The sequence below is a fragment of the Hymenobacter rigui genome (genome assembly GCF_003944715.1).
In the GTDB taxonomy this organism is placed as follows: domain Bacteria; phylum Bacteroidota; class Bacteroidia; order Cytophagales; family Hymenobacteraceae; genus Hymenobacter; species Hymenobacter rigui.
Genome location: NZ_RWIT01000009.1, coordinates 114,851 through 172,521, shown reverse-complemented (window position 1 = coordinate 172,521; position 57,671 = coordinate 114,851). Strand labels below are relative to the sequence as shown.

General features: G+C 59.9%; 48 protein-coding genes and 1 other RNA gene (1 of these 49 cut by a window edge). 27 read left to right on the top strand and 22 right to left on the bottom strand.

Annotated features, from left to right (window positions below; translation table 11 throughout):
* Positions 1-204: 204 nt before the first annotated feature.
* From EI291_RS23365 to EI291_RS15935, 6 genes are all read right to left on the bottom strand, one after another.
* Entirely contained in the window at positions 205-339 is a 135-nt protein-coding gene (locus EI291_RS23365; protein WP_261990105.1) for a hypothetical protein, read from the bottom strand.
* A gap of 3 nt (positions 340-342) precedes the next feature.
* Positions 343-903, bottom strand: coding sequence for a potassium-transporting ATPase subunit KdpC (kdpC, locus tag EI291_RS15955; protein WP_125422114.1), 561 nt, complete (start codon positions 901-903; stop codon positions 343-345).
* A gap of 198 nt (positions 904-1,101) precedes the next feature.
* On the bottom strand, positions 1,102-3,150 hold the full coding sequence (kdpB, locus tag EI291_RS15950; protein ID WP_125422111.1) for a potassium-transporting ATPase subunit KdpB: 2,049 nt from the start codon (positions 3,148-3,150) through the stop codon (positions 1,102-1,104).
* 221 nt (positions 3,151-3,371) lie between these two features.
* Complete coding sequence (gene kdpA / locus EI291_RS15945; protein WP_125422108.1) at positions 3,372-5,072, bottom strand: potassium-transporting ATPase subunit KdpA; 1,701 nt, start codon at positions 5,070-5,072, stop codon at positions 3,372-3,374.
* A gap of 130 nt (positions 5,073-5,202) precedes the next feature.
* The gene (gene kdpF, locus EI291_RS23550; protein WP_125422174.1) at positions 5,203-5,280 is read right to left on the bottom strand and encodes a K(+)-transporting ATPase subunit F; all 78 of its coding nucleotides are present in this window, start codon (positions 5,278-5,280) and stop codon (positions 5,203-5,205) included.
* 135 nt (positions 5,281-5,415) lie between these two features.
* Complete coding sequence (locus EI291_RS15935; protein ID WP_052346111.1) at positions 5,416-5,769, bottom strand: DUF7674 family protein; 354 nt, start codon at positions 5,767-5,769, stop codon at positions 5,416-5,418.
* A 387-nt stretch (positions 5,770-6,156) separates the two neighbouring features.
* On the opposite strand from EI291_RS15935, the gene EI291_RS15930 reads away from it, so the two are divergent.
* Entirely contained in the window at positions 6,157-6,579 is a 423-nt protein-coding gene (locus EI291_RS15930; protein WP_125422105.1) for an Imm7 family immunity protein, read from the top strand.
* Here EI291_RS15930 and EI291_RS15925 read toward each other — a convergent pair whose 3' ends face one another.
* From EI291_RS15925 to EI291_RS15915, 3 genes are all read right to left on the bottom strand, one after another.
* The gene (locus EI291_RS15925; RefSeq protein ID WP_125422102.1) at positions 6,580-7,932 is read right to left on the bottom strand and encodes a sigma-54-dependent transcriptional regulator; all 1,353 of its coding nucleotides are present in this window, start codon (positions 7,930-7,932) and stop codon (positions 6,580-6,582) included. It lies immediately after the preceding gene.
* 134 nt (positions 7,933-8,066) lie between these two features.
* Positions 8,067-8,436, bottom strand: a transfer-messenger RNA (tmRNA) gene (gene ssrA / locus EI291_RS15920).
* A gap of 250 nt (positions 8,437-8,686) precedes the next feature.
* Positions 8,687-10,870, bottom strand: coding sequence for a prolyl oligopeptidase family serine peptidase (locus EI291_RS15915; protein WP_125422099.1), 2,184 nt, complete (start codon positions 10,868-10,870; stop codon positions 8,687-8,689).
* A gap of 306 nt (positions 10,871-11,176) precedes the next feature.
* Here EI291_RS15915 and dnaX point away from each other — a divergent pair, with 306 nt between their 5' ends.
* From dnaX to EI291_RS15895, 4 genes are all read left to right on the top strand, one after another.
* On the top strand, positions 11,177-13,366 hold the full coding sequence (gene dnaX / locus EI291_RS15910; RefSeq protein WP_125422096.1) for a DNA polymerase III subunit gamma/tau: 2,190 nt from the start codon (positions 11,177-11,179) through the stop codon (positions 13,364-13,366).
* A gap of 316 nt (positions 13,367-13,682) precedes the next feature.
* Positions 13,683-16,727, top strand: coding sequence for a M16 family metallopeptidase (locus tag EI291_RS15905; protein ID WP_240635566.1), 3,045 nt, complete (start codon positions 13,683-13,685; stop codon positions 16,725-16,727).
* A 155-nt stretch (positions 16,728-16,882) separates the two neighbouring features.
* Positions 16,883-18,145 carry an NADP-dependent isocitrate dehydrogenase gene (gene icd / locus EI291_RS15900; protein WP_125422093.1) on the top strand — a complete coding sequence of 421 codons (1,263 nt, stop codon included), beginning with the start codon at positions 16,883-16,885 and terminating at the stop codon, positions 18,143-18,145.
* A gap of 313 nt (positions 18,146-18,458) precedes the next feature.
* Positions 18,459-18,989, top strand: a complete 531-nt coding sequence (locus tag EI291_RS15895) for an REP-associated tyrosine transposase (protein ID WP_125422090.1) — start codon at positions 18,459-18,461, stop codon at positions 18,987-18,989.
* A gap of 199 nt (positions 18,990-19,188) precedes the next feature.
* On the opposite strand, the gene EI291_RS15890 is transcribed toward EI291_RS15895, so the two are convergent.
* From EI291_RS15890 to EI291_RS22930, 3 genes are all read right to left on the bottom strand, one after another.
* Positions 19,189-19,746: a cupin domain-containing protein gene (locus EI291_RS15890; RefSeq protein WP_125422087.1), complete on the bottom strand. Its 558-nt coding sequence runs from the start codon at positions 19,744-19,746 to the stop codon at positions 19,189-19,191.
* A gap of 75 nt (positions 19,747-19,821) precedes the next feature.
* Positions 19,822-20,652: a helix-turn-helix domain-containing protein gene (locus tag EI291_RS15885; protein WP_125422084.1), complete on the bottom strand. Its 831-nt coding sequence runs from the start codon at positions 20,650-20,652 to the stop codon at positions 19,822-19,824.
* A gap of 206 nt (positions 20,653-20,858) precedes the next feature.
* A complete protein-coding gene (locus EI291_RS22930; RefSeq protein ID WP_170172683.1) occupies positions 20,859-21,020 on the bottom strand; it encodes a hypothetical protein in 162 nt (53 codons plus the stop codon).
* 270 nt (positions 21,021-21,290) lie between these two features.
* Between EI291_RS22930 and EI291_RS15880 the strand changes: the two genes are divergently transcribed.
* Together EI291_RS15880 and EI291_RS15875 are read left to right on the top strand one after the other, a co-directional pair.
* Positions 21,291-22,139 (top strand): M12 family metallopeptidase, encoded by an 849-nt coding sequence (locus tag EI291_RS15880; protein WP_125422081.1) that lies wholly within the window; start codon positions 21,291-21,293, stop codon positions 22,137-22,139.
* A 170-nt stretch (positions 22,140-22,309) separates the two neighbouring features.
* Positions 22,310-23,188 (top strand): glycoside hydrolase family 16 protein, encoded by an 879-nt coding sequence (locus EI291_RS15875; RefSeq protein ID WP_125422078.1) that lies wholly within the window; start codon positions 22,310-22,312, stop codon positions 23,186-23,188.
* On the opposite strand, the gene EI291_RS15870 is transcribed toward EI291_RS15875, so the two are convergent.
* Positions 23,185-23,715: a DinB family protein gene (locus tag EI291_RS15870; protein ID WP_125422075.1), complete on the bottom strand. Its 531-nt coding sequence runs from the start codon at positions 23,713-23,715 to the stop codon at positions 23,185-23,187. The two genes, EI291_RS15875 and EI291_RS15870, sit on opposite strands and share 4 nt — an antisense overlap.
* A 105-nt stretch (positions 23,716-23,820) precedes the next feature.
* On the opposite strand from EI291_RS15870, the gene EI291_RS15865 reads away from it, so the two are divergent.
* The 4 genes from EI291_RS15865 to EI291_RS15850 all read left to right on the top strand — a co-directional run bounded on the left by EI291_RS15865 (position 23,821) and on the right by EI291_RS15850 (position 28,157).
* Positions 23,821-25,017 (top strand): pyridoxal phosphate-dependent aminotransferase, encoded by a 1,197-nt coding sequence (locus EI291_RS15865; protein ID WP_125422072.1) that lies wholly within the window; start codon positions 23,821-23,823, stop codon positions 25,015-25,017.
* A 123-nt stretch (positions 25,018-25,140) separates the two neighbouring features.
* Positions 25,141-25,644 (top strand): hypothetical protein, encoded by a 504-nt coding sequence (locus EI291_RS15860; RefSeq protein WP_125422069.1) that lies wholly within the window; start codon positions 25,141-25,143, stop codon positions 25,642-25,644.
* Between the two features lie 118 nt (positions 25,645-25,762).
* A complete protein-coding gene (locus EI291_RS15855) occupies positions 25,763-26,347 on the top strand; it encodes a hypothetical protein (RefSeq protein ID WP_125422066.1) in 585 nt (194 codons plus the stop codon).
* Positions 26,348-26,609: 262 nt separating this feature from the next.
* Positions 26,610-28,157, top strand: a complete 1,548-nt coding sequence (locus tag EI291_RS15850; RefSeq protein ID WP_125422063.1) for a serine hydrolase — start codon at positions 26,610-26,612, stop codon at positions 28,155-28,157.
* A gap of 157 nt (positions 28,158-28,314) precedes the next feature.
* Here the strand turns inward: EI291_RS15850 and EI291_RS15845 are convergent, their stop codons facing one another.
* Positions 28,315-29,355, bottom strand: a complete 1,041-nt coding sequence (locus EI291_RS15845) for an NAD(P)-dependent alcohol dehydrogenase (RefSeq protein ID WP_125422060.1) — start codon at positions 29,353-29,355, stop codon at positions 28,315-28,317.
* A 170-nt stretch (positions 29,356-29,525) separates the two neighbouring features.
* Between EI291_RS15845 and EI291_RS15840 the strand changes: the two genes are divergently transcribed.
* Complete coding sequence (locus EI291_RS15840; RefSeq protein ID WP_125422057.1) at positions 29,526-30,188, top strand: cytochrome b/b6 domain-containing protein; 663 nt, start codon at positions 29,526-29,528, stop codon at positions 30,186-30,188.
* Positions 30,189-30,256: 68 nt separating this feature from the next.
* Here the strand turns inward: EI291_RS15840 and EI291_RS15835 are convergent, their stop codons facing one another.
* Positions 30,257-30,982, bottom strand: coding sequence for a DUF1990 domain-containing protein (locus EI291_RS15835; RefSeq protein ID WP_125422054.1), 726 nt, complete (start codon positions 30,980-30,982; stop codon positions 30,257-30,259).
* Positions 30,975-31,544 (bottom strand): DUF1990 family protein, encoded by a 570-nt coding sequence (locus EI291_RS15830; protein ID WP_125422051.1) that lies wholly within the window; start codon positions 31,542-31,544, stop codon positions 30,975-30,977. Before EI291_RS15830 ends, EI291_RS15835 begins: the two co-directional genes overlap by 8 nt.
* A gap of 107 nt (positions 31,545-31,651) precedes the next feature.
* Here EI291_RS15830 and nfi point away from each other — a divergent pair, with 107 nt between their 5' ends.
* From nfi to EI291_RS15815, 3 genes are all read left to right on the top strand, one after another.
* Entirely contained in the window at positions 31,652-32,335 is a 684-nt protein-coding gene (gene nfi / locus EI291_RS15825) for a deoxyribonuclease V (protein ID WP_125422048.1), read from the top strand.
* A 438-nt stretch (positions 32,336-32,773) separates the two neighbouring features.
* Positions 32,774-35,953, top strand: coding sequence for a SusC/RagA family TonB-linked outer membrane protein (locus EI291_RS15820; protein WP_125422045.1), 3,180 nt, complete (start codon positions 32,774-32,776; stop codon positions 35,951-35,953).
* A gap of 21 nt (positions 35,954-35,974) precedes the next feature.
* Positions 35,975-37,471: a RagB/SusD family nutrient uptake outer membrane protein gene (locus EI291_RS15815; protein WP_125422042.1), complete on the top strand. Its 1,497-nt coding sequence runs from the start codon at positions 35,975-35,977 to the stop codon at positions 37,469-37,471.
* A 63-nt stretch (positions 37,472-37,534) separates the two neighbouring features.
* Here EI291_RS15815 and EI291_RS15810 read toward each other — a convergent pair whose 3' ends face one another.
* Entirely contained in the window at positions 37,535-38,434 is a 900-nt protein-coding gene (locus tag EI291_RS15810) for a glutamate--tRNA ligase family protein (RefSeq protein ID WP_125422039.1), read from the bottom strand.
* A 172-nt stretch (positions 38,435-38,606) separates the two neighbouring features.
* Here EI291_RS15810 and EI291_RS15805 point away from each other — a divergent pair, with 172 nt between their 5' ends.
* The 8 genes from EI291_RS15805 (at position 38,607) to EI291_RS15770 (ending at position 47,239) form a co-directional block, all read left to right on the top strand.
* Positions 38,607-39,944 (top strand): serine hydrolase, encoded by a 1,338-nt coding sequence (locus EI291_RS15805; protein ID WP_125422035.1) that lies wholly within the window; start codon positions 38,607-38,609, stop codon positions 39,942-39,944.
* Between the two features lie 172 nt (positions 39,945-40,116).
* Complete coding sequence (locus EI291_RS15800; protein WP_125422032.1) at positions 40,117-40,830, top strand: pirin family protein; 714 nt, start codon at positions 40,117-40,119, stop codon at positions 40,828-40,830.
* A gap of 99 nt (positions 40,831-40,929) precedes the next feature.
* Positions 40,930-41,508 carry a nitroreductase family protein gene (locus tag EI291_RS15795; RefSeq protein ID WP_125422029.1) on the top strand — a complete coding sequence of 193 codons (579 nt, stop codon included), beginning with the start codon at positions 40,930-40,932 and terminating at the stop codon, positions 41,506-41,508.
* Positions 41,509-41,510: 2 nt separating this feature from the next.
* A complete protein-coding gene (locus tag EI291_RS15790) occupies positions 41,511-42,221 on the top strand; it encodes a pirin family protein (protein ID WP_125422026.1) in 711 nt (236 codons plus the stop codon).
* 196 nt (positions 42,222-42,417) lie between these two features.
* On the top strand, positions 42,418-44,862 hold the full coding sequence (locus EI291_RS15785; protein WP_125422023.1) for a S9 family peptidase: 2,445 nt from the start codon (positions 42,418-42,420) through the stop codon (positions 44,860-44,862).
* 277 nt (positions 44,863-45,139) lie between these two features.
* Positions 45,140-45,430: a glycine zipper domain-containing protein gene (locus tag EI291_RS15780; RefSeq protein ID WP_205701614.1), complete on the top strand. Its 291-nt coding sequence runs from the start codon at positions 45,140-45,142 to the stop codon at positions 45,428-45,430.
* A gap of 240 nt (positions 45,431-45,670) precedes the next feature.
* Positions 45,671-46,606, top strand: a complete 936-nt coding sequence (locus EI291_RS15775) for a D-2-hydroxyacid dehydrogenase (RefSeq protein WP_125422020.1) — start codon at positions 45,671-45,673, stop codon at positions 46,604-46,606.
* 66 nt (positions 46,607-46,672) lie between these two features.
* Positions 46,673-47,239 (top strand): hypothetical protein, encoded by a 567-nt coding sequence (locus tag EI291_RS15770; protein ID WP_125422017.1) that lies wholly within the window; start codon positions 46,673-46,675, stop codon positions 47,237-47,239.
* Between the two features lie 80 nt (positions 47,240-47,319).
* Here the strand turns inward: EI291_RS15770 and EI291_RS22925 are convergent, their stop codons facing one another.
* The 3 genes from EI291_RS22925 to EI291_RS15760 form a co-directional block, all read right to left on the bottom strand.
* A complete protein-coding gene (locus EI291_RS22925; protein ID WP_170172682.1) occupies positions 47,320-47,460 on the bottom strand; it encodes a hypothetical protein in 141 nt (46 codons plus the stop codon).
* 69 nt (positions 47,461-47,529) lie between these two features.
* On the bottom strand, positions 47,530-47,916 hold the full coding sequence (locus EI291_RS15765; protein ID WP_125422165.1) for a DUF3037 domain-containing protein: 387 nt from the start codon (positions 47,914-47,916) through the stop codon (positions 47,530-47,532).
* Entirely contained in the window at positions 47,894-48,685 is a 792-nt protein-coding gene (locus tag EI291_RS15760) for a HipA family kinase (RefSeq protein ID WP_125422014.1), read from the bottom strand. Before EI291_RS15760 ends, EI291_RS15765 begins: the two co-directional genes overlap by 23 nt.
* A 139-nt stretch (positions 48,686-48,824) precedes the next feature.
* Here EI291_RS15760 and EI291_RS15755 point away from each other — a divergent pair, with 139 nt between their 5' ends.
* Positions 48,825-49,775: a 1-phosphofructokinase family hexose kinase gene (locus EI291_RS15755; RefSeq protein ID WP_125422011.1), complete on the top strand. Its 951-nt coding sequence runs from the start codon at positions 48,825-48,827 to the stop codon at positions 49,773-49,775.
* A gap of 148 nt (positions 49,776-49,923) precedes the next feature.
* Here EI291_RS15755 and EI291_RS15750 read toward each other — a convergent pair whose 3' ends face one another.
* Entirely contained in the window at positions 49,924-50,292 is a 369-nt protein-coding gene (locus EI291_RS15750; RefSeq protein WP_205701613.1) for a cupin domain-containing protein, read from the bottom strand.
* A 213-nt stretch (positions 50,293-50,505) separates the two neighbouring features.
* Between EI291_RS15750 and EI291_RS23215 the strand changes: the two genes are divergently transcribed.
* Both EI291_RS23215 and clpB read left to right on the top strand, forming a co-directional pair.
* Positions 50,506-51,051 carry a hypothetical protein gene (locus EI291_RS23215; RefSeq protein WP_125422005.1) on the top strand — a complete coding sequence of 182 codons (546 nt, stop codon included), beginning with the start codon at positions 50,506-50,508 and terminating at the stop codon, positions 51,049-51,051.
* A gap of 153 nt (positions 51,052-51,204) precedes the next feature.
* Positions 51,205-53,817, top strand: coding sequence for an ATP-dependent chaperone ClpB (clpB, locus tag EI291_RS15740; RefSeq protein WP_125422002.1), 2,613 nt, complete (start codon positions 51,205-51,207; stop codon positions 53,815-53,817).
* A 56-nt stretch (positions 53,818-53,873) separates the two neighbouring features.
* Here the strand turns inward: clpB and EI291_RS15735 are convergent, their stop codons facing one another.
* Positions 53,874-54,293: a hypothetical protein gene (locus EI291_RS15735; RefSeq protein WP_125421999.1), complete on the bottom strand. Its 420-nt coding sequence runs from the start codon at positions 54,291-54,293 to the stop codon at positions 53,874-53,876.
* Positions 54,294-54,849: 556 nt separating this feature from the next.
* Here EI291_RS15735 and EI291_RS15730 point away from each other — a divergent pair.
* Positions 54,850-57,671: the 5' portion of a beta strand repeat-containing protein gene (locus EI291_RS15730; protein ID WP_170172681.1), read on the top strand. The gene runs 1,642 nt beyond the window's last position; only the first 2,822 of its 4,464 coding nucleotides appear in the window; the start codon lies at positions 54,850-54,852; its stop codon lies beyond the right edge, outside the window.

Sequence of the window (57,671 nt, the reverse complement as noted above, 5' to 3'; positions counted from 1 at the left end):
GATGCGCGAAGCCACGGGGAGAGGGGGAGCCTGACGTTTTTTGATCAGGCGGGTGGCGGGGAAGTAATACGGAATTGAGGATGTAAAGCAACGAAAACGGGCCGGGAGGTAGTAGCGCGAACTGTGTAGTTCGCGCCCCCGCGCCGTTCGGCGGGTTGTCGTTCTGAGGCGCGAACTACAAAGTTCGCGCTACTGGCCACTGCCTCAGGCTACCAGTTGTAGCAGCAGCCACAGCAGCGCCAGGGCCAGCAGGGTGTAGCCGGGGCGGAAGCGGCGGCCGCGGTGCCGGTGGGCCCGCAGCCGCCAGTGGGCGCGGGCCCGATGCGCGGAGGCAGCCACTGGCTAGCGGTTCTGCAGGGCGTCGAGGGCCACGTTCAGGCGCAGCACGTTCACCCGGTCGGGGCCGAAGGCGCTGCGCTGGGTGTGCTCCGTCACCAGGGCCTGCACCTTGGCGGCATCGAGGTTGCGGGCCTTGGCTACGCGGGCTACCTGCACGGCGGCGGCGGCCGGCGAGAGGTGCGGGTCGAGGCCCGAGCCGGAGGCGGTGAGCAGCTCGGCCGGTACCTGGGCCTTGGTTATGCCGGGGTTCTGCACCAGAAACGTATCGAGGCGGGCCTGCACGGTGGCCAGGTAATCGGGGTTGCTGGGGCCTTTGTTGGAGCCGGCCGAGCCGGCGGCGTTGTAATCCACGGCCGAGGGGCGGCCCTGGAAGTACTCGGGCCGGGTGAAGTTCTGGCCCACGTTATCGTAGCCCACCACGCGGCCGTTGTGGCTGATGGTTTCGCCCTGCCCGCCGGCCGGGGCCAGCTGAGCTCCGGCCCACACCAAAGCGGGGTAAATCAGGCAGCACACCACCAGCAGCACAAGGGTCAGGCGGAATGCGGGAAGCAGGTTCTGTTTCATGGAAAAGGGAGCTAAAAAGCTAAGTCTAGAGCTAGTTCCCCTCCTTGGAAAGGAGGGGCTAGGGGTGGTTGATTCGTTGAACGATTCGGAATTGGGTCGTTCCGGTAAACAACATCAGCACGCGGGTCAACCACCCCAGCGTCGGCTGCGCCGCCGCGTCCCCTCCTCATCTGAGGAGGGGAGTTTTCTTTCTGATTTCTACAAAAACAACCCTACTACCAGGTCAATCACCTTGATGCCGATGAAGGGCACAATGACGCCGCCCAGGCCGTACACCAGCAGGTTGCGGCGCAGCAGGGCCGAGGCGCCGATGGGCTTGTAGGCCACCCCGCGCAGGGCCAGCGGCACCAGCAGCGGAATAATTACAGCGTTGAAAATCACGGCCGAAAGGATGGCCGACTGCGGCGACTTCAGGCCCATGATGTTGAGCGCGCCCAGGGCCGGAATGGCCACCATGAACAGCGCGGGCACAATGGCGAAGTACTTGGCCACGTCGTTGGCAATGCTGAAGGTGGTGAGCGTACCGCGCGTCATCAGCAGCTGCTTCCCGATTTCCACCACCTCAATGAGCTTGGTGGGGTCGTTGTCGAGGTCCACCATGTTGCCGGCCTCTTTGGCGGCCTGGGTGCCCGAGTTCATGGCCACGCCTACGTCGGCCTGGGCCAGGGCGGGGGCGTCGTTGGTGCCGTCGCCCATCATGGCTACCAGCTTGCCCTGCTGCTGCTCGCGGCGGATGTAGGTCATCTTATCCTCGGGCTTGGCCTCGGCAATGAAGTCGTCCACGCCGGCTTTTTCGGCAATAAACTTGGCCGTGAGCGGGTTGTCGCCGGTTACCATCACCGTCTTGATGCCCATTTTGCGCAGGCGCTCAAACCGCTCCTGAATGCCGGGCTTGATGATGTCCTGCAGCTCCACCACGCCCAGCACCTGGTCGTTCTGGCTGACCACCAGCGGGGTGCCGCCGTTGCTGGCAATGGCTTCCACGCGCTGGGTGGTTTCCTGGGGGAAAGGCTGGTTGGCGCGGGCGGCTAGCTGCCGGATGGCGTCGGAAGCGCCTTTGCGCAGGCGGGTGCCGTCGGGCAAAGTCACGCCCGAGCTGCGGGTTTCGGCCGTGAACTTGATCAGCTCAGCGCCCTGCAGGCGGGTGCGCAGACCGGCCACGTCGGAGCGGCGGGTTTCGCCGGCCAGCTCCACAATGCTCTTGCCCTCGGGTGTTTCGTCGGTGAGCGAGGCCAGGGTGGCGGCTTCTACCATCTGGGCCTCCGTGATGCCGGGGGCGGGCCAGAAGTGGGTGGCTTTGCGGTTACCGATGGTAATGGTGCCGGTTTTGTCGAGCAGCAGCACGTCGATGTCGCCTGCCGTTTCCACGGCTTTGCCACTTTTGGTGATGACGTTGGCGCGCAGGGCGCGGTCCATGCCCGCAATGCCGATGGCCGAGAGCAGCCCGCCGATGGTGGTCGGAATCAGGCACACAAACAGGGCAATGAAGGCCGAAATGGCAATGGGCGTATTGGAGTACTCGGCAAACGGGGCCAGCGTTACGCACACCAGCACAAACACCAGCGTAAACCCGGCCAGCAGAATGGTGAGGGCAATTTCGTTGGGCGTTTTCTGCCGCGAAGCGCCTTCCACCAAAGCAATCATCTTGTCCAGGAACGACTCGCCGGGGGCCGTCGTCACCACCACCTTAATGCGGTCCGACAGCACCTTGGTCCCGCCCGTCACGCTGGACTTATCCCCGCCGGCCTCCCGAATCACCGGGGCCGATTCGCCCGTAATGGCCGACTCGTCAATGGTAGCCAGACCCTCGATGATTTCGCCATCAGTGGGAATGATTTCGCCAGCTTCCACCAGGAAAATCTGGCCTTTCTGGAGCTGGGAGGAGGAAACCGACGACTCCTGACCGTTGGCATCAAGCACGCGGGCGGGCGTTTCCTCGCGGGTTTTGCGCAGGCTTTCGGCCTGGGCCTTGCCGCGGGCCTCGGCAATGGCCTCGGCAAAATTGGCGAACAGCAGCGTCAGGAACAGCACCACAAACACGGTGAAGTTGTAGCCGAACGAGCCCTGGGCGGCATCCGGCTTCACCAGCAGCCCCAGCGTCACGAGCAGCATCACCACCGTCCCGATTTCCACGGTAAACATCACCGGGTTGCGGAACATGATGCGCGGGTCGAGCTTCACGAACGCCTGTTTCACGGCCTCCGACACCAGCGCGGGTTGAAAGAGAGATTGAGATTTAGTTGACATGAGAGTAGAAGAGGCTATATGGTTCCCCTCCTTTTTTCAAGGAGGGGTGCCCGAAGGGCGGGGTGGTTCATTCGTTGCTGATGTTGTTTTTAATTGGCTGATAGACTGTTCAACTAAACAACATCAGCACGCGGGTCAACCACCCCAGCGTCGGCTGCGCCGCCGCGTCCCCTCGCCGCTTGATGCGCGGAATCATCTGAGGAGGGGAGTTTTCGTTCTGCTTAATACAGCGAGAAATGCTCGGCCAGCGGCCCTAACGCCAGGGCCGGGAAGAAGGCCAGGGCGGCAATGATGACGATGACGGCCAGCACCATCACCCCGAAGGTGGCCGTGTCGGCGGGCAGGGTGCCTGCGCTTTCGGGCACGTACTTCTTGCGGGCCAGCAGGCCGGCAATGGCTACCGGGCCCACAATGGGCAGGAAGCGGGCCAGCAGCAGCACTACGCCGGTGCTGATGTTCCACCAGGGCGTGTTGTCGCCGAGGCCCTCGAAGCCGGAGCCGTTGTTGGCCGAGGCGGAGGTAAACTCATACAGCATCTCGGAGAAGCCGTGGTAGCCGGGGTTGGCCAGCCAGCCGCTGTACTCGGTGGGGTTGCCGGCGTAGAGGTGAGCCGTGAGGGCCGTGCCGGCCAGAATCAGCAGCGGGTGCAGCAGCGTCACGATGACGGCAATTTTCATCTCGCGGGCCTCAATCTTCTTACCCAGCAGCTCGGGCGTGCGGCCCACCATCAGGCCGGCAATGAACACGGCAATAATCAGGTAGGCGAAGAAGTTGAGCAGACCCACGCCGCAGCCGCCGTAGAAGGCGTTGGTCATCATGCCCAGCATCTGGCTCATGCCCGAAATCGGCATGAACGAGTCGTGCATGGAGTTGACGGAGCCACAGCTAATGACGGTGTTGGTGATGCTCCAGTAAGCCGAAGCCGCGGCCCCGAGGCGGATTTCCTTGCCTTCCATAGCCCCCAGCGCCTGGTCGACGCCGAGCTTGGCAATGGCGGGGTTGCCGTGCATCTCATAATATACAGTGGGGGCCAGCAAAGCCACGAAACCCACCGTCATCACCCCAAAAATCATGTAAGCCAGCTTGCGGCGCTTCAGGTAGAAGCCCAGCGCAAACACCATGGCAATGGGGATAATCACCAGGGCAATATTCTCGACGGCGTTGGTGATAAAGTTGGGGTTTTCGAGGGGGTGGGCTGAGTTGGCGCCGTAAAAACCGCCCCCGTTGGTACCCAGCTCCTTGATAGCTACCATGGCGGCCACCGGCCCGCGGCTCACCGCCACCGAGTCGCCCTGCAGGGAAATCAGCTCCTGCTTGCCCTGCAGCGTCATGGGCGTGCCGTTGAAGGCCAGGATGAGGGCAATCAGCAGCGAACCGGGCAGCAGCAGGCGGGTGAGGCTCTTCACGAAGTAGTCGTAGAAGTTGCCCAGCTTCTCAGTGGTGCGCGTCTGCAGGGCGTTGAACACCACCACGGCCGCCGCAATGCCGGTAGCGGCACTCACAAACTGCAGGAAGGTAATCACCACAATCTGCGAGAGGTACGACAGGCCCGATTCGCCGGAATAGTGCTGCAGGTTGCAGTTCACCAGAAAGGAAATGGCCGTGTTGAATGCCAGATCGGGCGACATCGAGGGGTTGCCGTCGGGGTTGAGCGGCAGGCTGCCCTGGGTGCACAGCACCAGCATGGCCAGCAGGAACCACACCAGGTTGATGGTGAGCAGCGCCACCATGTGCTGCTGCCACGTCATCTCGCGGCGGGCATCAATGCCCGAAAGCCGGTAGATGCCATTCTCGACGGGCCGCAGGAAGTCGAGCAGGTTCTTTTCGCCCCGGAACACCCGGGCCAGATACGCGCCCAGCGGCAGGGCCAGCACCAGCGTAACGAGGTATATTCCGCCGATGCTGAGTAGTTCGTTGTTCATTTTCGGTGAGTTGTCAGTTATTGGTTGTCAGTTGCTAGTTATTCGTTGTCAGTTGTCGACTTTATCGTTATCAGGCAGGATAAACCGCTTGATAACCAGCGCCTGACAACTGACAACCAGCAACTGACAACTAGAAGCGCTCCGGGCGCAGCAGCACGTAGCAGAGGTAGCCGAACGTGGCGAGGGAGAGGAAAAACAGGGTGACCATCATGGCGCGACGGGGTTAGATCTGGTCGAAGAAATCGACGGACTTGTAGAAGAGCCAGAAACCGGCCAGGCCGGCGGCCGTGAGCAGGGGAATCATCAGAAGCGGAGCCATTGGCAAAGCGAAAAAGCAGCAGCCCTAAGGCAGCATGGTGGTGTGCGGATAGTGATAGGTCTGGTAGAGGCGGCTGGGCATGAGCTGACGGGCCAGCTGGTTGCCGTAGGTACTGCCATCGAGGTGCAGGCAGTGCAGGTACACATTTTCGATGGCGCGGGCCAGGTAAGCGTCGCCCTGGCGTAGCAGGCGGTCGGCCACCTCGAAGCAGCGCTTGAGCAGGGCCAGCTGGCCGGCCTCGGCGGCTTCGCGGGTGAATGTGGCAAAGCAGCTCAGCTGCCGGTACAGGCTCTGGCGCGTGGCCGGCACCTGCAGTTCCGCCCCCAGTTCGGGGAAGCTTTCCAGCAATAGGGTGGCGGTTTCGGAAGAAGAAGTCATCTGACGAGATGAAAAGAAGTGGAACGGGTCCGTAAGTGAGCCGTGCGTCGGCGGGGCATGGCGCTGGGCTGGTTGTCAGGCACCCCAGCACCGGCCCCGGTTCGGTCCGTTTGCCGAATCGACGAATGGCTCGGGCGGCTTCTTGCCAATCCGGGCCCACATCCGGCCACCACCCACCATTTTCACCGCATCAATCTGATTATCAGTTCAAAATATTTTTACCTCTCTCCCACCCCGCGCCCTAAGCACAAAAAAACCGGGTCATTCTGACCCGGTGTGGCGGTCAGAATAACCCGGTTTGGTAGGGTGCCGGAAACGCGACGCTTAGTGCGGCGGCTCACAAGGAGCTATGTTTGGAGCTTTTATTAGATCCTATCTGAAAGTCGTATGATTGAAGCACACGGTTGGATTACGCTCAAGTACAGTGATTATCACTCGGAGGATCAGTCACAGAATGATTTTGTGTACAACTTCCGCAGCTTCTTACAGCAGCATTACAACTGGATTTTGCAGGAAAATATGGGGCGCGTAGTTAACCGTAACGGGTTAGTATCCTTCTCGATTGATGTGCGGCACAATCATCCTGGCGAGTCATTCTACCCGCTGGAAATTTTTGCTTGGGTAGCGCAGCACTCCACCGGCAGCTATGGTCTGCTCTACGTCTACGACGATGAAGATTCCACCAACACTTTTCAAGTGTGGGTGCTGAAGCGCGGCCAGTTGCTTAAAGCTCCCGCAGATCCGTTCCTGTCACCGTATCATGAGGAGGTAGAGAGGGAATACGACGAGAACAACCCACCCCTCGACTGATTACAGCCCGTACTCCTGAATCTTGCGGTAGAGCGTTTTGGTGCCGATGCCGAGCTGGCGGGCGGCTTCCATCTTGTTGCCGCCGGTGTCGTGGAGCACCTGGCGGATCTGGCGCTTTTCCAGGGTGCGCAGGCTATTGTCGGAGGCTTCGTCGGTGGTGGGGGCGGCGGGCAGGTAGTGGAACTCGGCGGGCAGGTCGTCGGTGGTGAGCGTGTCGCCGTCGGCCAGGATGGCGGCGCGCTCCAGCACGTTTTTCAGCTCCCGTACGTTGCCGCGCCAGTCGTGGCGGCGCAGCTGCTCCAGCACCTCGGGCTCTAGGCCGCGCAGGCGGCGGCGCAGCTTACCGGCGAAGAATTGAAGGAAGTATTCGGCCAGCAGCGGCACGTCCTCGCGCCGCTCGTTCAGGCCCGGCACCGGCACCGTAAACACGGCTAGGCGGTAATACAAATCGGGCCGGAAATGGCCGGCTTCGGCTTCCTGGCGCAGGTTGCGGTTGGTGGCCGCCACGATGCGCACGTTCACGCTGGTGGGCTTGGTGTCGCCGAGCTTGGTGAACTGCTGGGTTTCCAGCACCCGCAGGAACTTGGCCTGCACGTTCAGCTCCAGCTCCCCAATTTCATCCAGGAACAAGGTGCCGCCGTTGGCTTCTTCCAGCAACCCTTTCTTATCCGTCAGCGCGCCCGTAAACGCGCCCTTCTTGTAACCAAACAGCTCCGATTCCAGCAAATCCTTGGGGAAAGCCGAGCAGTTCACGGCCACAAACGGCTTGCTGCGGCGCGGACTGGCTTGGTGAATGGCTTGGGCGAATAGCTCTTTGCCCGCGCCGGTGGGGCCTTCCAGCAGCACGGTGCTGTCGGTGGGGGCCGCGCGCTCGGCCAGCTTGCGTGCCTGCAGCAGCGCCTGGGAGCGGCCAATCATGCTGTCGAAGCTATACTGAGCGCCTACCTTCTTTTCCAGGTCGGCCACGCGGCGCTGCAGGCGGGCTTTTTCGGCGGCGCGGTCCACTACCACCAGCAACTGGTCGTCGGAGTCGCCCTTGGTGAGGTAGTCGAAGGCACCCTCCTTCATGGCCCGCACGCCGTCGGGAATGGTACCGTAGGCTGTCATCAGAATGACTTCGGCCAGCGGGGCCACCTGCTTGTAGCGCGGCAGCAGGTCGAGGCCGTAGCCGTCGGGCAGCTTCACGTCGCTTAGCACTACCAGAACGTCTTCGGCGTGCTGGCGCAGCAGCTCCAGGCCGCGGCGGGCGTCGGGGGCCTGCAACACGGTGTAGTCTTCCAGCTCCAGCACCCGGGCCAGCATCTGGCGCAGGCTGGTTTCGTCGTCGATGAGCAGCAGGGTTCCGGTAGGCATGGCGGCAGGGTGGATTGGGCTAATTCACAAAAAAACCCGACTCAGCAGGGCTAAATCGGGTTTTGATAGTTCAGAAGCCAGGAAAAGAAGAACAGAAGTCTAACTTCTCACTTCTATCCTCTCACTTCTAAAAAGAGTGGAGCCGCAGGGATTCGAACCCTGGTCCAGACAAGGAAGGCGTCGAGCTTTCTACGTATGTATCTATGCTTGAATTTTCGAGGGAAACCAGGCGCACATCAGGCCCTTGATTTCCCCTTATCTGTTTGAGTTTCGCGCAGGCGTCACAGCGCCACCTACGCTATCCTAACTCTTACGACGCCCCGAACTCACCCGTGAGAAGGAATACGGGTGCGGGACGATGGCAGTGCGTAGTTCTAAACTAGGCAGCCATGGCGTAGCTATACTCGCCAGTTATTGTTTGGACGGCTTTTTTTACGGGAGATTCATCCAACTCCCGACACGCTTACTCGCGACATGCACAAGCTGTCAATTCCGGTCGGCCCCAATTGAGAAAGAACAAACCCGCCACCGAGGTAGCGGGGTGCGAATGTACGCACATCGGGAAGAAAACGTTGCCAACGGCCGAAAATGTTCCGTTTTGTTATGCTGACCGCAGGGATAAATCTGGGTAAATCGTTGGATGAATAATCCGTTATGCAGAGCCGGAGGCGAAGCATCTCGCGTGCTGACGTTGCCATACAATTCATACGTCAGTACGCGAGATGCTTCGCCTCCGGCTCTGCATGACAGGCGGCTACTTCACTGCCACCTTATCGGGCTGGAAGGCGGGGGCACCGGTTTGCCACAGGCCGAAGGCCATCAGGTCGGCAATGCTTTCGAACTGCTTGAGGCGGGAGTCGCCCATGCCGTGGCCGGCTTCGTAGTCGGTGAAGAACAGCACGGGCCGGCTGCCGGCGTTGCTGGCCTGCAGGCGGGCAGCAAACTTGGCCGGCTGCCAGGCAATGACGCGCGGGTCGTTGAAGCCAGCCGTGACAAGGGTGGCCGGGTACTGGGTGCCGGGCTTGAGGTGGTGATAGGCGTCCATTTCCAACAGGGCCCGGGCCTCTTCCTCCTTGGTCATGGTGCCGAACTCGGGCACGTTGACGGGGCCGTTGGGCGAGTTTTCCATGCGCACCGTGTTCAGGCAGCCCACTTCCGGAATGGCGGCGGCAAACAGGTCGGGCCGCTCCGTCATGGCCCGACCGATAAGGATGCCGCCGGCGCTGCCGCCGTTGATGGCAATTTTACCGGGCGCGGTGTAGCTGTTCTTGGTCAGGTACTCGGCGCAGGCAATGAGGTCTTTCCATGTGTTGGGCTTGGTGGCTTTCTGACCAGCTTTGTGCCAGGCCTCGCCCAGCTCGCCCCCGCCCCGCACGTGCGAGCAGGCCAGAATGCCGCCCTGCTGCGCCCACAGCAAAAACGGCGGCATGAACGTGGGCTCCATAGAAACGGAATACGCCCCGTAGCCCACCATCAGCACCGGAGCCGAGGCGTCGCGCTTCAGGCCCTTTGGGTAAATCAACGACAGCGGCACCTGTACCCCGTCGTGCGAGGGCACCAGCACTTCCTCCACCACCAGCCCGGCAAACTCCGGGTACTGCGCCTCCGACGACAGCGGCTCGGCCGTGAACTGCCCGCTGGCCGGGCTGTAGCGGTAGCGCTGCCGGTCGGTGGTCCAGCCGCCCAGCGTCACCCACACGTCCGACGACTGCGCGTTCTTATTGGTCAGCTCGATGCGGCCGGCGGCGCGGGGCAGCTTCAGCTCCTGCGCGGCCTTCCCGCCCCGGGGCACGAAGTACAACCGGGCCTCTACCCCGTTGCGGCTGCGCACGAAGTACACGCCGTCCTTGGTGGTTTTCAGCTGCTCGTCCATGATGGATTCGTCGGCGCTTTCAGGCACCAGCACCTCGGCCGCGGCCACGTTGGGGCGGGCGGCGGGCATGCGCATGAGCTTCTGCCGGGGCGTATTGCGGGCCGTCACGAAGTAAATGTGCTGCTCGTCGGTCACGAAGTTGGTGACTTCATCGGCGGGCCGAAACAGGGGCTGCCACGGGATATTGGGCTTGGTGAGGGCCGCCGCCGGGGCGTAGAACACGTTCAGGTAACGGTCCACGGAGTACAGGAAGCCATAGGCCAGCTTCGTGTCCCGGTCGATGCCGGCGTAGGGGTAATCGGAGGGCTTGATGCCGAGCTTCGGGTAGAGCTGGCTGGAGAAGATGACCTGATCCTGGGCCACGGGCGTGCCCACGCGGTGCAGGCGGCACTGGGTGTTCTGGCGGGCGGCCATGTCCTTCAGGTCGCCGTTGTTGAAGGGCAGGTAGGCCAGGGTCTGGTTGTCGGGCAGCCACTCGCCACCACCCCGGTTCAGCGGAATCTGCTCGGGGAAGAGCTTACGGGTTTTCACGTCCATAATCAGCGTGTTACCCAACTCCGAACCCTTTTCACTGATGCCGAACGATACCTTGGAGCCGTCGGGGCTGGGCGCGAAGCCGTTGATGTTGTACACCTTGCCTTTTTCGTAGGCTTCGGGGTCGAAGAGCAGCACTTCCTGGCCCTTGTACCCGTCGCGGCAGTAGAGCTTGGGCTGCTGGTCCTGGGGGCGGGATTTGTAGTAGAAGTACCGGTCGTTGTCGGCCACGCGCAGGTCGGTTACGCGGGCTGCCTTGCGCTTATCGATTTCCACCATTTTATCAATCAGCCCCTGCCGGCCCGGAATGGCGTCGAGGGTGCGGCGGGCGTACTCGCTCTGGGCTTTCATCCAGGCAGCCACGGCGGGGTCCTGCAGGTTTTCCAGGTTGCGGTACGGGTCGTCCACCTTCACCCCGAAATAGGTGTCGGAAGCCGCTCCCGTGGGCGCGGCGGGCACGGATGGCTGGGCCAGGGTGGCGGTACTCAGCAGCAGGCCGCCCAGCAGCGGCAACAGTACGGGGTGTTTCATGGGGAAAACGGGTAGGGAAACAAAACAGTCAGCAGCACCTTCACCACGGGGCCGGCTGCATTGCCCCAAATACTACCAAATCAGCTGGTTACTGCTTTCATAAAGGAAAGGCAGCGTGCCTGGCAGGCATTTCAAAACCTGCTGCGGATCGGCGCACAAATAGAAAATAAATTCTATTAAATATAATCATAATCACATCATCGTGTGACTAGCCGGGCGGCTATAATCCGGGAGTAAATCCGGTAGTCGGTGGCGGCAGTCGGGCGGAATCGGGCGGGCGGTTGCGTATCTTTGCCCCTAGCTCGTATGGAAAATTTTGTCGTTTCGGCCCGGAAGTACCGCCCGGCCACGTTTCGCAGCGTGGTGGGGCAGCAGCACGTCACCACCACTTTGCAGAACGCCATTGCCTCGCAGCATTTGGCTCAGGCGTTTCTGTTCTGCGGCCCCCGGGGCGTGGGCAAAACCACCTGCGCCCGGATTCTGGCCAAAACCATCAACTGCGAGTTCGTGGAGGAGCACGTGCGCAAAAGCCGGCCGGTTTCGGAGCTGATCAACACCCAGCCCGACATCGTACCCGACGCGCTGCTCAACGCCGCCGACCCCGACAACACGCCTTTCGAGCTGGAAGCCTGCGGCAAGTGCTCCTCGTGCCGGGCCTTCCAGGAAAACGCCTCCTTCAACGTGCACGAGCTGGATGCCGCCTCCAACAACTCGGTGGAGGACATCCGTAGCCTAGTGGAACAGGTGCGCTACGCCCCCCAGCAGGGCCGCTTCAAGGTGTACATCATCGACGAAGTGCACATGCTTTCGAATGCGGCCTTCAACGCGTTTCTGAAAACGCTGGAGGAGCCGCCGAGCTACGCCATATTCATCCTGGCCACCACCGAGCGGCACAAGATTATTCCCACCATTCTGTCGCGGTGTCAGATTTTCGACTTCAACCGCATCAAGGTGGACGACATGCGCAACCACCTGCGATACGTGGCCACCCAGGAGCAGATTCAGGCCGAAGACGACGCCCTACACCTGCTGGCTCAGAAGGCCGACGGCGGCCTGCGCGACGCCCTGAGCATGTTCGACCAGATGGTGACCTTCTCGGGCCAGAACCTGCGCTACCAGGATGTGGTGCAGAACCTGCACATTCTGGATTACGAGTACTATTTCCGGCTGATTGACGCCCTGCTGACCGAAAACCTGAGCGCTACGCTGCTGCTGCTGGACGAGGTGATGCAGCAGGGCTTCGACCTGCACAACTTTGTGGTGGGCGCCGCTGAGCACCTGCGCGGCCTGCTGGTGTGCAAGGACCCCGTGACGGTGCAGCTGCTGGAAGTGTCCGACAACATCCGGGCGCGCTACGTGCAGCAGGCCCAGGCCGCTCCACTGCCCTTCCTGCTCTCGGCCCTGAACCTGGTAAGCCTCTGCGACCGGGAGTTCAAGCAGGCCAAAAACCAGCGCCTGCACGTGGAGCTCACGCTGATGAAGCTGGCCTACCTCAACAGCGCCGTGCAGTTTGCCCGCGACCTGCAGGGCGGCGCGGCCGCACCAGCCACCAACGGCGAAGCGAAAAAAAAAAGCCCTGATGCAGCCGTAGCAGCAGCTCCGGCCACTCCCGCCCCACTGGTGGCCCCAGTAGCACCCGCTGCAACCGGCCGCCTAGTGGCCGACGGTACGGCCGAAGCCCCCGCCGCCTACAGCCAAACTACTAACTCGCCTCCACCTAAGCTAAGCACTAATCACCAGGCACTAAGCACTACCAACCTCGCTCACGCCCCCGCCGACCCCGAGCCCATTGTGCCGGTAGAAAGCGGCGTAGAAGAACTGCACGACACGCCCAGCATCGAGGATGAAGCGGCTACCCAGGTGCCCGCCACGCCCCAGCTGCGCGACTCGGTGCCGCACGTGGAAATTGGCCGCCCCAGCATTGCCGGCCACGAGCCGGGGCAGACGGCCGTAACGGCCGCGCCCCTGCCTCCGCCACGCCCGGGTATGCCTCCGGCCGGCAAGCCGTTGGGCCTGGGTACCAAGCTGCCCGGGCTGGGCAGCCTGAGCGCCATGAAGGCCCAGCTGGAGCAGAAAGCCGCCGCCGGTAAAGCCGCCACGGAGGCCGAGCCCAGCGGCCCCGTTACCGGCCTGCCCGCCATCAACGATGAGCTGCTGCAGCGGGTATGGAAGGAACTGACCGAGGAGCGCAAGGCCATCAGTCCCAGCCAGTACAGCCTACTCAATCGCCCTATACAGGCCAATGAACAGCACCTCATTACGCTGCGCGTGGATAACCCCGTGCAGGAAGACCAGTTCAACGAAATGCGGGCCGAGTTGCTGGGCGAGCTGCGCCGCCGTACCGGCTACCCCCGCCTAAGCGTGCAGGTGGAAATAGTGGAGCGCGTGGATACCGGCCGCAAGCTCTACACCTCCTCCGACCGCATGGAGTATCTGATGGAAAAATACCCCGTGCTGGGCGAAATGAAGCAGCGCCTGGGTCTGGATGTCGACTAGCGCACGGATTTTAGCGGATTAGTCGGATTGCGTGGGTGATTCTGGCTAATTTTCAGCGAAAGGGACAGCCTAGCAGCCGTCCCTTTTTTGGTGTACACGGCAGAACATGGACTACCGTTCCTTGCCAGCACACGGCTCATCATCGTTCACGCAATCCGACTAATCCGCCCCGGTCCGAAAGAATCCGTAATCCGCTCATAAGCAATTTTCCGCACTTTGCGGGCGAGGGGCCTGAGTGGCGCTTTTTATTCCCGGGGGGGCGGCCTATCTTTGGCCCTTATCCTTTTCCCGCTCTGCTTTCCGCGTCCGCTTTCCCGTGAAAAAACCTCTGCTGCTCCTCGTTCCGGCCCTGGCGACGCTCGGTCTTACTCAGTGCCAGACCAGTAAGCCGGCTGCTACCACTCCGGTAGCACCTACCGAAACCGCCGCCGCCCCGGCCCCGCAGCAGAAGGAATACCGCTACCAGATGGTGGAAGGCGACCCGCTCAAGGCCCGCATCTACACTCTCGATAACGGCCTGACCGTTTACCTCTCCGACTACAAGGACGCCCCCCGCATTCAGACCTACCTGGCCGTGCGGGCCGGCTCCAAAAATGACCCCAGCACTGCTACCGGCCTGGCTCACTACCTGGAGCACATGGTGTTCAAAGGCACCTCGCGGCTGGGCACCCAGAACTGGGCTGCCGAGAAAGTGGAGCTGGACAAGATTGAGGCCCTCTACGAGCAGTACCGCGCCCAGCGCAACGACCCCGCCGCCCGTAAGCGCACTTACCACCAGATCGACTCGATTTCGGGCGTGGCGGCCAAATACGCTGTGGCCAACGAGTACGACAAGGTGATGGGCGCCATCGGGGCCAAGGGTTCCAACGCCTACACCTCTGTGGAGCAGACGGTGTACCAGGAGGACATTCCGAGCAACCAGCTGGAGAAATGGGCCGCCGTGCAGGCCGAGCGCCTCGGCGAGATGGTGCCGCGCCTGTTCCACACCGAGCTGGAGGCCGTGTACGAGGAGAAAAACCGCGGCCTCGACTCCGACTTCCGCAAGGAATACGAGGCCCTGAGCGCCAGCCTCTACCAGAAGCACGAGTACGGCACCCAGACCACCATCGGGACCATCGACCACCTGCAGAACCCGTCCATTACCGAAATCAAGAAGTATTTCGGCCAGTACTACGTGCCCAACAACGTAGCCCTGTGCCTGAGCGGTGACCTGGACTACGACCAGACCATCCGGGTAATTGACCAATATTTCGGCAAGCTGCAGCCCAAGCCGGTGCCATCCTTCACGCCCGCCCAGGAAGCGCCCATTACCGCGCCCATCGTGAAGCAGGTGCTGGGTCCTGATGCCGAAAACGTGATGCTCGGCTTCCGCCTGCCCGGCACCAATACCCGTGAGGCGCTGGTGCTGCGCATGATTGACAAGATCCTGAGCAACGGTCAGGCCGGGTTGATTGACCTCGACCTGAACCAGAAGCAGGCCGTGCTGAGCGCCGCCTCGTTTACCGACATCAACAACGACTACTCCTCGCACATCCTCTACGCCACGCCCCGCCAGGGCCAGAAGCTGGAGCAGGTGCGCGACCTGCTGCTGAGTGAGCTGAACAAGGTGAAGCAGGGCAACTTCCCGGAGTGGCTGATTCCGGCCATCATCAACAACGAGCAGCTGCAACGTACCAAGAGTTACGAAAGCAACGAGGCCCGCGCCGGTGCCTTCGTGGCCGCCTTCGTGGCCCGCGCGGACTGGAAGGACTACCTCAAGCAGACGGACGACTTCGGCACCATTACCAAGGAGGAAGTGATGCGCGTGGCCAACCAGTACTACGGCCCCGGCTACGCCCTGGTGTACAAGCGCACCGGCCAGGACCCCAACAAGGTGAAGGTGGTGAAGCCCGCCATTACGCCCGTGCCCGTGAACCGCGAGGTGGCCTCCGACTTCTACAAGCAGGTAACGGCCAAGTCCTCCCCCGCTTTGCAGCCGGTGTTCCTCGATTACAAAAAGGACATTCAGGAGACCAAGCTGGCCTCGGGCGTGCCGGTGTACTACACCCACAACGAAGAAAATAACCTCTTCAACCTGTACTACGTGCTCGATTTGGGCACGAACAACGACCCCAAACTGGGCCTCGCCACCGACTACCTGCAGTACCTGGGCACCGGCAAGTACACCGCCGCCCAGCTCCAGCAGGAGTTCTACAAGCTGGGCTGCTCCTTCGCCGTACAAAGCGGCCAGGACCGCACCTACGTGAGCCTCTCTGGCCTCGACAGCAACTTTGAGCAGGCACTGCAATTGTTTGAGAGCCTGCTGGCCGCGCCCAAGCCCGACGCGGCGGCGTTGCAGAACATGGTTGCTGGCGTGCTGAAAGCCCGTCAGGATGCCAAGCTCAACAAAGGCGTGATTCTGAACCAGGCCCTGGTGAACTACGCCAAGTACGGCGCGAAAAACCCCTTCACCAGCCAGCTGAGCGAGAAAGAGCTAAAGGCCCTGAAGCCCGAGCAGCTCACCAGCCTCATCCAGAAGCTCCCGACCTACCAGCACCGGGTGCTGTACTACGGACCGCGTAAAGTGGAGGGAATAGCCACTGCAACTGTTTCCACTAACGGTGACGAGAAAGGACGACGGGAATGGGAATCGGCTACAGGTATCGTAAATACCTTAAATCAACTGCACCGCGTACCTGCCAAGCTCACCCCTGCCCCAGCCACCAAGGACTTTGCTGAGCAGCCGCTGACGGACCGCAAAGTATACTGGGTGGATTACAACATGGTGCAGGCCGAAATCCTGTTCCTGAGCAAAGGCCCCGTGTACGACAAGGGCCTGGTGCCCACCACCAGCCTCTACAACGAGTACTTCGGGGGCAGCATGGGCAGCATCGTGTTTCAGGAACTGCGCGAGTCGAAGGCCCTGGCCTACTCGGCTTCCTCGCGCTTTGCCTCGGCCGATAAGGCCGGCCGCAGCTCCTACAACCTCAGCTACATCGGCACCCAGAGCGACAAGCTGCCCGAGGCCATGGCCGGCATGAACACCCTGCTCAACGATATGCCCGCCGCCGAGGCTAACCTGCAAATCGCCAAGGACGCCATCCGCAACAGCATTGCCACGGAGCGCATCACCAAGTCGGACATCCTGTTCAGCTACGAGCGGGCCAAGCGCCTGGGCCTCGACTACGACCTGCGCCGCGACGTGTACGAGCAGACGCCTAACATGAGCTTCCAGGACCTGCTCAAATTCCAGCAGGCCCGCGTGAAAGGCCAGCCCCAGACCATCCTGGTCATCGGCAGCAAAGACCGCCTCAATTTCAAGGAACTGGCCAAGTACGGCCAGGTCCAGCAACTTACCCTGAAAGAGATTTTCGGGTACTGACGCCGCCTGTCATCCTGAGCGGAGCGAAGGACCTTACCACGTCAGAACAAGTTGTTCAACGACTAGCCAACGTGATAAGGTCCTTCGCTCCGCTCAGGATGACGGGGCGGCCCCACTCAACTACAACCCTATAGTACCTAAGTACCTTTTCAACAATGGCAGAGAAAATCACCATCAAGAACGGCAAGCTGAATGTGCCCGATCAACCCATCATCCCGTTCATTGAAGGCGACGGTACGGGTCCGGATATTTGGGCGGCTTCCGTGCGCGTGTTCAACGCGGCAGTAGAGAAAGCCTACGGCGGCTCGCGCAAGCTGGTGTGGAAAGAAGTACTGGCCGGTGAGAAAGCATTCAAGCAGCTCAACAACTGGCTGCCCAACGAAACCTTGGATGCCTTCCGCGACTACCTCGTGGGCATCAAAGGCCCCCTAACCACGCCCGTGGGTGGTGGTATCCGCAGCCTCAACGTGGCCCTGCGCCAGGAGCTGGATCTGTACGCCTGCGTGCGCCCCGTGCGCTGGTTTGAGGGCGTGCCCTCCCCCGTGAAGCACCCCGAGCTGACCGACATGGTCATCTTCCGCGAAAACACGGAGGACATCTACGCCGGCATCGAGTACATGAACGGCACCCCGCAGGCCCAGAAGATGCTGGAATTCCTGCAGGATGAGATGGGCGTGAAGAAAATCCGCTTCCCCGAAACGTCCTCGTTCGGCATCAAGCCCGTGAGCAAGGAAGGCACCGAGCGCCTCGTGCGCGCCGCCATCCAGTACGCCATCGAGCACAAAAAGCCCTCGGTGACCATCGTGCACAAGGGCAACATCATGAAGTTCACCGAAGGCGCGTTCAAAACCTGGGGCTACGAGCTGGCCGAAAAGGAGTTTGGCGACAAGGTGTACACCTGGGCCCAGTACGACAAGGTGCTGGCCAAGCAGGGCCAAGAAGTAGCCGACGCCCAGCAGAAGGCAGCCCTCGACGGCGGCAAAATCCTCATCAAGGACAGCATTGCCGATGCCTTCCTGCAGCAGATCCTACTCCGCCCCGCCGACTACTCGGTGGTAGCCACCCTGAACCTGAACGGCGACTACATCTCCGACGCGCTGGCCGCCATTGTGGGCGGTATCGGCATTGCGCCCGGGGCCAACATCAACTACCTCACCGGCCACGCCATTTTTGAGGCCACCCACGGCACCGCGCCCAAGTACGCCAACCAGGACAAGGTGAACCCCGGCTCGGTTATCCTCTCCGGCGCCCTCATGCTGGAGCACCTGGGCTGGCAGGAAGCCGCCGACCTCATCTACAAAGGCCTCGAAGCCGCCATTGCCGCCAAGCGCGTCACCTACGACTTCGAACGCCTGATGGAAGGCGCCACCCTCCTGAAAACCTCCGAGTTCGGCGACGACATTATCAACCGGATGTAGTAGCTTGGCACTAGCCAATCAACCACTGGAAACCCCGCGTTGGCTGTAAGGCCGGCGCGGGGTTTTGTCTTGTACGAGTCTCTGACACTCTCCTCGCCGCACTCGCTCGGCTGTGCCGAGTGAGCACTACGCTTGAGGGGCTATGCCCCGAATCCGCCCGCGCCAACCCGCGCAACATGTAAGCAGGCGCGCGCAGCACAGCTGCTTGGGCGTAGTCGTCACTCGGCATAGCCGAGCGACTGCAAAAGCGGCTGCATGCGGCAAGACTGCCTTGTGGGTAGAAGTTATTCGTTGCGTGTACTACCTTTTCTATATGTCCGAACTGCGCAAAACCTATCCGGGTGGCCTGTTTTTCCTGACCCTGACAGTTGTGGGTTGGGTGGACGTATTCATCCGGCCGCAGTACACACAAATCATCATCGACAGTCTGCGCTACTGCCAGCAGCACAAGAGCCTGGAGTTGTACGCCTACGTGGTGATGAGCAGCCATGTGCATTTAATTGCGGCCCGCACGGAAGGTAACCTCAGTGACGTACTCCGTGACCTGAAGGCCCATACCGCCCGCCAGCTACTCAAAGCCATTGCCGAAAATGAGCACGAGAGCCGCCGTGAATGGATGATGCGGCTTTTTGCCTACTATGCCCGCCCCCAGCGCCAGAACGAGCAGTATATGTTCTGGCAAAAGACTACCTATCCCATTGCCCTCTGGACACCCGCAGTCATCCAACAGAAAGTAGAGTACATCCATAACAACCCGGTGGCGGCTGGTCTGGTAACCGCACCGGAGCATTATCCACTCAGCAGCGCCTGTTACTTTAGTCCGTTGCAAATGCTGCCACTCTAGCAGCCGATATTTCGAAGGCCACTGGCGCGCGCAGGTCGCACTGTCGCCGCACTCGCTCGGCTGTGCCGAGTGAGGCCTACGCCTGAGGGGCTGTGCCCCGAATCCGCCCGCGCCAAACTGCGCAGTATGTGAGCAAGCGCGCGCAGCACAGTTGCTTGAGCATAGTCGTCACTCGGCATAGCCGAGCGACTGCGCGTAACTACAGCGTCAGCGGCGGGCCTACGATTTTCATGCCGTGGCGGCGGTGGATTTGCTGGGCTTCCTCAGCGGATAGTGGGGCTTTCACGGCGTCCATTTCTTTGAAGAACTCTTCCAGTGTGCCGGCTGGCTGCACGGCGTAGAGTAGCTGGCCCTGGTCGCTGAGCTGGAGCCAGCTGTGCGGAATGGTGCGGGGCAGGAAGATGGTGTCGCCGGGGTGCAGCTCCTCCTGCCGGTCGCCCACCACGAAGCGGTAGTGGCCGGCCAGCACGTAAAACCACTCGTCCTGGTGCAGGTGCACGTGCAGGGAGGGGCCGATTTTGGCGTAGCCCGTGTAGGCGAAGACGCTCAGCGCATCGGCCGTGTCGCGGCGGGAGATGACCACGTCGTTGGGGTGCTGGCCGCGGTACTTGAGGTGCTCCCCGAAGCGGCTGTTGCCGGCCCGTACCACGAACGGCTCGGAGGTGGCGGAAGAAGCGGGGGCGCCCAGGCCGGCTTTGGCCAGGAACAGGGCCGGCAGGGCGGCCAAGGTAGTCTGCAGAAAGTGCTTGCGTTTCATAGTATTGGAGGTTTTCTGCAAACCTAGCCCCCACCCTACCCCGCGTAGTGGTAAAAACCGGACATTCCGCCGCACTCACGTTTCGGCTTCTCCGAACGCCCGCTCGGGGGCTTGGTTATCGAGGGCCCAGAACTGCACCGGCGTGTAGCCGGTCAGCTCCTTATAGTCCTTGGCGAGGTGCTGGTAGTCGTGGTAGCCGCAGTACAGGGCCACCGACAGCCAGTCGAGCTGCGGACATCGATTTTTGAGGCGGTAGGCCCGATCAAAGCGCACAATCTGCAGAAACTGCTTGGGGGCAATGCCCACCCGCTCCCGGAACCGCCGGTCGAACTGCCGGTGGCACAGGCAGCTTTCCCGGGCAAACCAGTCGACGCTGGCGGGCGCGTTTTCGTGGAGCATGAGTCGGGTCACCTGGTCGAGGCCCGGCGGGGCGGGCCGCGCCCGGCGCAGCAGCCGGGTCAGGAACTGCTCCACCACCCGCACCATGGCCGCGTACGAGGGCGCGGCGGCCAGCTGCTCGCACACTTCCCGCACGCCGGGGCCCAGCACCTGCTCCGCATCCAGGTACTGGTTTACCAGCTCCGTCATGGGCAGGCCCAGCAGCCGGTACAGCCCGCCGGGCTGAAACACTACCTGCACGCTCAGAAAATCGGCCCCCACCTGCCGCGTGCTCAGCAGCGTGTGCTGGCCCGTGAGCACCGCCGGCGTACCGCCGATACCGGGCCCGCTGCCTGGGTAGCGCACGGTTTCCGGGTCGCGGGGGTAGAACTGCAGGCACTGCTCCGGCCGGGGCGAGTAGTGCTTGGGCGGAATGTGCGTGCCGGCCGGAAATCGGAAGTCGATGAGGCGGTAGAGCCGGACGACTTCGGCCAGGTGAGCGGCGGGCTTGATTTCGTTGAGTAGCATCGGAGGCGCACGAAGCCGGTGACGAGCAAGCCGGCGGCTACCGGCCTCTTCCCGAATATACAAAACCGCACTGAGCCCCACCCCAAACGCAGCACCGGGCTCCTGCTTACGTAAGAGCCCGGCGGCACAGCCGGAAACTTAGCAGGTAGCCGCTAACCGGCACGAATCAGCTTAAAAAAACTGCCTGAGAAACTGAGCAGTCTGATTTACACTTTATCAGCAACCGGTAGTGGCTCTGCATTATCGGCGGGAAGCTCTACGTATTCCTTACCGGCCGGAGGCACTACGGCAGGCGAGGAAAACTCCTGGTCTCGGGCGCAGGAGGAAAGCAGAACGGCAGAAAGGGCGAGGAATAGTAAGGATTTCATGGCGTGAATCGGGAAAGGATAGATAAGTTCCCAAGTCAAGCCCAAATTCTATGCCATAACTGATTTTTAGTTGTACATCAGGTAGTTTTTGTAAGTTCTTCCAGGTAACGGTTGCCATGCAAGACTCATTGCACTTATACCGGGCCTGTTGCCTGCACACCACGTTTGAGGCAGCCTTACTGATGGTGCCCGAATTTTACACCTCGTGCATGGAAATATTTCTTTTCCGATACACGTTATTCAGGCATCCACAACCAAAACCTACACAACATGCACAAAACTCAATTTTCAGCCGCCGCAGCCTTGGTGTTTTTTGGCACTATTTCTTTAACAAGTTGCAATAGGGACAACGAAAGCCAGCCGGCCCAGCTGACCCAGACGCAGGAGGCCAGAGCCGAAGAAGCCTACCCCGGCCAGACGGGCGAAACCAAAACCGGTGAGTTCAGCGGATCCCCCATCACGTATCAGGAAATCAACGGGGAGAAGGTGTACGAGGGGGATATTCTGCTGACGGCAGAACAGGTAGCCGCAGCTCAGGGCCAGCAGCGCCCCGGTAGTGCCGGCCGTACAACCGGCCGCTGGCCTTCGGCCGTGGTGTACTACACTATCGATGCTGCCCTGCCCAGCCAGAACCGCGTAACCGACGCCATTGCCCACTGGCAGGCCAACTCGCCTATCCGCTTCGTGCAGCGTACTACCCAGAGCAACTATGTGACGTTCCGGGTAGGCTCAGGCTGCTCCTCCAACATTGGCATGGTGGGTGGCCGGCAGTACGTTAACTTGGCTTCGGGCTGCACCACGGGCAACACCATCCACGAAATCGGGCACGCGCTGGGCCTGTTTCATGAGCAGACCCGCACCGACCGGGACAACTACGTGACTATTCTCACCCAGAACATCCAGTCGGGCTACGAGGGCAACTTCACTAAGTATTCGGCCCTGGGCTACTCCGGCACCGACTTTGGCGTACTGGATTTTGGCTCGATTATGATGTACGGCTCGTTCTCCTTCTCTTCCAACGGCCAGCCCACCATTGTGAAGAAGGACGGCTCCACCTTCAACATCCAGCGCACCGGCCTCTCCGCCGGCGACAAATCGGGCATCGACGCCATGTACTAACCAGAACAGCGCATTGGCGCTACCCAAACGGGCGGCTTCCGGCAGGGAGGCCGCCCGTTTGCGTGGGTATTGGTTTGGCAGCGGCTGACGGCCACAGTCCGTTGTGCCGCTGGTGCGCAATACCTTTTCTGCTTTCTTCTGCGTTAGAGCCAGCAGTTCCCGTTATCCTTATGAAGAAGCTGCTTGCCCTGCTTATCCTGCTTCAGACCGTTCAGTTCACGGTACAGGCCCAGAAGCCGCTCCGCTACCGCAACTGGCAGCTGGTGTTTCAGGATGATTTCGATACCTACCGCAGCGTGGCGGACATGGAGGCCCGCTCACCCTGGAAATTCACGCCCGACAACGAACGGACGCTGGTTGGCAACCCCACCGAAGACCAGTACTACGACAGCCGCAACGTGGAACTGCACGATGGCACGCTGCACCTGATTGCCCGTCCCCTGCCGGCCCCCATCACCTACCCGTTCAAAACCACGGATGGCCGCGACACCACCAAGCTGTTGCACTACGAATCGGGCTGGATTGACCTGCGCTCTGACTTTCCTACCAATACGGCGCTGGGCGACACATCCCGCTGGCCCGGCAACCGGGGCTTCGAGCTGGGGCTGTTTGAAATCCGGTGCAAGCTGGGCGGCGGCCTGGGTACCTGGCCAGCGTTCTGGCTGTACGCCGGGCCTACCGAAATTGACGTGTTTGAGGGCGGTGACCCGCGCGAGGCGTCCAACAACATTCACTACAGCACCAAATCAACCCCGTACCGGGCTAAGGGTTTCCGCTACACCTACCCAGGCCCTACCGACCTGATGCAGGGCTTCCACACGTTTTCCGTGGTCTGGACCAAGGAAGCCGTAACCTATTACCTGGACCGGAAGTGGCTGCGTACGGTGCCGGCCTCGGAAATTCCTACCTACCCTGCCCCGGTAGATATCATTGCCAATCAGGCCGTCAACAACTTCGCCTTGCCGGATACTTGGCCGGGCGGCGTGCCGGGCCAGCGCCAGAGCGCCTTTATCATCGACTACATTAAGGTGTACAAGGCCCGGCGTTAAAGCGCACCATTGGTCAGCGCCCGCACTACCCGGGCCGTAACCAGTAGCTGGCCCATGTGGCGGGTGGTGTGTTCGGCGGCGTGCACCAGCAGCCCCATTACGGTACTGGGCAACTCCTGCCGCCCCACCGGCCGGAACTCCGGCAGCATACTTTCCGGTGTGGTGCGCAGAGTGTTCAGCATGGCCTCCACCGCCGCCGAAAATTGGCTGAGCAGGCCAACCACCGTGTCGGGCGTAGCCGGTCCATCTTTTTCAGCGGCCAGGGAAACAAACTGGGCGGCACTGAGCGGCTGATGGCGGACATACGTTTGCATGCGGTCCAGCACGCCGCTGAGGTGGCGCAGATGAAAGCCCACCGATGCCACCCCGGCCGGCCGGGCCGTGAGTAGATCGTTGGGAAAATCGGTCAGGGCGGCCTGCAGCTCCTCGCGGGCCTGCAGCAGGGCGTGCGCCATGGGTTGCAGCAAAGGCGAAATATCTGGCAGCGGACCGCGCAGCCACACTTCGGGTTCAGGAACGTGGGTCATAGCTGTTTCAACCCGCGGCCGGGCCGGAAGTTCGGGAGCGACCGGCAAGCCTATTTTCTGTGCCCCAGGTTAGGTTTCCGGGGTGCCCGGCCTAACTTTAAGCCCATGCTGCAACCTTCTCAGCGTGGAGCGGCCCTGCCGCCCTCCCCTTACCGCAAACTCACTCCTTTTGCCGAGGCTGCCCGCCAGCGGGGCCTCACGGTGCACCCGCTCAACATTGGCCAGCCCGATGTGGAAACCCCGCCCGCTATGCTGGCGGCGGTGCAGCAGGCCCATATTTCGGTGCTGGAGTACAGCCCCACGGCCGGCTACCCTAGCTACCGCGCCAAGCTGGCCGACTACTACCAGCGCCTGGGCCTGCCGGTGGTGGCCGATGATATTCTGGTAACCACGGGCGGTAGTGAGGCCATTTCGTTTGCGCTGCTGGGCTGCCTCAACCCCGGCGACGAGTTCATTGTGCCCGAGCCGTTTTACGGTCCTTACTCGGCGTTTGCCGTGGCGACGGGCACCCACGTGGTGCCGGTTACGTCGTGTCTGGAAGACAACTTTGCCCTGCCCCCCATCGGCGCGTTTGAGCAGAAAATTACGCCCCGGACCAAGGCCATCCTGATTTGCAGCCCCAACAACCCCACCGGCTACGTGTACACGCGCCAGGAAATGGAGCAGTTGAAGGACCTCTGTCTGCGCCATAAGCTGTATTTGCTCTCGGATGAGGCGTACCGGGAGTTCTGCTACGATACCGAATACACCAGCGCCCTGCACCTGACCGGTGCCGACGACCACATTGTGCTGCTGGATACCATCTCGAAGCGGTATAGCTCCTGCGGGGCACGCATCGGGGCCATCGTCACGAAAAACCACGCTCTGTGCGACGTGTTTTTCAAGCTGGCCCAGCTGCGGGTGAGTCCGCCGGGCCTAGGCCAGCGCCTGGCCGAAGCCGCCGCTGACCTTCCCGAAACGTACTTCGACCATACCAAAGCCGAGTACCAGGCCCGCCGCGACCTGATGCTGCAACGCCTGCGGGCCATGCCCGGCGTACGGGTGCCCACGCCCAGCGGCGCGTTCTACGTTATTGCCCATTTGCCTGTGGACGATGCCGACCGGTTTGCGCAGTGGCTGCTGGAGGAGTTCAGCCACGAGGGCCAGACGCTGATGATTTCGCCGGCATCCGGGTTTTACAGCACGCCCGGCCTGGGCCGCCAGCAGGTGCGCATGGCCTACGTGGTGAACCAGCACGTCATCAACCAAGCCATGGATTGCCTAGCGGTGGCGTTGCAGCAGTACCCCGGCCGCGAGGAGTAAACGCATTCCAAACCAGAGCGGCGCGTGGAGTCCGGGAAGCGGTACTTCCAGATTCTTCGCGCCGCGCAGGTTAACCGCACCCGAATCCGTATCTTCTGGGCTGATTCTTGCCTTTACTCCCGCATGAAACGCCTGCTTCCGCTCCTGCTCCTATTGCCCGCCCTCGGCCTTGTGCCCAAACGCCCGGTACCTGGCGCAGCCGTGCCTTCCGGTTCGGTGCGCCACCTCACGCTGCGCATCAACGGCCAGCCGGTAGCCGCCGACACCAGCAGCTCCCGCTTCTTCCTGAGTTCGGACCACGCCCTGCGCCTGAATGTTGTGCGCCAGGACGACCCCGACGGCGAAGGCCTCACCATCATCATCGACCGGTTTCCGGTGCAGGCGGGCAGCTACACGTTCCAGGAGATTCTGAGCGGCCGTAACCGGGACGCTTCCTACCGCTTCGGGCCGGTGGCGGCCTACTCCAAATCCTGCGGCCAGAATACGGGCAGCGTAGTCATAACCGGCGTGAATGCCGAGAAACACTGGCTGCGCGGTACCTACCGCTGCCAGGTGTGCGAGGCCGGCCGCGGTGCCCGCCGCTTCACGCTGGAAGGCGAGTTTGAGTACCCGGTGGAGAAGGAGTGAGAAAACTAAATATTGCATCACGCTACCCGTTAGCGCTTTATCATCTGCTCTATTAACTATGCTTTATCAAATTCCCGGGTTTCCGTTAATGGTAACTCTAGCCCTCGATTTAGGAATTTTGGCACTGCTTGTCCAGCTGTGGCGACACCCGCGCAGCGGCCCGGCCAAGTGGGCGGCGGCAATTGGGGTCATGTTGGTATTTCTGCCGCTGTGCGGATTGAAGCTACTATTTAGTGCCCCTGGCTCCCTGACTTCTACCCCCGGCCAGTTCACCATCCATAACCCGGAACACCGCTACAACAGGGTGTACTACCTAACGCAGGACCAAACCGGTGCCTGGCATGTGAGATGGGCCGAGTACATGTGGGGCTCCGCTAAAACGGCGGTAATTGAAACAGAAGGTACTTCGGCGGTGCAGGCCGCCGTTTGGGAGGCGGGCCGATGGCGCTATGCTCCCATTCACTTTCAGGAACTGAACACTGCTCCCGACCTGACGTTGCCCCACAGCTTTACGCGGGTTGATACCACCGGCCGTATTGCCGCAGCCGTGGCCGCCTACCGCCCTACTGAATACGCCAGCCTGGCCTCTGCCCTGCTTACCCTGGGCTGCGTAGGTCTGCTGGGCGCAGTTGTTACCCGGCAGTTTGTGCTGCGCCAAGCCAACGGCAGCCCGCCCCCAACAAGCCCGGTTGCTCTGGGTTGATTCAGGTTGTGTCTGAAAAAGTCGTTTACAACTCGCTGAACGTCATGCTGAGCCTGTCGAAGCATCTCTCCCGCTTTGTCAAACGGTTCATGCATAGCGGTAGAGATGCTTCGACAGGCTCAGCATGACCGTTTTGGATTTTCAGATACAGCTTGTCTAGCATAGCTGCTCTGTGCATTTCAAATCTTATCGGGGTTTTAGCTACACAGTAGGCTTAATCCGGAACGGTTGACTAGCTTTCTGCTCCTCTTTCTTTTCCCCTATGCTTCTTCCCTCTTTTGCCCGTCTGCTGGCGGCCGCTGGTTTACTGCTCAGCGCCGTACCGGATACACTTGCCCAAACCGCCGCCTCTCCCAACCGCTTTGTAACCGACAGCCTCGACAGCTACATCCGGCGCGGCATGCAGCGCTGGCAGGTGCCGGGGCTGGCCATTGTGGTGGTGAAAGATGGAAAAGTAGTAGTGCAGAAAGGCTATGGCGTGCGTGAGGTGGGGAAACCGGCCCCGGTAGATGCCAACACGCTCTTCATGATTGCCTCGAACACCAAGCTGTTCACGGGCACGGCCCTGGCCAAGCTCGATGGGGAGAAAAAGATCAACCTCGATGAGAAAGTAACCAAATACCTGCCCGATTACCGGCTCTACGACTCGCTGGCCTCGCAGCTGGTCACGGTGCGCGACCTGATGAGCCACCACTTCGGCTTCAAAACCTTCCAGGGCGACTTCACCTTTTTCAAATCCAACCTGGAGCGCAAAGAAATTGTGCGGCGCATGCGGCTGATGAAGCCCGGCGGCCAGTTCCGGCGCGACTACGGCTACAGCAACTCCGGTTTTGTGGCAGCGGGCGAGGTAATTCCGGCAGCTACCGGCGGCACCACCTGGGAAACCTACGTGCAACAGAACCTGCTGCAGCCGCTGGGCATGAGTAGCACCTTTGTCTCATCAGCGGGCTTTGCGCAACGGCCTAACAATGCCCATGCCTACTCCAACACCTTCGGGCCGCTGGCGGAAGTGCCGTTCGATAACTGGGACAACATGGCTCCGGCGGCCAGCATGGTATCCAACGTGACGGATTTGGCCAAGTGGCTGCAGTTCCAGCTGGATAGTGGCCGCTACCAGGGCAGTCAGGTGGTTCCCTGGACCGCCCTGCGCAAAACCCGCGACGCCAATACCGTTATTACCAGCCGAAAATCCCCGGTTTTTCCCACGCACTTCATCACCTACGGCCTGGGCCTGGAAGCCGCCGACTACAACGGCAAGCAGGTGTTCTGGCACACGGGTGGCGCATCAGGCCAAGTAAGCAACGTGTGCTTTGTGCCGGAGGCCGGGCTGGGCATTGCCGTACTCACCAACAACGACAACCAGAGTTTCTTCGAGCTGCTACGCTACCAGTTGCTCGACAGCTACCTAGGCGTGCCCTACGTGGACCGTAGCGCCCAGGGCCTGCAACGCCGGCAGCAGGCCGAAGCCACCGCAACCGACCCCACTAAAGAACTGGCGGCCCGGGTGAGCAAAAAGAACAAGCTGCCCCTACCCCTCAAAGCCTACGTAGGCGAATACGAAAACCCGCTGTTTGGCCGCATCAGCATCAGCCAGAAGGGCAAGCAGCTGCTCATCACTATACCCAACCACCCCGGCCTCACCGCCACCCTCGACTACATGGATGGCCAGGAATTCCGCGCCACCTACTCTGACCTGGTGTTTGGGGTGATGCCCGCCAGGTTTGTAGTGGACGGCACCAGCGTAAAAACCGTGGAGCTGCGCGTGAACGACTACGTGGAGTACGACTCCTACGTATTCAACAAGCTGTAATTGCCCGGCTGTTCGTCAGCAGCGCCGAAACGCGACACTTCGCGTCTCTACATCGTTCTGGCAACCTGCTTCCCAAATAAAAACCCGCCTGCCGCCCCCGTAAAGGGCAACAGACGGGTTTTTATTTGGGAAGCAGGCTGTCTGGCCGACGGCTGGCCTAAATAGTGGCCAGATCCAGCACGAAGCGGTACTTCACGTCCGACTTCATCATCCGCTCGTAGGCTTCATTGATGTAGTCCATGCGGATGATTTCCACGTCGCTCATCACGTTATGCTCGGCGCAGAAATCCAGCATTTCCTGAGTTTCCTGAATGCCACCGATCAGCGAGCCGGCAATGCGGCGGCGCTTGGCAATGAGGTTGAAGGCATGTAGCTGAGGAGCCTCCGGCGGTACGCCCAGCAGTACCATCGTGCCGTCGAGGCGCAGGCTGGCCACGTAGGGCGTCAGGTCCATGGGGGCCGATACGGTGTTGATGATCAGGTCGAAGTAGTTGCTGATACCTTTCATGGCCTCAGGGTCCTTGGTTACCACAAACTTGTGAGCACCCAAAGCACGGGCATCAGCCTCTTTGCTAGGCGAAGTGCTGAGCACGGTCACCTCGCAGCCCATGGCGGCGGCGAATTTCACGGCCATGTGGCCCAGGCCACCCAAGCCCATTACAGCCACCCGGTCGCCTTCCTTGGCGTTCCACTGGCGCAGCGGCGACCAAGTGGTGATGCCAGCGCACAGCAGCGGAGCCACGCGGGCCAGGTCCAGCTTCTCGGACACGTGCAGCACGAATTTCTCCGTTACCACAATGCTGTTGGAGTAGCCGCCGTACGTGGGCTGGCCGTCTTTGCCAATGGCGTTGTACGTACCGGTAAAGCCATTGTCGCAGTACTGCTCCAGGCCGTCGTTGCACTCGGCGCAGTGCTGGCAGGAGTCCACCATGCAACCTACGCCGGCCAGGTCGCCAGGCTTGAAGCCTTTCACATGGGCACCCACTTCGGTTACGCGGCCCACAATTTCGTGGCCGGGCACCATGGGGAAGATCGAGCCGCCCCACTCGTCGCGCACTTGGTGCACATCGGAGTGGCAGACGCCACAGAACAATATTTCGATGCGAACATCATGGGCTCCTACTTCGCGGCGCTCAAAAGAAAACGGAACGAGGGGAGCATGTGCGGCCGGAGCGGCATAGCCTTTGGCTTCTAACATGAGAAAAGCGGTTGTAGAGAGAAGTGAAATCGTAGAACAGAACTCCTTCAACCGGCTGCCCGCCCGGAATGTTTTAGGGCATTGCCCGTGGCTGGGCCTGTTGCTGTGTAAATCCGGGTGTTACCGCTTACCTTACCCGCTCAACCTGTTTTCCTATTCCCCTCCGCACAATGGCAACCCCCAACTATTCCGCTTCCTCCCCGGTAACGGCTGGCCCCAAACGTAACTCTGTAGGCGTGCGCATCTGGCACTGGATTAACTCCGGGCTGGTGCTGTTTCAGCTCATGACCATTCTGTTCCTGTTCGTGGTGCTGAAAGTAAAAGGCCTCGCGCCTGATTTCAGTAAGCGGCTGGCCGAAAAAGGCATTAATATGGCCCCCGATCAGCTTCGGGGCCTCAGCAGCGTGGTGGCCCACCGCATCTGGGACTGGCATATCTGGGCTGGTATCCTGATTTCCATTCTGCTGGCTTACCGGGTGGTAGTGAGCTTCCGGCAGCGCGGCAGCCAGCGCACGGCGGCCAAAATAGCCCATCTGCAAGCCCAGGCAGCGCAAGGTGATACCGCTGCCAAAAAGGGCGTGCTGGTTCGCTATTCATACCGGGTCTTCTACGTGGTACTGGCCGTGATGGTGCTGACTGGCCTCATCCTGGTGTTCGAAGATTATTTCCGCTCCATTGAGCACCTGTGCAAGGAAATCCACGAGGTAACCATGTACGCCGTTATTGCTTTTGTGGTAGCGCACATCTTCGGGGTGTTCCGCGCTGAGGTAACGGATGCCCCCGGCATCGTATCGGGCATGATCAACGGCGGTAAGCCCGCCGAGCAGGCTTAACACCTGCCTGTTACCACAGCTTATACACGCAGAAGGCCCCGCAACCTCGGTTGCGGGGCCTTCTATATTCAACGGTTCTCTTCTAATTGCTCAGCGGCATCCTTGTGCGAGGATGTAGCCCGAATGCGCGGAGCCTGCTCGGCGGCGGGGCTGGCCCAGCCCTTACGCAGCATCTCCTCTACCTGCTCCCGCAGCCGCCGAACCGATTCGTTGGCGAACCGCTTCTGCAGCATTCGACCGAACAGCTTGAAGCCCAGCCAGTAAAACGGGTTGCCGATGTGCCCCGTTTGGGAATAGGCGTGAATGTGAAACCACACCCGGCCGGTAGCCAGGTCTTTGTGCACTGTAAATTCAATCTGGCCCCGTTCGAAGTGGCCTTCCAGCGTGCGGTAGTTGTAACCCCACACCTGCTCCCGGCGGCCATCGGGCAGTGTGCGGATTTCGTCGGTTACGCCCCCAATGCGCACCCCGAACCAGAACGTAAACAGCAGAAACCGGCCCCGCAGTACCATCACCCGCTGGTCAAGGGGCTGGTCGGGCAGAAAGATGCCGGTAATGAGGCCGGGAGGTGGAAACGTGTAGTTGCGCAGCACTTCCCGGGCCGCAGCCCAGGCACCGTGCGGCTCGGCGGGCCCGGGAGCCTCGGCGGGCAACTCGGTTTCGTAGTCGTCCACGCGCCAGCCGGTAGCGGGCGTGTAGTCCGCTGCCTTATCAGGGTCGAAGTTGTAGCCGGCATGGGCATACGCCTGCAGACGGGCTTTCTGCAGCTCGTATAGTGGCGGGTTGCTAGGCATCGTGCGTTACGTCGGTTTGGGTTTCGGTTTGCCTGATGGTTTCTACCTGCACCGGCACCAGCGCTAGGCCACCACTGCGCTCTGCCACCCGCTGACAAAAGGCTTCCCATGTTTGCTGCTGCACCCGCCGGCCCATTCCCAGCGTGTCGTAAGTAAAGGCCACCAGCCCGTCGCGGGAGCGGGCCCGGGAGTGAATCTCAAACCGCACGGTATCCGGCAGTAACGGGTGCGGGCGCAGGCTGAACCCGATGCGGCCGGCCTCCGGGTGACTTTCCAGCGTGGCCAGCTCAAAGCCTTCAGCTGTCACCTGCGTCACGCGGACTTCCCCGTTCCACGGACCCAGTATTCTGACGTGGAATTCGTCTCCCTCACGCAGACAGTGACTCTGGCCTTTGGTTTTGCTGAAATCAGCCAGGCTTTCGGGCGAGTAATCGGGCAGGTGGCATTTGATGTGCTCCAGCAGCGCCTCAACGCTCTGACGCGGGTGCTGCACATCTACCCAGTAGCGCCGCTCAAAGAACGGCCCGCTACCTGTGTGTGCAGGCTGTTCGGGCTTCGACATAGGAAACAAACCTTCGTATAGCCTGCATAACGTAGCCGGTAGCCGCAGGTTCTATAACCTCTCCGCAAGGCTGCCAGTACACCCTCCTCCACCTACCCTGTTGCTGTATGGCCTACTACCGCCCACCCGGCCCCGCCCCCGATCCGCTGCTGGTTCGTGATTTAACCCGTCAGCAGGACGAGCTCCGGACGCATATCCGGCTGGAACCGTTGACCCAGCCGCCCCGCCTTATTGCCGGCTGCGACTCCTCCTTTCCTACTCCCGAAACTGTACTGTCCGTGTTTGTGCTGCTGCGGTTTCCTTCGCTGGAAATTGTAGAGAAGGTGTACCACGTGAGCCCCGTTACGCTGCCCTATATTCCGGGGCTGCTGGCTTTTCGCGAAGCCCCCAACCTACTGTTAGCCTATGAAAAACTCCGGCAAAAGCCCGATATCATTATGGTAGACGGCCACGGTATTGCTCACCCGCGCCGCATGGGCATTGCCGCCCACCTAGGTGTAGAGTTAAATGTGCCCACTTTCGGCGTAGCCAAACAACGGCTCACAGGTATTTACACCGAACCGGCTCTCACGAAAGGCAGCATCACTCCACTTACCAGCAAAGAGGGCGAGCTGTTGGGTGAAGTCATCCGGAGCAAGGACAAGATAAACCCGCTGTTTGTGAGCCCCGGCCACCGCTGCGACCAGCCCACTGCCACCCGCCTCACCCTGGCTTGCCTGCGTGGCTACAAGCTGCCGGAGCCTACCCGCCTCGCCGACCACTGGGCCGCTGAGTTTAAGAAAGAGTTGTAACGTACAAACCGAGCTTGGCTCTGAGGCCGCCGGAGCTACCCTTCGCCAAGGGTAGCTCCGGCGGCCTTGGCATTTTCAAACCTGTTTGACTAGTGCAGCTATCCGGAGTATCCACGCCTGCTTTCGGAAAGCAGATACAAGCAAAGCGGTTACGCTATGAGGCCAATTATTAGCTTAACAACCGTTGTATAACGGTTTCGTGAATGGTATAAGAGGCGAAAGTGTGTATGTATTCAACTGCTGGATCGTTCACAAACCTGCTTTAAGTTCAATTATTCGCTTCGTCTACTTATAATAATTGCAAACTATGAACCTTATTGTAATTAAAACCGCATTAATTCGCACAGAAAATTCACAATTTCGCCGAATTTTATTGCTCAGTTAGCAATTTGTGGGTTTATTAGCCCATAGTTCATTCATTAAACCATCTGCGTTTGCATGAAAAAAATTTTACATCTGGTGCCTTTGACAGCACTGGCCCTAAGCAGTATCAGTGCGCAGGCACAAACCCGGTCCATCTCGGGACGAGTAGTCGGTAGTGATGGCGCGGCGCTGCCAGGGGTAACCGTTATTGTGAAAGGTGGCGCGCAAGGCACCTCCACCGATAGTGACGGCCGCTATACTTTATCTGTACCTGAATCAGCGACTACGCTCGTTTATTCATTCATCGGATATGCCCCCAAGGAGGTTGCCATTTCCGGGCAATCCAGTATCAATGTCAGCCTTACATCCAGCGCTACGGGCCTGGATGAGGTAGTAGTAGTAGGCTACGGCACCCAGTCGCGCCGCGACCTGACGGGCTCGGTTGCGACCATCAGTGCCGCGCAAATTGCCAACAAACCTGTGCAAAGCTTCGAGCAGGCATTGCAGGGGCAGGCTCCCGGGGTGAATATTACCACGCCCAACGGGGTACTGAACAACCCGCCCGTTATTCGTATCCGCGGGGTAAACTCCATTAGCTTGAGTTCGGCCCCACTGTTCGTAATTGACGGCATTCCGGCCTACAGCGGCAACAGCTCAGCCGTAGGCAGCGTGCCGAACAACCCGCTCAGTAACATCAACCCCAATGATATTGAGAGTGTTGAGGTGTTGAAGGATGCTTCTGCAACGGCCATTTATGGCTCCCGCGCAGCCGGCGGCGTTATTTTGGTAACCACCAAAAAAGGCAAGCGCGGCAATAGTAAAGTATCCCTCGACTCATGGGTAGGATGGAGCAAGCCCGTGCGTTTGTACGAAGTGCTGAATGCCGCCGACTACATTGCCATCAAAAACGAGGCCGTTCGGAACTTGAACGCCAACCGTATTGCCATTGGGCAGCCCGGCACCAACGTGGAAGGCTTTAAGCCCACGCTCGATGGCAACGGTAACCCCGTTGATACCCGCTGGTATGACTATATCTATCGTACCGGGTTTTCTTCGTCCAATAACCTGAACTTCAGCGGTGGTACCGAGAAAACCACCTACTATACTTCGGTTGGCTACACCGACCAGAAGGGTATGCTGGAGAAAAACAGCTTCAAGCGTGCCTCGGCCCGTCTGAATATTGACCACAAGGTATTCTCACGCTTTAGCGTAGGTGCTCGTGTGGGCTACTCCAATACCCGCAACGCCTCGCCTAACTCCGGCTCAGTAGCCGACGGCGCATTCGGTACGGCTGGTCTGGGCCGCTTGCCGCTGGTGTTGCCGCCCAACGTACCCGCCTTCAACCCCGATGGCAGCTACAACACAAGCGGGGCCGGTATCGGTCCGGGAGCAAATACCAACCCGGCTTCTACAACGGGCGCGCCACTGCTGCCCGGCTACTACAACCCGGTAGTTGACTTGGAAAACAACTACTTCCGCTCCGAAGGCAACGAAATCCAGGGTAGTGTGTACGCCAACTGGGAAGTGCTGAAAGGCCTAAACCTGCGTACCACCTACGGTATCTATAATATTGCCTTCGAAGACCAGGCCTTCTACACGCCTATTGCCGGTGATGGTTATTCCGCCAACGGGCAGGCTCTGAATTATTACCGGACTAACAAGCGCTGGAACTGGCAAAATACGGCCCAGTATGATCTGACGCTGGCCGAAAAGCACAACCTCTCGTTCCTGGCAGGTGCGGAACAGCAGCACACGACCATTGACCGGTGGGGTGCCAACCGGACCGGCGTGGCTGACCCGTTCTTTACCACGTTTGAGGGCAACTTCACCAACATTGCCGCTTCCGGCAATTACCAGGGCGAGAACTATCTGCTTTCCTACTTTGGCCGCCTGAACTACAACTTCAACAAGAAGTATCTGGCATCCGTCAACTTCCGCCGCGACGGGTATTCCGCCTGGGCTAAGAAGTGGGGTAACTTCTACGGGGCTTCGTTGGGCTACGCTATATCGGAAGAGGAATTCTGGAAGAATTCGTCCTTGCTGAATACCGTTAGCTTCCTCAAAATTACCGGTAGCTACGGGGAAGTAGGCAACAGCCAAGGCATTGATGACTTTGCTTCGCTGACCTCGTATTCATCAGGTCTGTATGGCCCCAACGCTAACTTGTACTACAGCGGTGCCGGTAACAAGGACCTGACTTGGGAGACCAGTAAGAAGACCGACATCGGCCTGGCATTCGGTATTCTGGATGACCGGATTCAAGGTGATGTAGCCTACTACAAGAACTTGGTGGATGGTCTGATCCTGAACGTGCCCCAGGCACCGTCCAAGGGTATTCCTAATAACTCCATTCCGGCCAACGTAGGCTCGATGCAGAATACCGGTATCGAACTGAACCTGCGGATTAATGCCATCAACAAAACCGACTTCAACTGGTCGGTAAATGCCAACCTTACCACCCTAAAAAACCGGGTACTGGCCCTGGCTACCGAGGGTCAGCGGATTGGCCAAGCCACTTCCGGCCTGGAAACCGTGAACTACACCGAGGTTGGTCATTCGGTAGGTGAAATTTTGGCAGTTCCGTCGCTGGGCGTAAACCCCGCAAACGGTCGCCGCATGTTGCGCAAGGCCGATGGCACAGTAGTACAATACAACCATCAGGGCGGCGGTACCGGGTGGACGACGCTGGACGGCGTAGCCACCAGCGCCCCCTCGCAGTTGGCCGATGGTGTTTATTATGGCCCCACGTTGCCGAAATGGTATGGTGGGTTCGATAACACGTTCCGCTACAAAAACTTTGATCTGGGAGTGTTCATCCAGTTCTCCGGCGGTAACTACATCTATAACGGCACCAAGGCGGGTCTGCACGATCAGCGCTTCTGGAATAACGAAGTAGATATTAAAGACCACTGGACGCCTGAAGCGCCCAATGCCAAATGGCCGCGCGTAGTGTATGGCGACAACGTATCGAACGGCTCAGCGCTGATAATGTCCTCAAACGTGGAGAAGGGTGATTTTGCCCGTCTGCGGAACGTGTCATTGGGCTACACGCTGCCCCAGACCCTTCTTAACTCGCTGGGCGTGAGTAGTGCCCGATTCTACGTTCAGGTGCAGAATGCCGCCCTCCTGACGAAATACTCCGGCATTGACCCGGAAATTTCTACGAACGGCAGCGCAAACCTGGGCGCTGGGGTAGACCGCAACTCGGTAGGTCAGGCTCGTACCTACACGGCCGGTTTCAACATTGGTTTTTAATTCTCTAAGTCTTGTAGTCTGATGAAGACATTTAAGCATAAAGTAACCATCGGCATCTGCACGGCTTTGCTGGGCCTTAGCGCCATTTCCTGCAAAGAAGAACTGCTGGATCCGGTTCCGAAAACCTTCCTGTCGGACATTGTAGCATTTGATACGCCGGCCCGTATCAGTTTGCAGGTGAACTCTCTGTACTCCTACGTGAAGTCGGGCAGCTTTCTGGGCGGCCGCTATCAGGTATATGGCGACATTCGGGCCAACGACTTCCTGAACCGGACTTCTAACTTGGTAACCGGTGCGGCAGTATGGCAGCACACGCTCACAGAAGCGTCGCAGAACGACGTTATCAGCATGTGGGGCGCGGCATACGCAGCCATCAACCAGGTTAACGTGTTCCTGGCAGGGTTGGATGCCAACGCTTCCAAGTTTGTAGCCCCTACTTTCCCCGCCACGTTTGCGGCTACGGCCAATAACTACCGGGGTGAAGCCCGTCTGCTGCGCGCACTGTGCTATTATTCGTTGCTGCAATACTATGCCCGGCCCTACGCCGATGGTAACGGCAGCAAGCCCGGCTTGCCCCTACGCCTGCAGGCAGAAACCGGACCAAACAACAACGACCTGCCACGTAGCACAGTAGCTCAGGTATACGACCAGATTCTGGAAGACCTGAACTATGCAGAGCAGAATCTGCCGCTTACGTATGCCACGGCCAGTCCCTCGCCCACGGTAACCCGCGCCCACCGCAACACGGCTATAGCCCTGAAAACCCGGGTATACCTGAGCATGGGCCGGTATAACGACGTGATAACCGAAGCCGATAAGATTGTAACTAAAACGGCTCCCTTCACGGCTACAACCGGCGTAGCTCACGCCCTGAACTCTTCCATAGCCAACGTATTTGCCTCACCCCAGGAAACCTCGGAAAGCATTCTGTCCTTCCCCTTCACGGCGCAGGACCCACCCGGTACCCAGAACCAGCTGGCATACTACTTCCTGCCTGCCTCTCTCGGCGGCAACGGTGAGTATAGCCTGAATCCCACGGGCATTCTGGCTAACACGGGCTTTGCCGCTACGGATGCTCGCCGCACTGCCCTGACTGCTACTTCCGGAACCGAAACATTCCTGAAAAAGTATCCCACTGGCTCACCTTACACCGATAAGGCCCCGGTTATCCGCTATGCCGAGGTACTTCTCAACCTGGCCGAAGCCCGAGCCCGGACGGCCGGTGCCACTGACGCGCAGGCACTGGCGCTGCTGAATGCAGTGCGCACCCGCTCCAATCCAGCAGGCGCGTACACGGCAGCCAGCTTTACCAGCTCATTCACCATCATCGATGCCATTCTGCTGGAGCGTCGGATCGAGTTCCTGGGCGAGGGTATCCGCAACCAGGACCTGATGCGCCTGTTGGCCCCCATTCCGGGTAAAGGCTCGGTAGGAGCAGTTCAGCCCACGGATGTACTCTACATCTGGCCGATTCCATCATCGGAACTGGCTACCAACCGGGCCATGACGCGCAACTAGTAGCGTACTCGCTTACAGTAAAAAGGTCCTTCAGCAATGCTGAAGGACCTTTTTGTTTATCAGCTAAACTGCCGCCACCAACGCAGTCAATGACTTGCCTGCTTCCGGCCCGAGTTCAAGCAAGCGCGCAACCAGCTGGTACACCACCTGCGGAGAGCCGGCTTCCTCCCGGATACCCCGCTGAGAACCCGCCTGCGTTGATTTAGACAGCTTCTCACCCTTCTCGTTCAGCACTAAGCCATGATGCAGAAACTGCGTGGCTGCGAAGGCCGCCTGACCAGGGAGATGCGGAGCCAGCCACAGTTGAGCAGCGGTGCTGGGCAATAGGTCCAGCCCCCGCACAATCAGGGTTACGCCCAGCCGGACATCGTCCACCACGGAGGCTACCTGATACGCGGCGCTACCATCCTTCTTGCGCACAATAAAGTCTCCCAGCTCGTCCGCTACGGCTACCTGCACGGGGCCCTGCGCCAGGTCGTAGAAGGCAACGGCTGCATTTGGTGGCACATGGGCCCGCCAGGCCGTTTCTGGGGCCTGAAAGGGCCAGGTGGCGGTACGGCAGGTGCCGGGATACAGCCCCCCGGGCATGGCCGCGCGGGCCAGTTCGGTGCGGGAGCAGCGGCAGGCATAAAACAATTCAGAATGCGCGGCACGCGCCGCCTGCAGTACCGCTTCGTATTCGGGCAGACGGTGCTGCTGGGAGAAATGCCGCTCAAAGTCAGTGGGGCCGGTGGGGCCCTGGTCATAATCTAGCCCCAGCCACTCTAGGGTCCGGAAAATATTTTCCAGGTATACCGGCCGAAACCGGGCCCGGTCCAGGTCATCGATGCGCAGGTGGAGCGTTCCGCCCACCCGGCGCGTAAGCAGCCAGGTAAGCGTAAAGTTGACAGCATTGCCCAGGTGCAGAAACCCACTGGGCGTAGGCGCCAGGCGCGAAACAACGGGAGCAGAAGGAAATAGCATACCAGTGGGCCGAAGGTACGCGTCAGCTGGTAACCCAGCAGCATATGAACGGCGGAGGCATGCTTACCAACCACCGAACCTACGTGGCCGATAATCTTCAGCCAGTATTTTTTAAACTTTCGCACATCCAGCCCCTCTATAGCATATTCGCTATACACTTTCAGTTGTCCGCATGAAACACTCGTTACGCTGGCTTTTACTGCTGCTGTTGCTCCTTCCTGCTTTACCCGGCCGGGCCCAGCCGACTCCGCTGTACTTCCCTCCCACTCCGGCTACGGCCGGTAGTTGGGCCACAACTTCACCGCAAAGCCTGGGCTGGTGCCAGCCCCAGCTGGATTCTCTGCTGAATTTTCTGGGGCGCAAGGGTACCAAGTCATTCATCGTCCTGAAAGATGGCCGGATTGTGGTGGAGCGGTACTACGGCACGTTTACCCAGGATTCTGTCTGGTACTGGGCTTCGGCGGGTAAGTCACTCACCGCTACCCTCACCGGCCTGGCTCGGCAGGATGGGCTACTGACGCTGCAGGACAGCGTAAACCGGTTCCTGGGCCGCGGCTGGTCTTCGGCCCCGGCGGGGCGGGAACGGCTGATTACGCTGCGCCACCTGCTCACTATGACCTCCGGCCTCGACGATACCCCACCCGCCCCCTGCGACAATGAAAGCAGTACGCCGGGCTGCCTGCTATACCGTACCGATGCGGGCACACGCTGGGCCTACCATACCGGGGCTTACCGCCAACTTCAGACAGTATTGGCCCGCGCCAGTGGGCTGCCACTCAATCAGTATACCAATCAGCGGCTAGCCTCCCGTATTGGGATGCAGGGCCTGTGGGTGCAGGATGTGTATTATAGCCGGGCCCGCGATATGGCCCGCTTTGGCCTGTTTGCCCTGGCCAGGGGCAGCTGGAACGGTACTGCTATCCTGACGGATACTTCTTATTTCCGGCAGATGACTACCCCTTCCCAGAACTTTAACCGCAGCTACGGCTATCTGTGGTGGCTGAACGGCCAGAGTTCCTACATGCTGCCGGGGCCGCAGCAATTGGTGCTGCCAGGCAACATCACGCCCAGCGCCCCCGCCGATATGGTGGCAGCATTGGGCAAAAACGACCAGAAAATTTATGTGGTACCCAGCCTGCGGCTGGTAGTGGTACGGCAGGGTGCTTCGGCGGGTAGCCCGCGCCTGGCGCTTTCCTCCTTTGATACTGACCTGTGGCGGTACCTCATAGCCGCTATGCAATGCCGGCCGCTGGCTACCACTGCCGCCGCCACCCCAGCTGCTTTCCAGGTATTCCCCAATCCGGCAACCAGTGCTGTTACCGTGCAGCTGCCGGCCGCCGCCCAGGGTACGGTACGCCTGCTGAATGCCCACGGCCAGGTAATCCGGCAGGCGCATGCGGCCACTACGATACTGCTGCCGGTTGCCGGTTTGCCGGGCGGGCTATACCTGCTTCAATGGGTTACTCCTGACGGCCATACGCAGGGTAGCCGGCCGCTGATGGTGCCGTGACTTTCTACCGTCTCAGGTTTCAGACAAGCTACTCAAGTATGAGTAGCTTGTTTTATTTTCGTCCATATCAGGGCAAAAAAGCCCTTTTTCAGGAATAATATAGATCAAATGGAATTTTTTGCTTGACAATTCATGTATGTACATATATTTGCAATAACAAGCATCTGAACTCATGCAAACCATCCTCCATTCCGCCAACACTCGGGGACACGCCAACCATGGCTGGCTCAATTCCTATCATACTTTCAGCTTTGCTGGCTACCAGAATCCGGAGCGGGTTCATTTTGGCGCATTGCGCGTGCTCAACGATGATACTGTGGCCGGGGGCATGGGTTTCGGCACCCACCCGCACGACAACATGGAAATCATCAGCATTCCGCTGAGCGGCACGCTGGAACATAAGGATAATGCCGGCAACCACGGCATCATCCGGCGCGGCGATGTGCAGGTGATGAGTGCCGGTACCGGCATTGCGCACAGCGAAAAAAACCACAGCCACACCGAGCCGGTAAAGTTTCTGCAGATCTGGGTGTTTCCGAACAAGCGTAACGTAACGCCCCGCTATGATCAGCAAACTTTCCGGGCCGAAGACCGCCACAATCAGTTCCAGCAGATTTTGTCGCCCGACGCCAACGATGCCGGCGTCTGGATTAACCAGGACGCGTGGTTTCATCTGACCGACTTTGATGCCGGCTTCACGGCTGAATATCAGGTAAAGAAGCCCGGTAACGGTGTGTACGTATTCGTGCTGGAAGGCGAAGCTACTATTGCCGGCCAGCCGGTCAGCACGCGCGACGGCTTGGGCATCTGGGATACGACCAGCTTTCCGGTAGCTGCCACTGCCGCCACACGCCTGCTGCTGATGGAAGTACCCATGAGCTTATAACCCTTTGCGGCCTTCACTTCATCCGTATATTCAGGCCTGCTTCCCGCTTTCTGCGGGGCATGTATAACCCGCCAGCGGGAAGCACGGTTTATCACCACTATGAAACACGCCACCACCACGTTTCCGGTTCTGGAAACTATCCGTAAGCGCTGGAGCCCGCGCGCCTTTGCCAGCTACCCCGTAGCGCCCGAAACCCTGCAGCAGGTGTTTGAAGCGGCCTCCTGGGCCGCCAGCGCCATGAACGAGCAGCCCTGGCGCTACATCTACGCGCACCACGCCGATAAAGAGGCCTTTGCGCAGATGGTGGATTGCCTAATGCCCGGCAACCAGCCCTGGGCCCGCAATGCGCCCGTCCTGATTCTGGCCTTGGCTAAAACACAGTACGATAACGGCACTCCCAACGGCGCTGCCCTCCACGACCTGGGCCTGGCCAACGGCAACCTGATTCTGGAAGCTACAGCCCTGGGCCTGCACGGACACTTCATGGGCGGCTTCGACCGGGCCAAAGCGCAGGAAGTATTCCAGTTGCCCGATACCCTGCAGCCGGCCGTGATGATTGCCCTCGGCTACCTCGGCGACGCCGAACAGCTGGAGGAGCCGTTCCTGAGTCGCGAAAAAGCGCCGCGTCAGCGTAAGTCCGTGGCCGAAATAGCCTTTCACCAACACCTGCCTGCCTAACCATGCCCATCCGCCACACCACCGCCGCCGACCGGGGCCTCAAAGATATTGGCTGGCTGCAGAGCCATTTCTCGCTCAGCTTCGGGCCGTACGCCAACCCTGAGCGAGCCGGCTTCGGGCTGCTCAGAGTATTCAATGATGACTTTGTGCAGCCGGGCGGCGGTTTTGGCCTGCATGCCCACGCCAATATGGAAATCATATCGGTGATGCTGGCCGGGCGCATGAACCACAAAGACTCCCTGGGATATTCGGAGGAAGTAACCCAGGATTGGGTGCAGATTATGAGTGCCGGAAGTGGCCTGCGCCACGAAGAGCACAATATAGGCGATGAGCAGGTGAATTTTCTGCAGATCTGGGTGGAGCCCAAGCTGCAGAACATAACGCCCCGTTACCAGCGCCGCCACTTCCCCCGCGAGAAGCGCCGCAACCAGCTCACCACCATTGTGAGCAACGAGGAGGGCACCGCGCACTGCTGGATTAACCAGAACGCCCGCCTCAGCCTCGGGTTCTTCGATGCCGGTCAAACCCTACACTACCAGCTGAATCCGACCAACAAGTGCGTGTTTCTGTTTGTACTGGAAGGCCACCTCACCGCCAATGGTGACGCAGTGGCCCCGCGGGAAAGTCTGGGTTTGTGGGAGCTGGCTTCCGTCGACATTGTCTGTTCATCGGAATGCCAGTTTATCCTCATTGAGGTACCCATCAATCATTGATGCGGCCCGGCTGAAATTGAATTTTTCGCATGCTTCCATGAACACCCCACTTGCACAGTGGGGTGTTTTTTTTGCAGAAAACGGAGCAAAACTTCTTAGTACGATTCACATTATGAACATGTTGCCTTGGGCAGTAGCGAATTTGCCGGATTGTACCGTCCTTTGTAGATAAGAATCTGTTGCTTACCGTTTTTCTATGAAAATATTTCGACTCACACTGGCTTTGTGCGCCGGTACCATCGGTCTGGTTTCGGCTCAGGACCTGCCGTACCAGACGCCTCCGCGCGCCATTGCCACTCTGGTTGATGCCCCCCCGACACCTCGCGTCAGCTTCTCTTCCAATGGCCAGTGGATGCTGCTGATGGACGTGCGTGATATGCCCTCCATTACCGAGCTCAGCCAGCCGGAAGTTCGGTTGGCAGGTGTGCGCATTAACCCCCGTACCAACGGTGCCAGCCGGGTGAGCTACGCCTCTTCGTTGCGGCTGCACCGCCTGCCCGAGGGGAAGGAGTTGCTGGTACAGGGCCTTCCGTCCAATGCCCGCATCAGCGACGTGCAATGGTCGCCGGACAATACCAAAATTGCTTTCACCCACACCACCAACAGCCATGTGGAGCTGTGGCTGGTAGATGTGGCCTCGGCTACGGCGAAGCTGGTGCCTAACCTGTTCCTGAATGGCATTTTCGGCTCGCCCTACGAGTGGGTTTCTGATGGCAAGACCATTATTGCCCGGGCCATCGTAGGTGGCCGCGGTGAGGCTCCCAATCCAACGGCTCCTCCTACCGGCCCGGCTATTCAGCAGAACGTAGGCCGCACCGCGGCCGCCCGCACCTATCAGGATCTGCTCAAAAGCCCCATTGATGAGCGGATGTTCGATTACTATGCCCTTTCGCAGGTAGTAAAAGTGGGTATGGATGGCCGTATGGCCCCCCTGGGTCAGCCCGGCGTTATTCAGGATGCTACTCCCTCGCCCAGCGGTAAATACGTGCTGGTAAGCACCCGCCACCGGCCCTATTCCTACACGCTGCCGGTGAGCAGCTTCCCGGTGCGCGTAGACGTCCTGAACATGGAAGGCTTGGTGGTGAAAGAAATTGCCAACCTGCCGCTGGCCGATAATGTGCCCACCAGCTTCGATGCCGTGCCCGTGGGGCCGCGTGAAATCAGCTGGCGCGAAGACGCCCCCAACACCCTGTTCTGGGTAGAAGCCCAGGACGGTGGCGACCCGAAAACCGCCGCCCCGGTGCGCGACAAGCTGTTCGCCCTGGGCTCCCCGTTTGACGGCCAGCCGCAGGAGCTGGCGTCGCTGCCGCTGCGCTTTGGCCGCATCTACTGGAGCGGCTCCGATAAGCTGGCCCTTGTACAGGGCTACCGTTGGGCCGACCGCAAGGAAACCCTTTGGACCCTGGATCTGGCCACTAAAACCTCTCTTACGCCTCTATTCGAGCGTTCTTCACAGGATACCTACACCGACCCCGGCACTCCCTTCCTGCGTCGGAACGAGCTGGGCCGCCGCGTACTGGCTACCGATGCCAACGCCGACATGGTGTACTTCATCGGCACCGGTGCCTCACCGGAAGGTGACCGGCCGTTTATTGATGAAATGAACGTGCGCACCAAGAAAAGCGCCCGGTGGTGGCGTTCCGAAGCGCCGTATTACGAAATGCCCGTTACCATTCTGGATGCCGGCAAGCACATCTTCGTGACGCGCCGCGAATCGCAGCAGGAAGCACCCAACTACTTCCTGCGCGACGCTCCCAGCCCTAAGCCGTTGCAGCTGACCAAGTTCCCGAACCCGTACGCCTCACTGGGTAACCTGCAGAAACAGGTGCTGAAATACAAGCGGGCCGATGGTGTGGAGCTGACGGCAAATCTGTACCTGCCCCCCACCTACAAGAAGGAAGATGGCCCTCTGCCTACCCTGATGGAGGCCTATCCGGTGGAATTCAAAGACAAGAAGGATGCTGGTCAGGTGAAAGGCTCGCCGTACACCTTCACGCGTTTCAACTGGGGCTCTCCGGTATTCTGGGTGACGCAGGGCTATGCCGTGCTGCAGGGGGCCAGCATTCCAATTGTGGGCGAAGGCACCAAGCAGCCGAACGACACCTACGTAGAGCAGCTCACATCCTCGGCTAAGGCCGCCATTGACGAAGGCAAGCGTCTGGGCGTAGTTGACCCCAACCGCGTGGCCGTGATGGGCCACAGCTACGGCGCTTTCATGACGGCCAACCTGCTGGCGCACAGCAACCTGTTTAAAGCAGGCATTGCCCGTAGCGGTGCCTACAACCGTACCCTCACGCCGTTCGGCTTCCAGGGTGAGGAGCGCACGTACTGGGAAGCGCCGGAGGTGTACAATGCCATGTCGCCCTTCAACTTCGCCGACAAAATCAAGACTCCCATTCTGCTGATTCACGGAGAGGCCGACAATAACTCCGGCACCTTCCCCATCCAGAGTGAGCGGTTTTACAACGCCCTGAAAGGCAATGGTGCCACGGTGCGCTATGTGGTGCTGCCGGCCGAAGCGCACGGTTATGCCGCCCGCGAATCCATCATGCACATGCTGTGGGAGATGAATACCTGGCTGGATACCTACGTGAAGAAAGCCAGTACTTCCGCAACCGACACGAAAGCAGACGCCCGGTAAAATTCTCACCGGCTCACCTCTTTCTAAAAAGCCTCCTGTGCTACGAGCATGGGAGGCTTTTTTCATGGAAGGCTGTGCAGCAAATCACCGGAATATAGCGGTTCGGCGGGCGGAATATCGGGTCGGCGGGTAACTCCAGTGACCGGGAAAATCATATAGCAATTTTTATATAAAACAAGGTTTTACCGTATAAAATTTCGCTATCCTGTAAACCCGGTTTCGGGACATTGCGTTATAATCTCCATACATTTCAGTATGTGTAAAACGCCCTTGACTCATGAAAACTCTCAAGATATTCGCGGCCATGCTCTCGGCCTTATTTGTACTGGAAAGCACTACCATCGTAGCCGATGCCAACGCCCAGACCAAGCCTAAAAACTGGAGCAACAAGGCCAAAGGAGCCGCCATTGGTGGCGGTGCCGGTGCCGTAACGGGTGCCGTTGTTGGCGGCGGCAAAGGCGCTGTTGTTGGCGGCGTGGTAGGCGCTGCCGCCGGTGGCGTTCTTGGCCGCAAAAAGGACAAAAAGAAGAACCCCGTACGCTACGAGCAATACTCGCGTAAAGACTAGCGTTTTAAAGTAATCCACCCGGCAAAAAGCCCCGAACCAACCGGTACGGGGCTTTTTGTTTACCGGCAACCCGCACGAAGAATTTTCAGGGTCTGGGTGAAACTACCAGTCGCTGCATGTATCTGACAGCTTTGGTTCGGGCGGTTCGGTGGAGGTAGGCAATTGGACCGCTATGCTGTTCACAAAACCGTTCTATTACTCACCAGCAAGACGAAGCCCTGAACAGGCACTATCAAGACGATGAATCTCTTCATATACTCGGTCCTTACAGCCCCGGTCCGGGCTATGCTGCAACAGCAATTACCAGCTCATGTGCGGCCGGTATTCCGCACTGATTTACTACCCGAGCAGCAACCTGCGGCCCTGCACGAGGCCGATTACCTGTTAGGTAATCCGCCGGCTGAGTGGTTTAAGCCCAGGCTACCGCCTAAGCTCCGCTTCTGGCAGATTGACTCAGCGGGCATTGACCGGTATCAGGAGCTACAGCCAACGTTTCCGGTAGCTAACATGGGCGACTTCTTTGCCTGGGCCTGTGCCGAAACCATGGTAGCCGGTTTGCTGGGATTGTTGCGCTACATTCCGGAACTGGCCGTATGGCAGCGGCAGCAGCATTGGGAAGGCGCGGCCGTGCGGCCCCGGCTGGGGCTGTTGCGCGGACAGCGGGTGATTATTCTGGGTTATGGGACTATTGGGCAGGCCGTTGTTGAGCAGCTGCGGGGGTTTCATTGCGAGATAAAATTTCTGGCCCGCACCAACCCTGCCGCCCAGCTACATACCCGCCAAGAGCTACTGGAGGCATTACCCACCACTGATATTGTGGTAAACTGCCTGCCCGGTAGCGCCGACGGTTTCTTCTCCGCTGACCTTATTGCTGCTATGCCAGACCATGCGCTGTATGCCAGCGTTGGCCGCGGCAACACCACCGATGAGCCCGCCCTGATTGCGGCGCTGCAGGCCGGCCGGCTTGGCGGAGCCGTACTGGACGTGACTTCTGAAGAGCCACTACCGCCCGACAACCCGCTCTGGCAGCTGCCCCGGGTGCTGCTTACCCAGCATAGTGGCGGCGGCCGGCCAGCCGAAGAGGAAGGCAAGATTGCGCTGTTTCTGCGCAACTTACAGCATCTACAGCAGCAGGAACCACTCGAAAACCCCGTGGACTTACGGCGGGGCTACTAGCTTCGGGCACCAACTTTCTTCAGGGAAACGAAGTAAGTGCATCTGATACATTCCCCCTTTCTACTCATGGATACTACTCCCACTTTCCGGGCCGATACGGAAGCCGCTGTATGGCAGCAAGTAGCCGCTGATATGGCACAACAGCCCGATCTATATGACTACCGCGCCGACCTGTACCAGCAGGATTTTCATGTTCGGCTGGAGCTGGACATTGATTTGGGCGGCGGGTTTGAAGGCGGCTATGAGCTGACCACTCTGACGGCTTCGGTTCCCGTGCACACAGCTTTTCACTTTGCGCTGCACGAACAGGATTGGGTTCATGAGGTAGGCAAGCTGCTGGGTCTGCAGGACGTAGAGCTGGGCGACCCGGAGCTGGACGAGGCCTTCATTATCACCACCAATCAGCCCGACACGCTCCGGCAGATATTGGCCCACCCGGAGGTACGCGCTACCCTCCTGCGCTACCCCGATGCCCGCTTGGCGCTGGCTCCGGCCTCACACGAAGCCACTGCGCCCCTGCAGCTGACTTTTACCGAAGAGCGTGCTCTAACCGAACCCGCACAGCTGCAGGAAATATATCATTTACTGCTTGTTCTGCTGCAACAGGTGGCAACAGCCCCCCTCTCTGCGTAATAACTGCGCATGGTAAGGCCCGCCCCGGCAGTAGCATAGCTACTGCCGGGGCGGGCCGCTTTGGATATCAATTCATCGGCTCACTGGCCGGGTATCACACCCAGCAGATGCAGTACCCAGCCCATTCCGTACACGGCCGGGATGAATAGGGCGTAAGCCCACCATGGTAACCGGTTCAGATGCAGGCCGCGCTGAGCGGGCCAGTTGTTGTGCAGTTCCATAATCCGTCTGATTTGGTGAGAGTTGACTATCGGAATATAGTCAAATTTTCACACAAACCAAGCTCATTATCAAGCCACTAACTGCTCATACAGTCTATCCAGCATAGCAGCGGCATCTTCACATAGCCCGGGGTGGACGGCCGACGTCTGCACAATGGTGCTGCGCATGGCCGTGAGCCACCGGAAGCGCGAGGCCAGGGCCAGCTGCCCGATGGGCCCACCCTCGCGCCGGCCCTGGCAGATTCGCTCAAACGCCTGTAACCGGGCTCGTAGGTCGTCCAGATCAAGGCCGGGGCCGGCGAAGGCCTGCAGACGGGCTTCGGGCAGGTGACAGCGCGTTTGCAGAAACCCCTGAGCCGAGCAGTACAGAATCACGCCCACATTCAAAAACTCTTCGCGCTCTACGCGGGGCACCACGCGCAGCACGGCATACTCAAACAAGTGCATTGCGGGCAGATTGGGCTTCCTGAACAAATGATGATGACGCGGCCAGTCGGGTGGTCAGAAACTCCACGTACTGGGCGCGCTGCTCCTCGGGGCTAAGGTCGGGCTCCTGCAGCCACTCGTCGGGTACCAGGGCCACAATGGCCGTTAGCACCTCCGATGAGAGGCGGGCGTGGGCTTCGGCATCGGCCCAGGCCAGCTCGGTGGCCCGGGGTAGCAGCACGTGGTCTTTGAGCTGCGGAAACGGGCGGGTGGCTTTACTAGCCCAGCCCGCCCCGCTGTGGTGCACGTACAGGGCCGCGCCGTGGTCAATGAGCCACAGCTCCCGGTGCCACATCAGCATATTGGTGTTGCGGGCGGTGCGGTCCACGTTCAGCGTGAGGCAATCCAGCCACACTATCAGCGAGGCCAGCCGGGCGTCTACGTCATTGATGATGGGGTCGAAGGTGACGGCGCCGGCCAGGAAATGCAGGGCCAGGTTGAGGCCGGTGCTGAAGCGCAGCAGGTCCTGGATTTCCTCGTCGGGCTCGGTGCGGCCGAAGGCTTCGCTCAGGTTGATGAACACCAGCTCCGGCATCCGCAGCCCCAGCTGACGGGCAATTTCGCCCACAATAAGCTCGGCAATCAGTGCCTTCAGCCCCTGGCCTGCTCCCCGGAACTTTACCACGTACATAAAGCCGTCGTAGGCCTCTACCAGGGCCGGCAGGGAGCCGCCCTCCCGCAGCGGAATAATATAGCGCGTCACGTCGACGGTGCGCAAGGCAAGCGTAGGTGCAGGCATGGGCCTCAGAAAAGAGAATGGAAAGGCAAAGCAACGGATAAATCGGGCGGTTGTTAACCTGAACTGCACCCGAAAGCCAACTTTTCGGGCGGGGCGTAGTACAGCTACTGGTTTTTCTGCCTTCATCAGCCCGTTTCCTATGCCGCGCATCGTCACGCTCACGCTCAACCCAACCGTTGATAAAAGCACCACCGCCGACCACATCATGCCCGACCAGAAAATCCGCTGCGCGGCCCCTAAGTTCGAGCCCGGCGGCGGGGGCATCAACGTGAGCCGGGCGCTGCGGCGGCTGGGCTCCGAGTCGGTAGCAGTGTTTCCGGCGGGCGGCCCCACCGGGCAGCGCCTGCAGGAACTGCTGAGCCAGGAGCAGCTGCAGTTCCGCGCCGTGCCTACCCAGGCCGATACCCGCGAGAACTTCATTGTGGTAGATAGCAGCAGCAGTCAGCAATACCGCTTCGGGATGCCCGGCACTGAGCTGCGGCCCGAGGAGCAGCTGCTGGTACTGGAGCAGCTGAAGGAACTAGCCACCGGCGCGGAGTTCCTGGTAATAAGTGGCAGCCTGCCGCCCGGTGTGGAGCCGCAGTTGCTGGCCCGGGTGGTGCGGGCGGCCAAAAACCGGGGCGTAAAGGTAGTGGCCGATACCTCAGGTCCCGCCCTGCAGGCCGTGTTGCAGGAAGGCGTGTATCTGGCCAAACCCAACGTGGGCGAGCTGAGTAAGCTGGCCGGCACCGATGAGCTCGACAACGACGCCATGACCCAAGCCGCCCGCCAGCTGGTGCAGGAAGGCAAAGCCGAAATCCTGGCCGTGTCGCTGGGGCCGCAGGGGGCATGCCTTATCACCCGCGACCAAGTCGACCACGTACCCGCCCCCGCCGTGAAGCGGCGCAGCACCGTGGGCGCCGGCGACAGTATGGTGGCCGGTCTGGTGCACGGCCTCAGCACCGGCCTGAGCCTGCCCGAAGTTATCCGGCTGGGCGTGGCCTGCGGCTCGGCTGCCACCATGAATCCCGGCACCGAGCTATTCCGCAAGCCCGACGTGGACCGGCTCTACCAGTGGCTGCGCCAGACGCTGCCGGCCAAGGTGGCTTAGAACCGGAACATTATTGTTCAATCGTCATTCCGAGCGGAGCGAGGAGTCTCGCGTGCTGCTGTTGCAATGGTAACTCAACGTCAGCACGCGAGATTCCTCGCTTCACCCGGAATGACGTTCTATTATCCCAGCGCACTACGGGCCTGCCTTATTCCCGCTTCAACCCCAGCCGCTCCACAGTTTCGCCCTCAAAGTCGAACTCAATGAGGATGGCAGGCTCCTCACCTATCACCCAGCCGTCGTGGCCGGGGGCAATGGCTATTACCTGCGGGGCCGCGTACTCTTCCTGCACCCCGTCGGCATATTGAATACCCAGCTTACCGGTGGTCAGAAAGCCTACGTGCGCGTGCTGGCACAACTCGCCGCCTACCACCGGCCGCATATCCTTCGACCACCGGAAGCCGGCCGGGTACACCACCCGCTTCACGCGGGAGTTGCCGGTGCGCACCACATCCACCTGCACGCCGCCAACTTCGCGGCGGGTAGCGCCCTTTAGCGGGCCTAAAAGCTGATTCACGTCCATAACAAAAGGGCAGTAAAGGGGTGACATTCAATCCGGAAAGCTGAATATACCAAAGCCTGACGAAGGTTGTAAGAACAAAATTTCTATCCATACTTTGAATTACAAAGTTCTTTTACATTATTTGATATTGTTACAGTGCTTCAGATTTTGATTCCCACTGTTGCCTACCCCCTGCGGTTTCAACTTTTCACTTCTAAAATCACTCTCATGGCCCTGCCTAAAAGCCTCTCGCTCGTAGCCCTCATTACCGGGCTGCTGCTCCTGATTCCGCTGGTAGCCATGCAGTTCACCGCCGAGGTAAACTGGACTCTCTCCGACTTTGTAGTTGCGGGCGCGTTGCTGTTTGGGGCGGGCACTACGTTTATGCTGATTGCCCGCGCAGCCAACAGCAATACGTACCGGTTAGCCGCCGGCGTGGCTGTACTGGCTGGCCTGCTGCTGGTGTGGGGTAATCTGGCCGTGGGCTTCATCGGCAGCGAAGACAACCCCATGAATCTGCTATTCGGGTCGGTGCTGGCAGTGGCGCTGGGCGGAGCTATAGCGGCCCGTTTCCAGCCGCTGGGCACGGCCCGAGCCCTGTTTGCGGCGGCACTCACGCAGTTCGCCGTGCCTTTCGTGGCGCTGCTAATTAAGCAGCCTGAGCTGACGATGGGCGTGCTCTGGGTGATTGTGCTGAACACCCTCTTCGCCGGACTGTGGGTGCTGGCGGGGTGGCTGTTTCGGCGGGCGGCTGGTAGTGTGAAACCTGCTTAACCCCTGCCAATACAGTCATAAAGTCATTATTTTTATTGGGTAAATTATAAAATCAAGCCAAAACGTCAGCAAAATCACTTCTGCACCCTGTTTGCTATTCACCTCGTAGAACCTTCCTGTTCGAAGTTCTCACCCTACGACGAAAAGCAACCCATGAACTTTAATAACTATACCATCAAGGCACAGGAGGCCGTGCAGAAGGCCACTGAAATTGCCGGAGGCAACCAGCAGCAGGCCATCGAAACCGGCCACCTGCTGAAAGGCCTCTTCCAGAGCGACGAGAACGTACTGTCGTTTCTGGCCAAGAAGCTGGGCGTAAACCTGAACATCCTTACGCCCCGCCTCGACGACATCGTAGCCGCCTACCCCAAAGTGAGTGGCGGCTCGCCGTACCTCGCCAACGAAGCTGCCGCCGCCTTGCAGCGTGCCACGGGCTTCCTGAAGGAGTTCGACGACGAGTACGTGTCGGTGGAGCACCTGCTGCTGGGGCTGCTGGGCGGCAAGGATGCCGTGGCTACCCTGATGAAGGATGCCGGCTTCAATGAAAAAGACCTAAAAGTCGCCATTAAGGAGCTGCGCGGGGGCCGCAAGGTCACCAGCCAGTCGGCCGAGGACCAGTACCAGAGCCTGAACCGCTACGCCATCAACCTCAACGAGCGGGTGCGCTCGGGCAAGATGGACCCGGTTATCGGCCGCGACGAGGAAATCCGACGGGTACTGCAGATTTTGAGCCGCCGTACCAAGAACAACCCGGTGCTGCTGGGCGAGCCGGGCGTGGGCAAAACCGCCATTGCCGAGGGCCTGGCCCAGCGCATCGTGGCCGGCGATGTGCCCGAAAACCTCAAGGACAAAACCCTGATGAGTCTGGACCTGGGCCTGCTGGTGGCCGGGGCCAAGTACAAGGGCGAGTTTGAGGAGCGCCTCAAGGCCGTTATCAAGGAAGTAACCGACTCGGATGGGCAGATTGTGCTGTTCATTGACGAGATACACACCCTGATTGGGGCCGGCAGCGGCGGCGAAGGCGCCATGGACGCCGCCAACCTGCTCAAGCCCGCCCTGGCGCGGGGCGAGCTGCACGCCATCGGGGCCACCACGCTCAAGGAGTACCAAAAGTACATTGAGAAGGACAAGGCCCTGGAGCGCCGTTTCCAGGCCGTGGTGGTGGACGAGCCCACCGTGCCCGACGCCATCAGCATCCTGCGCGGCATCAAGGAAAAGTACGAGCTGCACCACGGCGTGCGGATTACGGACGATGCCGTAATTGCCGCCGTGGAGCTGAGCAGCCGCTACATCACCGACCGGTTTCTGCCCGACAAGGCCATTGACCTGATGGACGAGGCCGCCGCCAAGCTGCGCATTGAGTTGAACTCGATGCCAGTAGAGCTGGACGAGGTGCAGCGCCGCATCATGCAGCTGGAAATTGAGCGCGAAGCCATCCGGCGCGAGGAAAACCACGACCGGGAAAACGTGCTCAACAAGGAAATTGCCGACCTCTCGGCCCGGCGCGACACACTGAAAGCGCAGTGGGAAAACGAGAAATCGGCCCTCACCAGCGTGCAGACTGAGAAGGAGAACATTGAGCGCTACAAGCTGGAAGCCGAGCAGGCCGAACGCCAGGGTGACTACGGCCGCGTGGCGGAGTTGCGCTACGGCAAAATTCAGGAAGCCGAAGCCAAGCTAAAGGAACTGCAAGCCCAGGCTGAAGCCCAGAAGGACGGCGGCTCGATGCTGCAGGAAGTGGTAACCTCCGAGGACATTGCCGAGGTGGTAGCCAAGTGGACGGGTATTCCGGTGAGCAAGATGCTGCAGTCGGACCGGGACAAGCTGCTGAACCTGGAAAACGAGCTGGGCCGGCGCGTGGCGGGCCAATCGGAGGCCATTGCGGCCATTTCGGACGCGGTGCGCCGCTCCCGGGCGGGCTTGCAGGACCCCAAGCGGCCCATCGGCTCGTTCATCTTCTTGGGCACTACCGGCGTGGGCAAAACCGAGCTGGCCAAGGCCCTGGCCGAGTACCTGTTCAACGATGAAAACGCTATGGTGCGCATCGATATGAGCGAGTTTCAGGAGCGCCACGCCGTGTCGCGCCTGATTGGGGCACCTCCCGGCTACGTGGGCTACGACGAAGGCGGGCAGCTGACCGAGGCCGTGCGCCGCAAGCCCTACTCGGTGGTGCTGCTCGACGAAATCGAGAAGGCCCACCCCGACGTGTTCAACATTCTGCTGCAGGTGCTGGATGATGGCCGCCTCACCGACAACAAAGGCCGGGTGGCGAACTTCAAGAACACCATCATCATCATGACCTCGAACACGGGGGCGGATATCATTCAGAAGAACTTCAAGGAGCTGAATGAGTACAACCACGAGGAGGTAATTGACCGCACCCGCGAGGAAGTGGTGGACCGCCTCAAGCAGCACATGCGCCCCGAGTTCCTGAACCGGATTGACGAGATTGTGATGTTCCAGCCTCTGAAACGCAAGGAAATCCGCAAGATTGTGGACATCCAGTTCCGTCAGATTCAGCAGCGCCTGGAAGAAGCCGGCATCCGCCTGGAAGCCACCGACGAGGTGCTCGACTACCTGGGCGAGCAGGGCTTCGACCCCACCTTCGGGGCCCGGCCGCTCAAGCGCGTACTGCAGCGCCTGGTGCTCAACGAGCTGTCGAAGGACATTCTCTCGGGCCGCGTGAGCAAGGATGCCGTGGTGGAAGCCGTGCTCGAAGACGGGCACATCCGCTTCAACAACGTGGAAATTCCGGCCGTCGGATAACTAATTGAAAATGCAAAAAGCCCTGCCGGCACTGTGCCGACGGGGCTTTTTGCGTTTCACTTCTTCGGCAGAAAAGGTGACATAAGCATCACGTAGGGCGGCAGCGTTTCGCCACGCTCCAGGGCAGCCAGCACTTCCCGCTCGTGGCGGCGGCTGAAGCGGACCAGGCTGGTAGTTCCGAGGGCCAGGGCCGTGCCGCCCATGGCCATACTGCCCAGGTTTTTCCAGTTCATATCGCCGCCGATGGCGTAGGCGCTGCTGCTACCCAGCACCAAGCCACCGCTAACGGTGGAGATAAGCCCGTACAGGCGGCCCCACTTAAACAGCTTATGCACTGCCTGCCGGGTGCTGTCGGATACGGGCTGGTAAACAGCCGGAGCTGAAGTGGGAGTTTGCGCAGCCGGAGCAATTACCTGCGCAAAACCGGTAGTAGCAACTGCACAAAGCAGCAACCCTGATATAGCGGCATTTTTCATACGTGTGGGATAAGGTGGTAAACATCTATCCAAACTGCTAAACGCCTCCCGTAGTATGCGGCGGTATTTTTAAATACACCGTGCAGATGGTCTACAAGTAGCTACCATTTACCAGATACTCCATCACCTGCTGGCGGGCGGCCTTGGGGCTACCAACGGCTCAGTTGTTGTGGTGTTTTTGTCCTGCTTGACGTGCAGCTTGTGCCGCATAAATAAGCCGGGGCCTCAGCCACTACCAATGGCCGCCGGGCAGCCCGGTGTAAACCCAACAGCCGACAGAATAAGTAGGGCCACTACTGGTTATCAGAAATACTTTCACATTTTCGCACCAGACTGCTATTTACTCCCGAATAAAGACCATATTTACTTTATCTTAGTTAGTAGCATTTCAGCATCAATTTGTATGTAATTATTCTTTTATCGCCATTTGGCAATACTGGCTGACAACAGCCTTTTTTTCTCGTTTTTTTCGTTTCCAGAATACTTTTTGCGCCTCCTCCTTACACTGATGATGAGGTGGCAAAAAGCCCTATTTCCCACCCTTTACATTTTTTGTATGATTCCAACAGTACAGGATTCAGCAACGGGCATTCGGCCTGTTGCTACAGGCCAGAACTGGTTGCCTTTGCTGGTTACCGCCTGCGGCTTCTTAGTCAGCCCGTTAGCCGAGGCCCAGCAGCGCCTGGCAACCGAGGCTGCCCGCGTAACTTCCACCTCAGCCTCAACCCTGACGGCCCTGCCTGCCCCGGCGGCCCGCGCAGCAACCGCGCCGATGACGGTGCGCAAGGCAGCCCGTGGCATTCAGGCCATCATCAGCTCCACCGCTACCGGCGGTAACTGGAGCGACCCGGCCACCTGGACTGGGGGCGTAGTCCCGACCGTTTCGGATGACGTGACGATTATTGGGGGCGCAACCGTAACGCTGGACGTAGCGGCCAGCTGCGCCTCACTCACCGTGGCCAGCACCGGCTCCCTGCTCACCTCGGCCACCACTCCGTACCAGCTGCAGGTGGCCGGCAGCGTCACCAACAACGGTACCCTTGACCTCAGCGCCAGCACTACCGTTGGCTCCGACCTGCGCTTTACCGGTGCGGGCAATGCCAGCTTTGGCGGCACCGGCACCACCGACCTGCAGACGGTTATCATCAACAAATCGGCGCAGGCTGATGTGGTGGAAATGACCCTTCCGGCCTTTACGGTAAAGGGCGTAGCTTCTGCTACCGGTGACGGCTTTCTGGCACCACGCCTCATCAACGGCACCACCGTTACGGATAACATGACGGGTACGCTGAAGCTCTCGGGCTCGGCAACTATCAGCAGCAAGGTTCTGCTGAACCAGACGCTGCCTTCCGGCGCTACGCCAACCGGCCTGTTTGTGCCGGCTACGGGAGCCATCTGGCTGAATAACCCGAACTACACCGTGGTAGGCCAGAACAACTCAACCACTGTGAACGGCCTGCTCCGGATTACGGCCGGCACGTACAATGTGGGCACGGGCAGCGGCAACTCCCTGGTGTTCGGCTCGAACTCGGTATATACCATGGAAGGGGGTACTGTAACCACCGCCGGGCGGTTCACCAACTTCGCCTCTTCCACCACGGTAACGGGCACCATGACCTTCACCATGAGTGCCGGTACCATCAATGCTGCAAACGTGGCCAATGCCGGATCGGCTCCGTCTTTCGGGGTGAATGGCACTACCACCATTTCGGGGGGCACTATCAACCTGGTGCAGCGCAGTACCGCTACTAGCCCACTCGACTATTACGTAGCCGGGACAACCTACAACTTCACGGGGGGGACCCTGAATATTGGTACAGCTGCCACGGCTACCAATTTCGACTTCCGGATTCGGGGCAGCGTGCCGAACGTAAGCATTCCGAGCGGCAAGACGGCTCTGATGGTGGGTCAAACCAACGTGTTTGGCACTATGCAGGTGAATTCGGGTGGTACGCTGAATCTGAACGCCAGCCTGCTGCTGCAGATTGGACCTGGTATCGTCAACAATGGTACCCTCAATGGCTCGGCAGTAAACACTACCGTCAATCCGGCAGTGAGCAGCACCCTGTATTTCATTGGCAGCACCCCCCAGACGCTAAGCGGCTCCGGTACTTTTTCGGTTCTGCGTGTTCTGACACTTGACAACAGCGGTGGCGGCGTAACGCTAGCGGCTCCGCTGACGGTTTATCGGGCGAACTTCTTCACGGGTAATCTTACCGGCTCCAACAACCTCACCGTTGGTGATGGTACCGCCGTGGGCAACGTGATTCAGATGGGCGCAACGGGGTCAGTCAATCCGGCCGGCACGTTCGACGTGGCACCCAACTTCAACATTGGCAGCGGATATCTGCAGATTGTGTACGCTCCTGAATCGGTAGCGCATGTAACGGGCTTTGAAATTCCCTCCACCCGCACCATTGATTACCTGAACATTGCCAACCCGAACGGGGTAACCCTGGCCGGCGGCAACCTGACGGTGCGCGGTGATGCCACGCAGTCGGTATTTCTGACCAGCGGTGTACTGAGCACCTCGCCGGCTAATACCCTGATTCTGGCCGAAACGGCAGGTGCTCCGCCTGTCGGCAGTGCTACCAGCTACGTGCGCGGCCCGCTGGCCATTACGGTGAATAGCGCCACTGCCGTAAGCCGCACCTTTGCCATTGGCGACGGTCCGGGTTGGCGGCCAGTGGTGGTAGGCGGCATTACCACCTCCGGCCCGCAGACCTTCACGGCTACTATCGTAAGCGGTGCTACCGGCGGCACACTGTCGGGCGCTGTATCGTCCCTGAATCCCACGCGCTACGTGCGCCTACAGAACACGGCGGCTCTGCCAGCCTCGGCTACGGTGCAGCTCAGCTATGGTGCCGATGACGTGGTAGGTGGTTCCACCACCTCCGTAGTGGCCCAGGCAGCCACGGCTAATGGCACCTACGCCAGCATTGGCGGCGCAGCCGCCAATGCTCCTACTACCGGTCTGGTATCCACCCTGCCCCTCACGCCCGGCAACGACTTTTTCGTACTGGCCAATACCGAAGGCGGCGCGCTGACCTCTTCAGTAGCCAGCGTATGCGGTGGCACCAACTCGGGTACGCTGACTCTCGCAGGTTACGCCGGCACCATTACGGGTTACGAAGCCAACACCGGCAGCGGTTTTGTGGCCGTTCCGGGCACCAATACCGGCGCTACCCTGGCCTTCAGCAACCTAACCCAGACCACTACTTTCCGGGCCGTTATTCAGACGTCGGATAACCGCGTGGTGTATTCATCGTCGGTGACGGTGACGGTGACGGCCGGCCCAACGGCTACACTGGCAGCGGCTACGCCTACCACGTTCTGCGGTTCGGGTACGCTTACCCTGAATGCTACGCCGGTAACCGG

Coding starts and splice junctions, on each gene's coding strand:
- clpB (WP_125422002.1), top strand. CDS start 51,205: ATGAACTTTAATAACTATACCATCAAGGCACAGGAGGCCGTGCAGAAG.
- icd (WP_125422093.1), top strand. CDS start 16,883: ATGGCAGAGAAAATCACCATCAAGAACGGCAAGCTGAATGTGCCCGAT.
- EI291_RS15835 (WP_125422054.1), bottom strand. CDS start 30,982: ATGCCTAGCAACCCGCCACTATACGAGCTGCAGAAAGCCCGTCTGCAG.
- EI291_RS15895 (WP_125422090.1), top strand. CDS start 18,459: ATGTCCGAACTGCGCAAAACCTATCCGGGTGGCCTGTTTTTCCTGACC.
- EI291_RS15830 (WP_125422051.1), bottom strand. CDS start 31,544: ATGTCGAAGCCCGAACAGCCTGCACACACAGGTAGCGGGCCGTTCTTT.
- EI291_RS15915 (WP_125422099.1), bottom strand. CDS start 10,870: ATGAAACACCCCGTACTGTTGCCGCTGCTGGGCGGCCTGCTGCTGAGT.
- EI291_RS15760 (WP_125422014.1), bottom strand. CDS start 48,685: ATGCCTGCACCTACGCTTGCCTTGCGCACCGTCGACGTGACGCGCTAT.
- EI291_RS22930 (WP_170172683.1), bottom strand. CDS start 21,020: ATGAAATCCTTACTATTCCTCGCCCTTTCTGCCGTTCTGCTTTCCTCC.
- EI291_RS15790 (WP_125422026.1), top strand. CDS start 41,511: ATGCCCATCCGCCACACCACCGCCGCCGACCGGGGCCTCAAAGATATT.
- EI291_RS15805 (WP_125422035.1), top strand. CDS start 38,607: ATGAAACACTCGTTACGCTGGCTTTTACTGCTGCTGTTGCTCCTTCCT.
- EI291_RS22925 (WP_170172682.1), bottom strand. CDS start 47,460: ATGGAACTGCACAACAACTGGCCCGCTCAGCGCGGCCTGCATCTGAAC.
- EI291_RS15800 (WP_125422032.1), top strand. CDS start 40,117: ATGCAAACCATCCTCCATTCCGCCAACACTCGGGGACACGCCAACCAT.
- kdpB (WP_125422111.1), bottom strand. CDS start 3,150: ATGTCAACTAAATCTCAATCTCTCTTTCAACCCGCGCTGGTGTCGGAG.
- EI291_RS15935 (WP_052346111.1), bottom strand. CDS start 5,769: ATGACTTCTTCTTCCGAAACCGCCACCCTATTGCTGGAAAGCTTCCCC.
- EI291_RS15840 (WP_125422057.1), top strand. CDS start 29,526: ATGGCAACCCCCAACTATTCCGCTTCCTCCCCGGTAACGGCTGGCCCC.
- EI291_RS15815 (WP_125422042.1), top strand. CDS start 35,975: ATGAAGACATTTAAGCATAAAGTAACCATCGGCATCTGCACGGCTTTG.
- EI291_RS15785 (WP_125422023.1), top strand. CDS start 42,418: ATGAAAATATTTCGACTCACACTGGCTTTGTGCGCCGGTACCATCGGT.
- EI291_RS15755 (WP_125422011.1), top strand. CDS start 48,825: ATGCCGCGCATCGTCACGCTCACGCTCAACCCAACCGTTGATAAAAGC.
- EI291_RS15885 (WP_125422084.1), bottom strand. CDS start 20,652: ATGCTACTCAACGAAATCAAGCCCGCCGCTCACCTGGCCGAAGTCGTC.
- EI291_RS23215 (WP_125422005.1), top strand. CDS start 50,506: ATGGCCCTGCCTAAAAGCCTCTCGCTCGTAGCCCTCATTACCGGGCTG.
- EI291_RS15820 (WP_125422045.1), top strand. CDS start 32,774: ATGAAAAAAATTTTACATCTGGTGCCTTTGACAGCACTGGCCCTAAGC.
- EI291_RS15880 (WP_125422081.1), top strand. CDS start 21,291: ATGCACAAAACTCAATTTTCAGCCGCCGCAGCCTTGGTGTTTTTTGGC.
- kdpC (WP_125422114.1), bottom strand. CDS start 903: ATGAAACAGAACCTGCTTCCCGCATTCCGCCTGACCCTTGTGCTGCTG.
- EI291_RS15735 (WP_125421999.1), bottom strand. CDS start 54,293: ATGAAAAATGCCGCTATATCAGGGTTGCTGCTTTGTGCAGTTGCTACT.
- EI291_RS15780 (WP_205701614.1), top strand. CDS start 45,140: ATGAAAACTCTCAAGATATTCGCGGCCATGCTCTCGGCCTTATTTGTA.
- EI291_RS15870 (WP_125422075.1), bottom strand. CDS start 23,715: ATGACCCACGTTCCTGAACCCGAAGTGTGGCTGCGCGGTCCGCTGCCA.
- EI291_RS15890 (WP_125422087.1), bottom strand. CDS start 19,746: ATGAAACGCAAGCACTTTCTGCAGACTACCTTGGCCGCCCTGCCGGCC.
- EI291_RS15925 (WP_125422102.1), bottom strand. CDS start 7,932: ATGCCTACCGGAACCCTGCTGCTCATCGACGACGAAACCAGCCTGCGC.
- nfi (WP_125422048.1), top strand. CDS start 31,652: ATGGCCTACTACCGCCCACCCGGCCCCGCCCCCGATCCGCTGCTGGTT.
- EI291_RS15875 (WP_125422078.1), top strand. CDS start 22,310: ATGAAGAAGCTGCTTGCCCTGCTTATCCTGCTTCAGACCGTTCAGTTC.
- EI291_RS15850 (WP_125422063.1), top strand. CDS start 26,610: ATGCTTCTTCCCTCTTTTGCCCGTCTGCTGGCGGCCGCTGGTTTACTG.
- dnaX (WP_125422096.1), top strand. CDS start 11,177: ATGGAAAATTTTGTCGTTTCGGCCCGGAAGTACCGCCCGGCCACGTTT.
- EI291_RS15770 (WP_125422017.1), top strand. CDS start 46,673: ATGGATACTACTCCCACTTTCCGGGCCGATACGGAAGCCGCTGTATGG.
- EI291_RS15860 (WP_125422069.1), top strand. CDS start 25,141: ATGAAACGCCTGCTTCCGCTCCTGCTCCTATTGCCCGCCCTCGGCCTT.
- kdpA (WP_125422108.1), bottom strand. CDS start 5,072: ATGAACAACGAACTACTCAGCATCGGCGGAATATACCTCGTTACGCTG.
- EI291_RS15865 (WP_125422072.1), top strand. CDS start 23,821: ATGCTGCAACCTTCTCAGCGTGGAGCGGCCCTGCCGCCCTCCCCTTAC.
- EI291_RS15795 (WP_125422029.1), top strand. CDS start 40,930: ATGAAACACGCCACCACCACGTTTCCGGTTCTGGAAACTATCCGTAAG.
- EI291_RS15810 (WP_125422039.1), bottom strand. CDS start 38,434: ATGCTATTTCCTTCTGCTCCCGTTGTTTCGCGCCTGGCGCCTACGCCC.
- EI291_RS15930 (WP_125422105.1), top strand. CDS start 6,157: ATGATTGAAGCACACGGTTGGATTACGCTCAAGTACAGTGATTATCAC.
- kdpF (WP_125422174.1), bottom strand. CDS start 5,280: ATGGTCACCCTGTTTTTCCTCTCCCTCGCCACGTTCGGCTACCTCTGC.
- EI291_RS15775 (WP_125422020.1), top strand. CDS start 45,671: ATGAATCTCTTCATATACTCGGTCCTTACAGCCCCGGTCCGGGCTATG.
- EI291_RS15845 (WP_125422060.1), bottom strand. CDS start 29,355: ATGTTAGAAGCCAAAGGCTATGCCGCTCCGGCCGCACATGCTCCCCTC.